42 protein-coding genes, 4 tRNA genes and 1 other RNA gene (1 of these 47 cut by a window edge) are annotated in these 43,536 nt (G+C 70.3%); 15 read left to right on the forward strand and 32 right to left on the reverse strand.

Annotated features, from left to right (window positions below; all coding sequences use genetic code 11):
* The 3 genes in view from purL to purS are tightly spaced (each overlapping or abutting the next) and all read right to left on the reverse strand, a layout consistent with a single transcriptional unit that may run on beyond the window.
* Window positions 1–1,991 carry the 5' portion of a phosphoribosylformylglycinamidine synthase subunit PurL gene (gene purL / locus AB0C73_RS29950; RefSeq protein WP_362536254.1) on the reverse strand. 259 nt of this gene lie to the left of the window's left edge, so only the first 1,991 of its 2,250 coding nucleotides appear in the window; its start codon is at window positions 1,989–1,991; the stop codon falls past the left edge of the window.
* Complete coding sequence (purQ, locus tag AB0C73_RS29955; RefSeq protein ID WP_362536256.1) at window positions 1,991–2,671, reverse strand: phosphoribosylformylglycinamidine synthase subunit PurQ; 681 nt, start codon at window positions 2,669–2,671, stop codon at window positions 1,991–1,993. Before purQ ends, purL begins: the two co-directional genes overlap by 1 nt.
* On the reverse strand, window positions 2,668–2,937 hold the full coding sequence (gene purS, locus AB0C73_RS29960) for a phosphoribosylformylglycinamidine synthase subunit PurS (RefSeq protein ID WP_362536257.1): 270 nt from the start codon (window positions 2,935–2,937) through the stop codon (window positions 2,668–2,670). Before purS ends, purQ begins: the two co-directional genes overlap by 4 nt.
* 329 nt (window positions 2,938–3,266) lie before the next feature.
* On the opposite strand from purS, the gene AB0C73_RS29965 reads away from it, so the two are divergent.
* The 5 genes from AB0C73_RS29965 to AB0C73_RS29985 all read left to right on the forward strand — a co-directional run bounded on the left by AB0C73_RS29965 (window position 3,267) and on the right by AB0C73_RS29985 (window position 5,061).
* On the forward strand, window positions 3,267–3,632 hold the full coding sequence (locus tag AB0C73_RS29965) for an Lsr2 family protein (protein ID WP_362536259.1): 366 nt from the start codon (window positions 3,267–3,269) through the stop codon (window positions 3,630–3,632).
* Between the two features lie 91 nt (window positions 3,633–3,723).
* Window positions 3,724–3,795: transfer RNA gene (locus AB0C73_RS29970), tRNA-Gly, on the forward strand.
* An 83-nt stretch (window positions 3,796–3,878) separates the two neighbouring features.
* Window positions 3,879–3,951 (forward strand) — tRNA-Gly (locus AB0C73_RS29975).
* A 202-nt stretch (window positions 3,952–4,153) separates the two neighbouring features.
* Window positions 4,154–4,963 (forward strand): response regulator, encoded by an 810-nt coding sequence (locus AB0C73_RS29980; RefSeq protein ID WP_362536261.1) that lies wholly within the window; start codon window positions 4,154–4,156, stop codon window positions 4,961–4,963.
* 22 nt (window positions 4,964–4,985) lie between these two features.
* Window positions 4,986–5,061, forward strand: a tRNA-Gly gene (locus tag AB0C73_RS29985).
* Between the two features lie 135 nt (window positions 5,062–5,196).
* Here AB0C73_RS29985 and AB0C73_RS29990 read toward each other — a convergent pair.
* From AB0C73_RS29990 to ffs, 6 genes are all read right to left on the reverse strand, one after another.
* Window positions 5,197–6,108, reverse strand: a complete 912-nt coding sequence (locus AB0C73_RS29990; protein ID WP_362536263.1) for a phosphoribosylaminoimidazolesuccinocarboxamide synthase — start codon at window positions 6,106–6,108, stop codon at window positions 5,197–5,199.
* A gap of 143 nt (window positions 6,109–6,251) precedes the next feature.
* Window positions 6,252–7,730, reverse strand: coding sequence for a N,N-dimethylformamidase beta subunit family domain-containing protein (locus AB0C73_RS29995; protein ID WP_362536265.1), 1,479 nt, complete (start codon window positions 7,728–7,730; stop codon window positions 6,252–6,254).
* Window positions 7,731–7,935: 205 nt separating this feature from the next.
* On the reverse strand, window positions 7,936–10,218 hold the full coding sequence (locus tag AB0C73_RS30000; protein WP_362536267.1) for a hypothetical protein: 2,283 nt from the start codon (window positions 10,216–10,218) through the stop codon (window positions 7,936–7,938).
* A 326-nt stretch (window positions 10,219–10,544) separates the two neighbouring features.
* A complete protein-coding gene (purD, locus tag AB0C73_RS30005) occupies window positions 10,545–11,795 on the reverse strand; it encodes a phosphoribosylamine--glycine ligase (protein ID WP_362536269.1) in 1,251 nt (416 codons plus the stop codon).
* A 61-nt stretch (window positions 11,796–11,856) separates the two neighbouring features.
* Window positions 11,857–13,986 (reverse strand): DNA polymerase III subunit gamma and tau, encoded by a 2,130-nt coding sequence (locus AB0C73_RS30010; protein WP_362536271.1) that lies wholly within the window; start codon window positions 13,984–13,986, stop codon window positions 11,857–11,859.
* Between the two features lie 67 nt (window positions 13,987–14,053).
* Window positions 14,054–14,152, reverse strand: an RNA gene (ffs, locus tag AB0C73_RS30015) — signal recognition particle sRNA small type.
* A gap of 130 nt (window positions 14,153–14,282) precedes the next feature.
* Between ffs and AB0C73_RS30020 the strand changes: the two genes are divergently transcribed.
* A tRNA-Ser gene (locus AB0C73_RS30020) sits at window positions 14,283–14,367 on the forward strand.
* A 65-nt stretch (window positions 14,368–14,432) separates the two neighbouring features.
* On the opposite strand, the gene AB0C73_RS30025 is transcribed toward AB0C73_RS30020, so the two are convergent.
* From AB0C73_RS30025 to AB0C73_RS30075, 11 genes are all read right to left on the reverse strand, one after another.
* Window positions 14,433–15,713 (reverse strand): tyrosine-type recombinase/integrase, encoded by a 1,281-nt coding sequence (locus tag AB0C73_RS30025; RefSeq protein WP_362536273.1) that lies wholly within the window; start codon window positions 15,711–15,713, stop codon window positions 14,433–14,435.
* 10 nt (window positions 15,714–15,723) lie between these two features.
* Complete coding sequence (locus AB0C73_RS30030; protein ID WP_362536275.1) at window positions 15,724–15,945, reverse strand: helix-turn-helix domain-containing protein; 222 nt, start codon at window positions 15,943–15,945, stop codon at window positions 15,724–15,726.
* A gap of 186 nt (window positions 15,946–16,131) precedes the next feature.
* Window positions 16,132–17,328 carry a DUF3631 domain-containing protein gene (locus AB0C73_RS30035; RefSeq protein WP_362536336.1) on the reverse strand — a complete coding sequence of 399 codons (1,197 nt, stop codon included), beginning with the start codon at window positions 17,326–17,328 and terminating at the stop codon, window positions 16,132–16,134.
* Window positions 17,329–17,516: 188 nt separating this feature from the next.
* On the reverse strand, window positions 17,517–18,443 hold the full coding sequence (locus AB0C73_RS30040; RefSeq protein ID WP_362536277.1) for a bifunctional DNA primase/polymerase: 927 nt from the start codon (window positions 18,441–18,443) through the stop codon (window positions 17,517–17,519).
* On the reverse strand, window positions 18,440–19,165 hold the full coding sequence (locus tag AB0C73_RS30045; RefSeq protein WP_362536279.1) for a DNA methylase: 726 nt from the start codon (window positions 19,163–19,165) through the stop codon (window positions 18,440–18,442). The genes AB0C73_RS30040 and AB0C73_RS30045 overlap by 4 nt, the downstream gene beginning before the upstream one ends.
* 80 nt (window positions 19,166–19,245) lie before the next feature.
* Window positions 19,246–19,527 carry a hypothetical protein gene (locus tag AB0C73_RS30050; protein ID WP_362536281.1) on the reverse strand — a complete coding sequence of 94 codons (282 nt, stop codon included), beginning with the start codon at window positions 19,525–19,527 and terminating at the stop codon, window positions 19,246–19,248.
* A gap of 20 nt (window positions 19,528–19,547) precedes the next feature.
* Window positions 19,548–19,823 (reverse strand): hypothetical protein, encoded by a 276-nt coding sequence (locus tag AB0C73_RS30055; protein WP_362536283.1) that lies wholly within the window; start codon window positions 19,821–19,823, stop codon window positions 19,548–19,550.
* A gap of 8 nt (window positions 19,824–19,831) precedes the next feature.
* Window positions 19,832–20,020 carry a hypothetical protein gene (locus AB0C73_RS30060; protein WP_362536285.1) on the reverse strand — a complete coding sequence of 63 codons (189 nt, stop codon included), beginning with the start codon at window positions 20,018–20,020 and terminating at the stop codon, window positions 19,832–19,834.
* A 227-nt stretch (window positions 20,021–20,247) separates the two neighbouring features.
* Window positions 20,248–22,419: a cell division protein FtsK gene (locus AB0C73_RS30065; RefSeq protein WP_362536287.1), complete on the reverse strand. Its 2,172-nt coding sequence runs from the start codon at window positions 22,417–22,419 to the stop codon at window positions 20,248–20,250.
* Window positions 22,420–22,509: 90 nt separating this feature from the next.
* Window positions 22,510–22,713, reverse strand: coding sequence for a DUF6257 family protein (locus AB0C73_RS30070; protein WP_362536289.1), 204 nt, complete (start codon window positions 22,711–22,713; stop codon window positions 22,510–22,512).
* A gap of 75 nt (window positions 22,714–22,788) precedes the next feature.
* Complete coding sequence (locus AB0C73_RS30075) at window positions 22,789–23,178, reverse strand: DUF6251 family protein (RefSeq protein WP_362536291.1); 390 nt, start codon at window positions 23,176–23,178, stop codon at window positions 22,789–22,791.
* A 35-nt stretch (window positions 23,179–23,213) separates the two neighbouring features.
* Between AB0C73_RS30075 and AB0C73_RS30080 the strand changes: the two genes are divergently transcribed.
* Complete coding sequence (locus AB0C73_RS30080) at window positions 23,214–23,369, forward strand: hypothetical protein (RefSeq protein WP_362536293.1); 156 nt, start codon at window positions 23,214–23,216, stop codon at window positions 23,367–23,369.
* A gap of 13 nt (window positions 23,370–23,382) precedes the next feature.
* On the opposite strand, the gene AB0C73_RS30085 is transcribed toward AB0C73_RS30080, so the two are convergent.
* From AB0C73_RS30085 to AB0C73_RS30100, 4 genes are read right to left on the reverse strand one after another with little or no spacing between them, the layout of a single operon-like run.
* Window positions 23,383–23,718: an RRQRL motif-containing zinc-binding protein gene (locus AB0C73_RS30085; protein ID WP_362536295.1), complete on the reverse strand. Its 336-nt coding sequence runs from the start codon at window positions 23,716–23,718 to the stop codon at window positions 23,383–23,385.
* Complete coding sequence (locus AB0C73_RS30090; protein WP_362536296.1) at window positions 23,715–24,587, reverse strand: DUF2637 domain-containing protein; 873 nt, start codon at window positions 24,585–24,587, stop codon at window positions 23,715–23,717. Before AB0C73_RS30090 ends, AB0C73_RS30085 begins: the two co-directional genes overlap by 4 nt.
* The gene (locus AB0C73_RS30095) at window positions 24,584–24,757 is read right to left on the reverse strand and encodes a hypothetical protein (RefSeq protein ID WP_362536298.1); all 174 of its coding nucleotides are present in this window, start codon (window positions 24,755–24,757) and stop codon (window positions 24,584–24,586) included. Before AB0C73_RS30095 ends, AB0C73_RS30090 begins: the two co-directional genes overlap by 4 nt.
* Complete coding sequence (locus tag AB0C73_RS30100; RefSeq protein ID WP_362536300.1) at window positions 24,754–25,020, reverse strand: DUF6284 family protein; 267 nt, start codon at window positions 25,018–25,020, stop codon at window positions 24,754–24,756. Before AB0C73_RS30100 ends, AB0C73_RS30095 begins: the two co-directional genes overlap by 4 nt.
* A 544-nt stretch (window positions 25,021–25,564) precedes the next feature.
* On the opposite strand from AB0C73_RS30100, the gene AB0C73_RS30105 reads away from it, so the two are divergent.
* From AB0C73_RS30105 to AB0C73_RS30115, 3 genes are all read left to right on the forward strand, one after another.
* Window positions 25,565–26,401 (forward strand): sigma-70 family RNA polymerase sigma factor, encoded by an 837-nt coding sequence (locus AB0C73_RS30105; protein ID WP_362536302.1) that lies wholly within the window; start codon window positions 25,565–25,567, stop codon window positions 26,399–26,401.
* 1 nt (window position 26,402) lies between these two features.
* Window positions 26,403–27,212, forward strand: a complete 810-nt coding sequence (locus AB0C73_RS30110; RefSeq protein ID WP_362536304.1) for a protein phosphatase 2C domain-containing protein — start codon at window positions 26,403–26,405, stop codon at window positions 27,210–27,212.
* Window positions 27,213–27,477: 265 nt separating this feature from the next.
* The gene (locus AB0C73_RS30115) at window positions 27,478–28,662 is read left to right on the forward strand and encodes a Fic family protein (protein ID WP_362536306.1); all 1,185 of its coding nucleotides are present in this window, start codon (window positions 27,478–27,480) and stop codon (window positions 28,660–28,662) included.
* A 302-nt stretch (window positions 28,663–28,964) separates the two neighbouring features.
* On the opposite strand, the gene AB0C73_RS30120 is transcribed toward AB0C73_RS30115, so the two are convergent.
* From AB0C73_RS30120 to AB0C73_RS30155, 8 genes are all read right to left on the reverse strand, one after another.
* The gene (locus AB0C73_RS30120; RefSeq protein ID WP_362536308.1) at window positions 28,965–29,738 is read right to left on the reverse strand and encodes a hypothetical protein; all 774 of its coding nucleotides are present in this window, start codon (window positions 29,736–29,738) and stop codon (window positions 28,965–28,967) included.
* Between the two features lie 219 nt (window positions 29,739–29,957).
* Window positions 29,958–31,139, reverse strand: coding sequence for a DNA (cytosine-5-)-methyltransferase (gene dcm / locus AB0C73_RS30125; protein ID WP_362536310.1), 1,182 nt, complete (start codon window positions 31,137–31,139; stop codon window positions 29,958–29,960).
* 467 nt (window positions 31,140–31,606) lie between these two features.
* Window positions 31,607–32,047 carry a PIN domain-containing protein gene (locus tag AB0C73_RS30130; protein ID WP_362536312.1) on the reverse strand — a complete coding sequence of 147 codons (441 nt, stop codon included), beginning with the start codon at window positions 32,045–32,047 and terminating at the stop codon, window positions 31,607–31,609.
* A complete protein-coding gene (locus AB0C73_RS30135; RefSeq protein WP_362536314.1) occupies window positions 31,978–32,481 on the reverse strand; it encodes a helix-turn-helix domain-containing protein in 504 nt (167 codons plus the stop codon). Before AB0C73_RS30135 ends, AB0C73_RS30130 begins: the two co-directional genes overlap by 70 nt.
* A 162-nt stretch (window positions 32,482–32,643) precedes the next feature.
* Complete coding sequence (locus AB0C73_RS30140; RefSeq protein ID WP_362536316.1) at window positions 32,644–32,787, reverse strand: hypothetical protein; 144 nt, start codon at window positions 32,785–32,787, stop codon at window positions 32,644–32,646.
* Between the two features lie 57 nt (window positions 32,788–32,844).
* Window positions 32,845–32,976 (reverse strand): hypothetical protein, encoded by a 132-nt coding sequence (locus tag AB0C73_RS30145; protein ID WP_362536318.1) that lies wholly within the window; start codon window positions 32,974–32,976, stop codon window positions 32,845–32,847.
* A gap of 77 nt (window positions 32,977–33,053) precedes the next feature.
* The gene (locus AB0C73_RS30150) at window positions 33,054–34,391 is read right to left on the reverse strand and encodes a DUF3800 domain-containing protein (RefSeq protein WP_362536320.1); all 1,338 of its coding nucleotides are present in this window, start codon (window positions 34,389–34,391) and stop codon (window positions 33,054–33,056) included.
* Window positions 34,392–34,865: 474 nt separating this feature from the next.
* Window positions 34,866–36,134, reverse strand: a complete 1,269-nt coding sequence (locus AB0C73_RS30155) for a helix-turn-helix domain-containing protein (RefSeq protein ID WP_362536321.1) — start codon at window positions 36,132–36,134, stop codon at window positions 34,866–34,868.
* Between the two features lie 205 nt (window positions 36,135–36,339).
* Between AB0C73_RS30155 and AB0C73_RS30160 the strand changes: the two genes are divergently transcribed.
* The 5 genes from AB0C73_RS30160 to AB0C73_RS30180 all read left to right on the forward strand — a co-directional run bounded on the left by AB0C73_RS30160 (window position 36,340) and on the right by AB0C73_RS30180 (window position 43,429).
* A complete protein-coding gene (locus AB0C73_RS30160) occupies window positions 36,340–37,830 on the forward strand; it encodes an AMP-binding protein (protein WP_362536323.1) in 1,491 nt (496 codons plus the stop codon).
* A 1-nt stretch (window position 37,831) separates the two neighbouring features.
* Window positions 37,832–39,676: a DUF3556 domain-containing protein gene (locus AB0C73_RS30165; RefSeq protein WP_362536325.1), complete on the forward strand. Its 1,845-nt coding sequence runs from the start codon at window positions 37,832–37,834 to the stop codon at window positions 39,674–39,676.
* Window positions 39,673–41,100: an NAD(P)/FAD-dependent oxidoreductase gene (locus AB0C73_RS30170; protein ID WP_362536327.1), complete on the forward strand. Its 1,428-nt coding sequence runs from the start codon at window positions 39,673–39,675 to the stop codon at window positions 41,098–41,100. Before AB0C73_RS30165 ends, AB0C73_RS30170 begins: the two co-directional genes overlap by 4 nt.
* 187 nt (window positions 41,101–41,287) lie before the next feature.
* Window positions 41,288–42,760, forward strand: coding sequence for an ATP-binding protein (locus AB0C73_RS30175; protein ID WP_362536329.1), 1,473 nt, complete (start codon window positions 41,288–41,290; stop codon window positions 42,758–42,760).
* Window positions 42,761–43,030: 270 nt separating this feature from the next.
* The gene (locus AB0C73_RS30180) at window positions 43,031–43,429 is read left to right on the forward strand and encodes a hypothetical protein (protein ID WP_362536338.1); all 399 of its coding nucleotides are present in this window, start codon (window positions 43,031–43,033) and stop codon (window positions 43,427–43,429) included.
* Window positions 43,430–43,536: the final 107 nt, after the last annotated feature.

The raw sequence follows: 43,536 nt of genomic DNA on the forward strand, positions 1-43,536 counted from the left end.
CCGCCGCGCAGGCAGGACTCGACGACCGCCTGGACCAGACCGCCGTCGGACAGGTCGTGGGCCGCGTCGATCATGCCGTCGCGGGAACCCGAGATCAGGATCTCGCCGAGCAGCTTCTCCCGGTCGAGGTCCACGGCCGGCGGCAGACCGCCGAGGTGCTGGTGGATCACCTCGGACCAGGCCGAGCCGCCGAACTCCTCCTTGGTGTCGCCGAGCAGGTAGAGGAGCTGGCCCTCGTCCGCGAAGGCGATCGGGGTACGGCGGTTGACGTCGTCGATCACACCGAGGACGGCCACGACGGGCGTCGGGTGGATGGCCACGTCACCGGTCTGGTTGTACAGCGACACGTTGCCGCCGGTGACCGGGGTGCCGAGCTGGAGGCAGCCGTCCGCGAGACCACGGGTGGCCTCGGCGAACTGCCACATGACGGCCGGGTCCTCGGGCGAGCCGAAGTTCAGGCAGTCGGAGATCGCCAGCGGCTTGGCGCCGGAGGCGGCGACATTGCGGTACGCCTCCGCCAGCGCGAGCTGCGCACCCGTGTACGGGTCGAGCTTGGCGTACCGGCCGTTGCCGTCGGTCGCCATGGCCACGCCGAGGTTGGTCTCCTCGTCGATGCGGACCATGCCGGCGTCCTCGGGCTGGGCGAGCACGGTGTTGCCCTGCACGAAGCGGTCGTACTGGTCCGTGATCCAGGACTTCGAGGCCTGGTTCGGGGAGGAGACGAGCCGGAGGACCTGGTCCTTGAGCTCGGCGCCGTCCTGCGGGCGGGCCAGCTTGCCGGCGTCGTCGGCCTGGAGAGCGTCCTGCCACTCCGGGCGCTCGGACGGGCGGTGGTAGACCGGGCCCTCGTGCGCGACGGTGCGCGGCGGGACGTCGACGATCTGCTCGCCGTGCCAGAAGATCTCCAGGCGCTCGCCGTCCGTCACCTCACCGATGACGACCGCGATGACGTCCCACTTCTCGCAGATCGCGAGGAAGCGCTCGACGTGCTGCGGCTCGACGATCGCGCACATGCGCTCCTGCGACTCGCTCATGAGGATCTCCTCGGGCGAGAGCGTCGCGTCGCGCAGGTGCACCTTCTCCAGGTCGACCCGCATGCCGCCGGTGCCGGCGGAGGCCAGCTCGGAGGTGGCGCAGGACAGCCCGGCGCCGCCGAGGTCCTGGATGCCCGCGACCAGCTTCTCCTGGAAGATCTCCAGGGTGCACTCGATGAGGAGCTTCTCCTGGAAGGGGTCGCCGACCTGGACCGCCGGGCGCTTGGCCGGCTTCGAGTCGTCGAAGGTCTCGGACGCGAGGACCGAGACGCCGCCGATGCCGTCGCCGCCGGTGCGGGCGCCGTAGAGGATGACCTGGTTGCCGGGGCCGGAGGCCTTGGCGAGGTGGATGTCCTCGTGCTTCATCACGCCGATGCAGCCGGCGTTGACCAGCGGGTTGCCCTGGTAGCAGGCGTCGAAGACGACCTCGCCGCCGATGTTGGGCAGGCCCAGGCAGTTGCCGTAGCCGCCGATGCCGGCGACGACACCGGGCAGCACGCGCTTGGTGTCGGGGTGGTCGGCGGCGCCGAAGCGCAGCGGGTCGACCACGGCGACCGGGCGGGCACCCATGGCGAGGATGTCGCGGACGATGCCGCCGACGCCGGTGGCCGCGCCCTGGTAGGGCTCGATGTACGACGGGTGGTTGTGCGACTCGACCTTGAAGGTGACCGCGTACCCCTGGCCGACGTCGACGACACCGGCGTTCTCGCCGATGCCGACGAGCATGGCGTCGTTCTCCGGGGCCTTCTCGCCGAACTGCTTCAGGTGGACCTTGCTGCTCTTGTAGGAGCAGTGCTCGGACCACATGACGGAGTACATGGCGAGCTCGGCGCCGGTGGGACGGCGGCCGAGGATCTCGCGGATGCGCGCGTACTCGTCCTCCTTGAGGCCGAGCTCCTTCCAGGGCTGCTCGCTGTCCGGCGTCTCGCTCGCGTGCTTGACGGTGTCGAGGCTCATCAGGCGTTGACCAGCTTCTTGAGGATCGAGGTGAAGAAACCGAGACCGTCGGTCTTGCCGGTGCCGATCAGCGGCTCGACGGCGTGCTCGGGGTGCGGCATGAGGCCGACGACGTTGCCCGCGGCGTTGGTGATGCCCGCGATGTCGCGGAGCGAGCCGTTGGGGTTCATGTCCAGGTAGCGGAACGCCACCCGTCCCTCGGCCTCCAGCTCGTCGAGCGTGTGCTCGTCGGCGACGTACCGGCCGTCCATGTTCTTGAGCGGGACCTCGATCTCCTGGCCCACGGTGTAGTCCGAGGTCCAGGCGGTCTCCGCGTTCTCCACCCGCAGCTTCTGGTCGCGGCAGATGAAGTGCAGGTGGTTGTTGCGCAGCATGGCGCCCGGCAGCAGGTGGGCCTCGGTGAGGATCTGGAAGCCGTTGCAGATGCCGAGGACGGGCATGCCCGCCTTCGCCTGCTCGATGATCGTCTCCATCACCGGCGAGAAGCGGGAGATGGCTCCGGCCCGCAGGTAGTCGCCGTAGGAGAAGCCGCCCGCGAGGACGACCGCGTCGACCTGCTTGAGGTCCTTGTCGCGGTGCCAGAGCGAGACGGGCTCGGCGCCCGCGAGGCGGGCGGCGCGCAGCGCGTCCTGGTCGTCGAGCGTTCCGGGGAACGTGACGACGCCGATGCGTGCGGTCACGACTGGGCCCCGGCGTTCTCCGTGGACTCCACCTTCACGGTGAAGTCCTCGATCACGGTGTTGGCAAGGAAGGTTTCGGCCATCTCATGGATGCGGGCGAGGGCGGCCTCGTCGACCGGTCCCTCCACCTCCAGCTCGAAGCGCTTCCCCTGGCGGACGTCGGCGATCCCGTCGAAACCGAGGCGGGGCAGTGCACGCTGCACCGCCTGTCCCTGCGGGTCGAGGATCTCCGGCTTGAGCATGACGTCGACTACGACGCGTGCCACTGGCACTCCCGGTGGTGTGTTGCGTGGGCGGTTCCCTCAGCGTACCTGCCTCCAAATTCTACGCGAGTAGAAGTCTGAAGGATCCTACAAAACACCCCCCGAACACCAGGCTGGTGAATTCATGTGGAATATCGCCCGCCGGTCGTGACACGCGGAAACAATTGCCTGGGCTTCCCCATACGCGTCCCACCGCTGTACAAAGGGAATACAGCGAAGCGCAGGGGAACAAAGCATTGCCCCCCGGGGAGCCTCCGTATCGGCATCACCGCACGTCAGGGCGGCGAGCCTGCCGACGGGACACGGCGATCCGCAGGAAAGGACCGATATCCGTGGCACAGCGTGTGGTGGTCACTCTCTCCGACGACATCGACGGCGGAGAGGCGGCGGAAACGATCGCGTTCGGCCTGGACGGGAAGATGTACGAGATCGACCTGAATCCCGCCAATGCAAAGAAACTGCGCAAGGTCCTCGCCCCCTACCTCGCCGCCGGTCGCAAGATCACCGCGAAGCAGGGCGGCAGGGGCGGCCGGGGCGCGAAGCCCGCCGGGGCCGCCGCCCGGGGTGACTACACGCACACGGCGCTGGCCCCCGACCCGGCCGCGGTCCGCGCGTGGGCGCAGTCGAACAAGCTGGAGGTGCCGGCCCGCGGCCGGATCCCGAAGCGCATCTACGAGGCGTTCCAGGCGGCGAGCTGACCCGGATTTGCGCTCACCCCCCCATGATCCGCTAGAGTCTGGATCACGCCGAGGGGCGAGGCCGAAAAGCCAAGTCCCACAAGCAGAGCGTGCGGGTGTAGTTCAGTAGTAGAACAGCCCTCTTCCAGAGGGAAGCCGCAGTGTGCGATCCCTGTCACCCGCTCTCTGCACCATGGTTACCAGGCACTCCGGTGCATCAGGTAGAGTGGTGCACGCGCCGCCCGGTGAAAGCCAGGCGGAGGCAATGCGGACGTGGCTCAGTTGGTAGAGCATCACCTTGCCAAGGTGAGGGTCGCGAGTTCGAATCTCGTCGTCCGCTCAGGGAGCGAAGGCCCCGGTTCTCAGGAACCGGGGCCTTCGTCGTATTCACAGCCCACCCTGCCCGTTCGCCCTGCTCGGCACCAACGGCGCGGGAAGTTCCTCCACCGTCTGCACGACGTCATGGGCCGCCATCTGTCGGGGCTCGCTCTCGAGAGCGAGCCGGCCGGCCGGGATCAGCCCGGCGCGAGCGGCCCGCCACCGTGGAGTCACCCCTCGGCTGGGTGGTCCGGGAGGCCGCCACCAACGTGCTGCGGCACGGCGACGCCCGGCGGTGCGCGATCACCCTGCGGGCGACGGGCGGCGCGGTGGCCCTGACCGTGGAGAACGACGGCGCGGACGCCGAACGGGCGGGTGCCGGGTCCGGTCTGGCCGGGCTGCGCGAACGCCCCGAGCGGCCCGTCCACGTCCTGCTCGCCGACGACGAGCATCTGATCCGGGGCGCGCTCGCCGCCCTGCTCGGTCTGGAGGACGACCTGGTCGTCGTCGCCGAGGCGGCCTCCGGGCCCGAGGCGCTCGCGATGGCACGCGCCCACCGGGCCGACGTCGCCGTGCTCGATCTGCAGATGCCGGACACCGACGGTGTGATGGTCGCCACATCCATCCGGGACGAACTCCCGGACTGCCGCACCATGATCATGACCGGTCACGGGCGCCCCGGGCACCTCAAGCGGGCCCTCGCCGCCTGCGTCCGCGGCTTCGCGCCGAAGACCGTCAGCGCCCAGCGGCCGGCCGAGCCGATCCGTACCGTGCACGCCGGAAACCGCTATGTGGACCCGGAGTTGGCGGCCGACGCGATCGCCGCGATCGCCGCCGGGGACTCCCCGCTCACCCCGCGGGAGGCCGAGGTCCTCGAACTCGCCGCCGACGGAGCGCCGGTGGCGGAGATCGCCGAGCGCGCCGCGCTGTCCCCCGGAACCGTCCGCAACGACCGCTCCTCGGCCGCCGCGAAACTCGGTGCGGAGAACCGCCACACGGCAGTGCGTCTCACCCGGGCGAAAGGTTGGGTATAGTTAGCAGCGCGCTACGGCGCATGCGGACGTGGCTCAGTTGGTAGAGCATCACCTTGCCAAGGTGAGGGTCGCGAGTTCGAATCTCGTCGTCCGCTCCATAGAGAAGCCCCCGGTCGATCCGACCGGGGGCTTTCTCGTTGCCAGGCTCTGTCCGGCGGATCATGACCGTGCCGGGTGGCGCGGGCCCGGCCATGATCCGCCGGTCAGCTCTAGCTCTAGCTCTAGCTCTAGCTCTAGCTCCAGCTGGTGCCGGTCAGGAGCTCGTACGCCTCGATGTACTTGGCGCGGGTCTTCTCCACGACCTCCGCGGGGAGGGCCGGCGGCGGCTGCTCGCTCTTGCGGTCCCAGCCAGAGGCCGGCGAGGTCAGCCAGTTGCGCACGATCTGCTTGTCGTACGAGGGCTGGGCGCGGCCCGGCTGCCACTCGTCGGCCGGCCAGAAGCGCGAGGAGTCCGGGGTGAGGACCTCGTCGGCGAGGACCAGGCGCTCGCCCTCCGGGGTGGACTCGAAGCCGAACTCGAACTTCGTGTCGGCCAGGATGATCCCGCGCTCACGGGCGATGTCCTGGGCCCGGGAGTAGACGGCGAGGGTCGTGCTGCGAAGGAGCTCGGCGGTCTCGGCGCCGACCTGGCGGGCGACCTCCTCGAACGAGACGTTCTCGTCGTGGTCGCCGACGGCGGCCTTGGTCGCCGGGGTGAAGATCGGCGCGGGCAGCTCGGAGCCGTCGACCAGGCCCTCGGGCAGCGCGAGGCCGCAGACCGTGCGGGACTCGTCGTACTCGACCAGGCCGGAACCGGTGAGGTAGCCGCGGGCCACGCACTCGACCGGGACCATGTTCAGCGACTTGCAGACCAGCGTGCGGCCGGCCCAGTCGGCGGGCGCGCCGGCCGGGAGCTCGGTCGACAGGACGTGGTTGGGGACCAGGTCGGCGAGCTTGTCGAACCACCAGAGCGAGAGCTTGGTGAGGACGCGGCCCTTGTCCGGGATCTCGGTGGGGAGCACCCAGTCGTAGGCGGACAGGCGGTCGCTCGCCACCATCACGAGGTCGCCCGCCTCGTCGCGGTACAGGTCGCGGACCTTGCCCGTGTGGAGATGGGTCAGGCCCGGGACCTGGACGGGCTCGGGCTTTTCTACGAATCCGGACACGGTTCCTCCGCGTAGGTTGATCCAGGAGCAGGTCCGATTCTCTCGCACGTCGGGGTGGGTAACGCCGCCGGACGGTGTGAGCCCGCGCTCAGTCCGCACTCCCCGCGCGCTCCCCGCGTACTCCTTGCGTGCTCCTTGCGTGCTCAGTCCCGCTTGCAGATGCGGTCGAGGAGGTTCGCGGTGGCGCGCTGGATCCGGGCGTCCACATGGCCGGGCCGGTCGAGCGCCGGCGACCACGCGAAGGTGCCCGAGGCGAAGACCCAGGCGCCGGACGGGGCCCGGTAGAGGCTGGTCTCCTGGTGCCGGAGGACACCCTCCCCGTCCTCGTACGGCGAGTGGGCGAGCAGGATGCGGCCCTGGTGCTCGGGGAGCGGGGTGCGCGGGAAGTAACGGTCGGCCTCGCCCGCGACCAGGCCCGGGATCTCGTCGTTGTCGCCCGCGCCGGTGGCCTCCCAGAGCCAGTGCTCCGCGTTCCGTACGACCATCGGGTGGGGTTCCGGCACCCGGCCCGCGTACTGGATGCCCAGCAGTTGCTGCTCCGGCCGGTCGATCTCCCGCCAGAGCGCCGGGCGGCCGGGGCCGCGGCGCTTGCGGCAGGTGAGCAGCCGGTCGGGCGCGCCGGACGGCGACGGGGCCAGCTCGACCTGCCAGTACATGGTGTTGGCGGACAGGAAGACGAGGGAGGTGCCCTGGTCGCGGGCGAGCTCCACCGTGCGCCGCATCGGCACCGACCAGTACTCGTCGTGGCCCGGGAAGACCAGGCCCCGGTAGCGGCTCGGGTCCACCCGGCCCGCGTGCAGGTCGCGGGTCTCCGCGTACGCCAGGTCGTAGCCGTAGCGCTCGGCCCAGCGGATGAAGTCGTACGCGTGGCCCACGTGCAGCGGCAGGCCCGCGCCCGCGTACGGGCGGTCGAAGGAGACGGTCACCGCCGCCTCCTCCTCGCCGAGCAGCCGGCCCTCCTCGTCCCACGCGTGGTAGAGGCTGGCGCCGGTCCGGCCGTCCTCGGGATAGAGGTTGTACGCCTGCCAGGTCACGTCCGGCAGCACGAGCAGCAGGTCCGCCGGGTGCCCGTCGCGGACGGTGAAGGGGATGTGGGAGCGGTAGCCGCCGACGGTGGTGAGCACGGCGACGTACGCGCCGATCGACCAGTACGAGGGGATCTGGAGCCGCCAGGACTGCCACCAGTGGTGGCAGGAGACGGTGCGGTCGGCGGTCAGCGGGGCGGGCTGGACGATGCCGGAGAGCCGGGGGCTGGTGGTGATCTTGGCGGCGCCGTCGCCGCCGTAGTGCCCGATCCGGTAGATGTCGACCGAGAACTGCTGCGGCGGATCCACGGTGATGTGGAAGTCGATCGACTCGCCGGGCGCCACGGCGCCGTTGGACACGAAGCCCTTGATCTGGCCGTGCACGTCGTCGGCGGTGCGCGGGCCGCCGCCACCGCCGCCACCGCCGCCGCCACTCCCGGTCAGGGTCTCGTCCGCGTACCACGGCACCAGCTGGCCGGTGTCGTCGAAGTAGTTCTCGGAACCGCGCAGCCAGGGCAGCGGGCCCTGGCCGAAGGGGTCCGACACGGCGTGCGCGAGCGCGCCCGACTCCCACCGCCTGATCTGCTCCGCCCCCATGACGCGCCCCTCCCTCGACTCCCCGGTCGGTCCGGTGGTCCGGTCAGTGCCTCTGGTGTCTGCCTGCTGTTGGTGCCCGCTGATGGTGCCTCTGTCAGTGCCGGTCTCCAGCACATCACATAACGCACGCAGTCCGTCACCGTTCGTCGCGAATTGACGAGAGTGGAAGACAGCCCTCCGGGTCGTACCGCCCGGGCCTTACGGCTCAGAGCAGGCGTACGGGCTTCTCCGGGCGCACCCCGGTGCGGTGCAGCCAGGCCCGCAACGGCTCCGGGTCGCCGTCCTCGACCAGGCACAGCACCGCCGGCACCAGGTCCGTGCTCCGCTCGCCGCGCACGAGCAGCGCCGGACCGTCCAGCCAGTCCAGACCGGGCGCGGCGTCCGCCGTGTCGACGGCGGCGCAGCAGACCATCGCGGCGACATGATCGGCCAGCAGGTCCCGGCCGGTACGGGGCGGCTGGAGCGGAAACAACGGCAGCGGCCCGTCCGGCCCCTCCGCGGCCGGCACGACCGGCCGCATCCCCTCCTCACGCGCGGCCTGCGCGGTGAGCGCGGCGGCGAGCACGTCGGCGACCTCGGTCCCGGACGCGGTCTCGGAGTCCGGGCCGAGGTGGAGGTGGAGGTCGGAGGCGTCGGCCGCCTCGGCCGGGGACGCGGGCGCGGGGGTCCCGGAGCCCGGGCCCGGCTCAGCCGGAACTGCGTCCGGGCCCGGGACCGGGCCCGCGGTGCCGGACGCGGCGGGCGGGGTCTCGGGGCCGGCCTCGGCCAGAGCCGCCGGGATTGTTGGCCCCGCCGGGGACGCCGGTGCGGCAGGCGCGGGCGCCAGGGCCTCGGAGTCCACCTCAGCAGAGGCAGCCGCCTCGGGCGCGGGAGCAGCAGTTCCCGGGTCTGTACCGGCCGGACCGGCGCCCGGGCCCGCGGTGCCGGCCGCGCCGGGCACGGGCGCCGGGGCCTCGGGGCCGGCCTCGGCCAGGGCCGCCGGATCTGTTGGCCCCGCCGGGGAGGCTGGCGCGTCGGGCACGGGAGCAGCAGTTTCCGGGTCCGTACCGGCTGAAGCGACGTCCAGGCCCGGGACCGGGCCCGCGGTGCCGGGCGCGCCGGGCACGGGCGCCGGGGTCCCGGGGCGCGCCTCCGCCGAGGCCGCCGGGTCGACCGCCCCGGCCGGAGGCGTCGCGGCAGCCGGGGCCGCCGAGGTGTCCGTCCCCGCTCTGGGGGTCGTCAGGTGGTCCATCACCCACGCCAGGGTCGGCGCGTCCTGGGTCGACTGGGCCCCGGCGGGCCCGGGCGGGGTGGTGCTCGCTCCGAGGCGGTCCAGGACCTGGTGGAGGCGGGCCGCGTCGGCGCGCCACTTGCGGTCGACGACCTCCTCCGCGTAGGCGCTCCACTCCACCGGCGCCCAGTCAGGCCCCGGCTCGGCCGGGACGCCGTGGAAGAGGCGGGCGGCGAGCAGCGAGGTCGCCTCGTCGACCGCGCCCGGCTCCTCCAGGAGGTCACAGGCGGGCCGCTCGCCGAGCCGGGAGGCGAAGCCGTCGGCGAGGCGGTCGCGGCGGGACAGCTCGGTGAGCGCCGACACCACGCCCGCGTCCAGACGCGCGGGCCAGCGGCCCATCCGCCAGGCGGGCAGCGCGACCCGGGTGAGCAGCCGGTCCCAGCCCGCGTAGGCGAGGCCGACCTGCTCCTGGGCGACGATCCGCACCCCGTAGTCCACGGCCTGGGCCCGCTCGGAGCCGGCCGCGGCGACACCCCGCTCCATCTCGGCGGCGTGCCCGCGGCAGCCCGCCAGCATGATCCGGGCCAGTCGGCCCACGCCCTGCGCGCCGAGCCTGCGCACCGGGTCGAGGCGGGGGCTCCGGGGCACGGCGACGGCAGCGTCGAGCCCGCGCACGAAGCGGCGGGCGGCGGCTATGTCGGGGTGCGCCGCCGGACCCGTACCGGCGACGACCGGGGCGAGCACCGCGCGCAGCTCGGCGACCCGCATCCACCACAGGAACGGCGAGCCTATGACCAGGACGGGCGCCTCGCCGGTGCGCTGGGCGCCGTGCGCCCGGTGCGAGCGGTCCTCCAGCCAGCTGTCGCAGTCCGGCGTGAGGGCTATCGCGGAGGGCGCGGGCACGCCGAGCCGGTCGGCCAGGTCGCGCACCATCCGGTAGAGGTCGGGGGCCGCCTTCTCGGCGAGCTCCACCGTCGGTGTCACGGCGGGCCTGGAGCGGGCGACGACCAGGGCGACGGCCGCGGCGACGAGCAGCACGACGACGGCGAGCGCGGTCACCAGCCAGCGGGCGGTGTCCCAGCCGGGGCCGGTGAGATGGCCGGTGGCCCCGCCCGCGTACAGCACGACGGCGACGGCGGCGGGAAGCACCGCGAGGCCGAGCGCCCTGCCGCGCACGCGCAGCACCGCGAGGGCGCGGGCGCGGGCGGCGCGCGCGCCGAGCTCCTCGCCGGCCGCGCCGCCGGTCGTCGCGGAACCGGTACCGGTCACGCCGTACATCACCCCCTCCTGCCCTGATCGGGACTGCCCGTGGCGGTGTTGCTCACTCCCCCACTGTGGCACCCGCCACTGACATCGCAATGTCGGAGGGCCAAGTGCCGGAATGCCTTCGCCGCACCCTAGTTGGGGCTTCGGCGGGCGTCATCCGGATGGGCGAGCCGTCACTCGATGGAATGGCTTTGGGCAAAGGTGATGACGAGGGCGCGGCGGTGCGGTTGACTGCGCCGCCGCGCCCCGGGGCACTGCGAGAAGGCGGGACGGAGGCCCGATCAAGGCCGGATCAAGGCCGGATCAAGGCCGGATCAAGGCCGGATCAGGCCCCGGGATCAGCCCCGGGCGGCCTTCTCGGCGATGTCCGTACGGTGCTGGGACCCGTCAAGGCGGATACGGCCGACCGCCGCGTAGGCACGCTCGCGTGCCTCGGTCAGGTCCGAACCGGTGGCGGTGACCGAAAGCACCCGGCCGCCCGCGCTGACGACCGCGTCGCCGTCCTTCTTCGTACCGGCGTGCAGCACGTACGCGTGCGGCGCGTCCTGCTCCGCGACCTCGGCCAGACCCTCGATCGGGTCGCCGGTGCGCGGGGTGCCCGGGTAGTTGTGGGAGGCCACGACCACGGTCACGGCGGCCTCGTCGCGCCAGGCGAGCGGGGCCTGGTCGGCGAGGGTGCCGTTGGCGGAGTGCAGCAGTACGCCGGCCAGCGGGGTCCTGAGGCGGGCGAGCACGACCTGGGTCTCCGGGTCGCCGAAGCGCGCGTTGAACTCGATGACCCGTACCCCGCGGCTCGTGATCGCCAGACCCGCGTACAGCAGGCCGGAGAACGGGGTGCCGCGGCGGCGCAGCTCGTCGACGGTGGGCTGCAGAACGGTCTGCAGGACCTCGTCGACCAGCTTCGGGTCGGCCCACGGCAGCGGCGAGTAGGCGCCCATGCCGCCGGTGTTCGGGCCCTCGTCGCCGTCGAGCGCGCGCTTGAAGTCCTGCGCGGGCTGGAGCGGGAGGACGGTGGTGCCGTCGGTGATCGCGAAGAGGGAGACCTCGGGGCCGTCCAGGTACTCCTCGATGACCACGCGGTCGCAGGCGAGCGCGTGCGCCCGGGCCTGCTCGATGTCCTCGGTCACCACGACGCCCTTGCCGGCCGCGAGACCGTCGTCCTTGACGACGTACGGGGCGCCGAAGGCGTCGAGGGCCTCGTCGATCTCGGCGGGGGTGGTGCAGACGTAGCTGCGGGCGGTGGGGACGCCGGCGCCGGCCATGACGTCCTTGGCGAAGGCCTTGGAGCCTTCGAGCTGGGCCGCCTCCTGGGACGGGCCGAAGACGGGGATGCCGACGGCGCGCACGGCGTCGGCGACGCCCGCGACGAGCGGGGCCTCCGGGCCGACGACGACGAGCTCGGCACCGAGCTCGGTGGCGAGTGCGGCGACGGCGGCGCCGTCGAGCTGGTCGACGGCGTGCAGCTCGGCGACCTCGGCGATTCCGGCGTTGCCGGGCGCGCAGTGCAGAGCGGTGACGTCGGGATCGAGGGAGAGGGAGCGGCACAGGGCGTGTTCGCGGGCGCCGCCGCCGATGACGAGGACCTTCACGCCAGCCAGGGTAGCCCGCGGACGCCCGTGATCCTTGTGCGGGCCGCTGAGCGAGACGGCCCTACTCGTTCGTGTATTCCTCCAGGACGGTGGCCCCGAGCTCGCGCACGATCAGCTCGTGCCCGGACAGCGCCGAGTCCACGAGGTCCGGATCGTCCTCCTCCGGCACGTCGTCCTCGGGCGCGACGGGCACCGGAGCCGCATGGGCCGGTGCCGGCGCTTGTACGGGTGGTGCCGGGGCGGGGGCCGCGGCCCGCGGGGCGGCGGGGGCCTGCTGGGGCGCCGGGGCCTGCTGCATCGGCGGCGCCTGTACGGGAGCGGGGGCGGGCGCGGGGGCCTGCGGGCGCATCGGCGCGGACGGGCGGCCGCCGCCGAAGCCGCCGGCGGCGGGGGGCGGGTTGGCGCCGCCCGAGGGGTCGATGATCGCCTCGACCCGCCAGTGCACGTTGAACTGCTCGGCCAGGGCCGCCTTCAGGACGTCCTCGCTGCCGCTGCTCGCGAAGTTGTCCCGGGCGCCCGCGTTGAGAAAGCCGAGCTGGAGGGTGGTGCCGTCGAAGCCCGCGACCTGCGCGTTCTGCGAGAGCAGGATCCAGGTGAAGCGGCGGCGGTTCTTGACCGCCTCCAGGATCTGCGGCCACATGTTCCGCACCTGGGCGGCGCCGCCCGCCATGTCGCCGGACGGGGCGGACGGGGCGGACGGGGGAGCCTGCTGCGGGGCGGGGGCCTGGGCCTGCGGGACGGGCGCGGGGGCCGCCGGAGCGGCTCCCGGCCAGGCGCCGGGCGCCGAGCCGCCCCCGGGCCGGGCCGCGCCGGGCCAGGCCCCGGGCTGGGGCTGCTGCTGGGGCTGCTGCTGTACGGGGGCGGGGGCCGGGGGAGCCGGGGGAGCCGGCGGGGCCTGCGGGGCTTGCGGCATGGGCGTGGGGGCCTGCGGCACGGGCGCGGGCGGCGGGACATGCGCTTCCGCCGTCGGCACGTACCCCATCTGCGGCGCGGGCGAGGTGGTGGTGAAGACGGCGGCGGGCGGCGCCGCGGCGGCCCCGCGCTCCAGGCGGTCGAGGCGGGCCTGCATCGACCGCTCGTCGTCGAAGGCGGCGGGCAGCAGCACGCGCGCGCAGATCAGCTCCAGCTGGAGGCGCGGCGAGGTCGCGCCGCGCATCTCGGTGAGACCCGTGTTCACGAGATCGGCCGCTCTGCTGAGCTCGGCGGCGCCGAACACGGAGGCCTGCGCCTGCATCCGCTCGATGACATCGACGGGCGCGTCGACCAGGCCCTTCTCGGCGGCGTCCGGCACGGCGGCCAGGATCACCAGGTCGCGCAGCCGCTCCAGGAGGTCGGCCACGAACCGGCGCGGGTCGTTGCCGCCCTCGATCACCCGGTCCACGACCTCGAAGGCCGCGGCCCCGTCCCCGGCGGCGAACGCGTCCACCACCGAGTCGAGCAGCGAGCCGTCCGTATAACCGAGGAGCGAGGTCGCCATGGCATACGTCACACCGTCGTCGGCGGCGCCGGCGAGCAGCTGGTCCATCACCGACATCGAGTCACGCACCGACCCGGCACCGGCCCGGACCACCAGCGGAAGCACCCCGTCCTCGACGGGGATGCCCTCGTGGCCGCAGACCTCGCCCAGGTAGTCCCGCAGCGTGCCCGGGGGCACGAGCCGGAACGGGTAGTGGTGGGTGCGCGAGCGGATGGTCCCGATGACCTTCTCGGGCTCCGTCGTCGCGAAGATGAACTTGAGGTGCTCCGGCGGCTCCTCGACCACCTTCAGGAGGGCGTTGAAGCCCGCCGAGGTGACCATGTGGGCCTCGTCGATGATGTAGATCTTGTAGCGGCTGGACGCCGGCCCGAAGAACGCCTTCTCGCGCAGGTCACGGGCGTCGTCCACACCACCGTGCGAGGCCGCGTCGATCTCGATGACGTCGATCGACCCCGGCCCGTTGCGCGCGAGGTCCCGGCACGACTGGCACTCCCCGCACGGCGTGGGGGTGGGACCCTTCTCACAGTTCAGACAGCGCGCCAGGATGCGCGCGCTGGTCGTCTTGCCGCAGCCGCGCGGCCCGCTGAACAGGTACGCGTGATTGACCCGGTTGTTCCGCAGCGCCTGCTGCAGCGGGTCGGTGACATGCTCCTGCCCGATGACCTCGGCGAAGGACTCGGGACGGTAGCGGCGGTACAGCGCGAGAGACGACACGTATACGAGGTTATAGGCGCCCACCGACAACCCGGGAAAACCGAGCGTGGAACCGCACCGCCCCGGGAACGCAAGCGCCCCCCACGCACCCGCCAGAGCCGACCTACCCTTGCTGCCTTCCGGCCCTGGGGGAGTTCAGTCAGATAGCGCCACGTGAGGGGCTCCGCCCAGAGTACCCGATCCGAACCCCCACCCGTCCCCCCTCCCCTCCCCCTCCTCGACCTGCACCCTTCGGCCGCCCCCCCGCTCCGGATCACGTGCGCGAGCACCCCTTCCGGTCATGTAATGTTCTCCACGGAGGATTCGCCTAGAGGCCTAGGGCGCACGCTTGGAAAGCGTGTTGGGGGCAACCCCTCACGAGTTCGAATCTCGTATCCTCCGCAGCCGCCTGAACAGGCGAAACGAAGGGCCCCGCTGATCTTCAGCGGGGCCCTTCGTCGTTGTCCTCAGCCCTCGTTGTCCTGGTCTTTGTCCACAGAGGGCTTCGCCGAGGGTCCCCAGATGGCTTCGGCGATCTTCCGAGCGACGTCCTTCAGCATGGCGTCCGGCACGTGGAGGTACCGCGCCCGCATCCGCGAGGACGTGCCCGGCTCCCACCCCATGATCTGGTCGATGACGCGGTCCGGGACACCAAGCAGCATGAGCACGGTGGCGGCCGTGTGCCGGGCATCGTGCAGCCGCGCGTCACGCACGCCCGCGTCGCCCAACAGCTTCTTCCAGTCGTGGTAGTCCGTGTTCGGGCTCAGCGGACCACCCAGCGGCTTGGTGAACACGTAGTCCGAGGCGGTCCACAGATTCCCCGCTGTCTCCCGCTCAAGGGCCTGCGCCTCTCTGTGGGCTCGGAGCATCACGACCAACGGACCGGGCAGCGGGACCGCCCGGCGGCCGGCCCGCGACTTGGTGTTCTTGGTCTCCCGCCGCACCTGCTCCCGCTTCGGGCAGTAGCCGGCCTTCCGGCCGCACGGCGACGCGTCGGCACATCCGTGCGCGTACTTCGGCCGTAGGCGGTTCCGGCGCAGCTTCAGATACTCGTTGTCCAGGTCCACGTCGGACCATCGCAGACCGAGGGTCTCGCCCTGCCGCAGTCCGAGAGCAAGCGCGAGCATCCAGCGAGCGCTGTTGCGGCGATTGTTCACCGCGATCAGCAGGCTCTGCACCTCTTCGACGGAGTAGGGCTCGATCTCGTCTTCGTCGCCCTCCATCCGGGGAGGCTTGGCCAGGGCGGCGGCATTCTTGGCCGCGTAGCCGCGTCGGACAGCTTCCCCGATCGCGGTACGAGCGGTGCGGTGGGCCTGGTGAGCCGTGGCGGGCTTGCTGCCGTTCTTCTGCATCCGGCGGTAGAGGCTTTCCAAGTGCTCGGGCTCCAAGCGGTCCATGCGGTGCTTCCCGATGCCGGGAACGAGATGAACCCGCACTGCCACTTCGTAGCCGTCGTACGTGTTCTCGCTGACGACGTCCTTGGCGATGTTCTCGACCCAGTGGCACAGCCACTTCTCGACGGTCCACAGCTTTCCGGGCTGCTGCGCGGTTCCCTGGTCGCGCTGCTTCTCCAGCCGCTTGACCTCATCCTTCAGGGCGTCTTCCGTGGGCCGCGTGATGTGCCTGCGGTAGGGCTCTCCGTTGTCCTTGTAGCCCATGGGCACTCGGGCGTGCCAACGGCCGTCCTTGCCGAGGTAGATGGCCGTTTCGCCGTTCGCCCGGCGGGTGCGCTTCTTCTGTTCTGCCACGTTGATCCTCTTAGGCGGCCGGCCGATGGGCGCGGCGGAGCTGGGCGGCGAATTCGATGACGGCGTCGGCGGGGACGCGGCGGAGTCGGCCAAGCGGTACGGATTCCAGCTGACCGGTGCCGATGTACCGGTAGCAGAGGGTCCGGCCGATCTGGAGGCGGCGAGCGGCCTCTTCGACGGTGAGCAGGACGAGCGTGGGGTCAGCGGTCACTTCGGAAAGGGCCGCGTCCATGCGGTGCTCCTTCGACGTAGTGGGCGGGGCCTCTTCGGCCCCTTCCTGCCAGGTCCGCTACTTCCGCTACCTCCGCTACCGCCCTGGTCAGGAGCATGATCGAGGTAGCGGATAGGGGTAGCGGTAGCGGGTGGGTGCGCTACCGGCCCCGGCTTTCGGGGCGCGGGGCCGGTAGCGGGGTAGCGCTCAGGTAGCGGACGGGAAGAGCTCTTCCGCTACCGATTTCGGGCCGCTGACCTGCGCGGTAGCGGAGGTAGCGGAAGTAGCGGCCCTGGGAGAGGGGGGAGGGCAGTAGCGCTGCCACGCGTCGTGCAGATCGATCGCGTAGTAGCCCTTCAGGACGGTCCCGGCGGTCTTGATGTTCCGGGCCTTGATGGGGGTGTTGTCGCTGGTCATGTACTCGCCGAGCATCTTGGACAGGCGCCGCGAGTCCAGCGGCTTGCCGTCGAGGTCGGCCCACGGGGCCTCATCGAGCGAGCACAGCCGGTCCAGAACGGCGACGGTCGGAAGCCGGTCGATGCCGCCGAGGACGTGGTCGCGCAGGTCGGTCAGCAGCCGGATGCCGAGAGAGCCCTTGTCGTCAGCCCGGGAGGCGTTGACCAGCTCCACGCACGCCACGCGGGCGCGCTCGGGCCAGTCCCCGCCGGCCGCGTCGGCGACGGCGAGCAGGGGCTCCCACACGTCCGCCGGCCGGTCGGTGACGCCCTCGGGCATCTCGGGCCACCGTCCCGCGATGTCCTTGCGGACCTGGTCGGCCCACTGGGCGAGCCGGTCGCGCAGCTTGTTGCCCTCGGCCTCATGGAGCCGCTGCCGGAAGGGCTCGACCTGCTCGTTCCGGGCGCGGCGGCGCATGCGGATGATGACGGAGCGGGTGGTGATGGTGTCGGGCAGGTAGCCCAGACCGCCGACGGCCACGGCACTGTAGGAGGGGAACTCCACCACGGTCTGGTTCCCGCCGTCCCCGACGCACCGGTAGGTGACCCCGGAGCGGCGGTGACCGGCATTGAGGAAGCCGCGCAGTTCCTCGTTGTCCCCGGCCTTGGGACCGAAGACGGTGTCGATCTCGTCGAAGAGGATCGTGGGCCGTCCGGCGGGGTCGGAGACGGACCGGAACAGGGCAGCGGCCCGCGCGTTCACCGCGAGCATCGGGCGCGGGACCAGCGTCTCCACCACCTCCAGGGCACGGGACTTGCCGGATCCGGGCTCCGGCGAGAGGAACGCCAGCCGCGGGGTGGAGTCGAAGGCGTCGAGCAGGTGCGCGTGGGCGTCCCACAGCGCGACGGCGACGTAAGCGGCCTCGCGGGGGAAGACGTTGAACCGGCGGTGGAACTTCTCGACTTCGGCGAGCAGGGCGGCACCGTCGATGGGCTGCTGCGCGGTCACGCGGCACCCCTCCTTCCAGGGCAGTACGGGCGTGGTCTGGTCGGTCTTCTGCGGGTCAGGGCTAGAAGGGACGCCTTCGGCGACGACCTTCGAGGCGCCCACCCCCGGCGGGGCCGGGGTCTGTTCGGCGTCCTCGGCCCGCTGGGTGGTGTCGGTGGGGCTTTTCAGGGCGGGGGATTCGGGGTGGCTCACGCGGCGGCCTGCTTCGGACGGGCGGTGCGGATCGACCAGTCGAGCGCGCTGCGGATCGTGGCGCGGCACTCGGCCGGCGGCAGTCCCGCCGACTCCCCCGCCGCCTGAAAAGCCTCCTCGGCCATCTGCCGGGGAAGGTCGCCCCACGCGACGAACCGCCCCACGGCCCGTACGGAGGCGAGCAACTGGGCGTTGCGGCCGCCCTCGTGGGCGGACTGGACGGCGGCGGTCTCGCGCTCCAGTGCCACCGTGGCGACACGCGGCCCGCCCGCGAACGCGGGCACCAGAACCCCCGTGGCCCGGGCGGGCTTGGGGCGGTCGGTGAGCGCGTCGGCGAGCCATCCGGGCAGCGGGATGGGGGCGATGCTGTCCAGGACGGTGTAGGCGCCGTCCGGGGTGTGGCTGCCGGGGGCGACGACGTACCCGCCCCACCCCCGGGTGTCGACGTGGATCCCGAGCCGTCCGGCGGTCGAGCCGAGCCGGGCCCCAGCGGGCTGGGTGAAGTACAGGTGCTGCCCGCCACGCGCGGTCCGCACCCGGTAGGTAGTGGGCACGGCCTGCCCGGCGCGCTCGCAGAGCGCCTCGAAGGTAGTCACGCCCTCAGGCGTTCCTTCCTGCTCTCCCTCCTTGACCGTGTCCAGGTCGACCACGAGCAGCCCGGACGGACCGGTCGCAATCCCGATGTTGTACGGGGCGTGGGTCCACGCGGCGGCGAGCAGGTCCGGGTCGGTGGTGGCGCGCTGCTCCGGGGTGCGGTGCCCGTTCGCGCACCGGCCGGTGCCGGGGCAGCGGGCCGTCGAATGGCCGGCGGGCCGCTTGTCGCGGGGGCGGAGCGGGAAGACGTGCCAGCCGCGTTCGGCGGCCGCGAGGGCGTGGGCGAGCAGGTCGAGACCGGCCAGGTCGATGCTCGGCAGGGCGTTCACGCGGCCACCCCCAACCGGGCGCGGTCGAGGAACCGGGTGCCGAGCCACTCGCTGTAGGCGGGCGGGATGGCCTCGGTCAGTTCCTCGCGGACGTCCGTCCATGTGATGCCCATCGCGGCCTGAAGCTCCGGCACGGAGGGCTTCCCGCCGCCGTTGCCGTACGCGGCGACGTAGGGACCGTCGAAGAACTCGCCGTGCCGCCACCCGCGCACCCGGCCCCGGTGCTTGGGGTGGGTGGGCTTGGCGACCGTCCAGCGGCCGAGTTCGAAGTTGCGGTGCCGCAGGACACCGAGACCGAACATCTCCCCGCACAGGGAGACGTCCTTACGGATCTCCGCACGGCCGTTGGGCTGCTCAATCACGTACGGCAGACCGGACGCCTCCAACAGGACCCGCGTCGGCGGGACAAGGTCGACGTGCGCGCGGCCCCATCCACGGGACCGGTTCGTGCCGACCGTGAGCGTGCACTCGGCCTGGCACGGCGGCGAGGAGTGGACGAGCGCGAACCGCTCGATCTCCCCCGTGGCGATCAGGTCCGACAGGTACTCCAACGCGTCGGCCTGGACGAAGGTGAAGGGGTAGTTGGGGCGCGGGGCGATGTCGACGCCGACGACGTCGAACCCCGCAAAGCGGTATCCCGCACCGGCGCCGCCGGCGCAGGAGTACAGGTCGAGCAGTAACGGCCGGCAGGCGTCTCGCCGGACGGGGACAAGATGGGTCATGCTGGATGCCTCCAGGTCAGCTAGATCAGGAGCAAGGGCGGCCCGGGACTTTGGCGAGACGCGGGCCGCCCTACGTGTTGCTAGAACGGCGGCTCGTCGCTGTAGCCGTTGCCCCACGGGTCGACGTGCGGCCGGCGGCGGCGCGGGAGCTTGGGGAGCGGGAGCAGGACCCAGGAGCGGTCCTCGTTCCAGCAGGGGCACGGGTCCCACTCGGTGCCGGCGTACTCGCCGGTCTCGTGGTCGCCGTAGTCGTAGGCGTGTCCGCCTTCGCCCTGGCAGTCGGGGCAGTTCGGGCGGGGCGTGTCGGTCAGGACCAGGGCCGGGCGGGGCCACGTGGTCCAGCGGATGCGGAGTCGGGGCACTGGGTCTCGCCTTCTGGTTGCTAGTCGCGGGGGAAGGTGACGGACATGGCGCAGCCGCTCATGCGCTTACCGGCGGCGGCGTGGGCGTCCTCGTGGGCGGTGTCCTTGACCTGGTCGCACACCAGGACGCCGGTGGGGGTGAGGGTCCAGCCGCTGCGCTCGTTGAAGCCGCTGTCGACGGCGTACTCGATCGCCTCATCCGGGCTGTCGTAGTGCGGGGTGAACCCCTCGTCGTGGGTGGTGTTGCCGCACAGGTCGCACACGGCGACGTAGCAGGTGACGAGTCGGGTGGCCATGGCTGCTCCTACAGGTTGCTGATCGCGGTGATGAGGTCGGTGGTGAGCTGGTTGATGGGTCCGGCGGCGCCGGTCGCGGCGAGGAAGAAGCCGAAGCCGGCGGCGATGAACGCGGAGCCGTAGCCGAGTTCCTTGGAGCGCAGGAGGAAGAACAGGACGAGTCCGAAGACGGCGACGAGCGAGACCGTGATGGCCATGGCGGGGTTGTCTCCCTGAAGGGTGGGCAGGCCCCGGATCCGGGGCTCTGTGGGGTCCCGGCAGGGGGCGTCGGGGCCCCCTCTACCGGCCTTACCTTGCAGGTCAGAGGCCCTTACCTCCCCCTTGACCGGGGTAAAGGGCCCCCTCTACTTCGCGGCCCTCCGCAAGTTCGGGAAGTGGCCGCGTCGGGGGTGTGGATCTTGGGGTGGGGTAGAGGGGGACCCCTCTACCTGCCGGTCGACAGGAGGATCTCGGCGGGCACGGCGGCCTCGATGTCGCGGCGCTGATACCCGGCGCCGTTGCTGCCGCTGATCTTGACCTGCTTGCTGGTGCGCTTCACCCCGGCGGCCTCCAGGGCGGAGGCTAGGGCTTCGGCGTTGTAGTCGCCGTAGGTGTCTTCGTCGATGTTGACGAGTCCGGCGAGCAGGTCGGTGGTGAACATGCGGGGCGAGTGGCGCATGACTTCCAGGACGTCGGAGACGATCGCGGGCACGGTGACGCCGGCCGCGTCGGCGGCGGCGGTGACGTCTCCGGCCGCGTCGCCGGTGAGCTGCCCGGCCTGCTCGCGCAGGACACGCCCCTTGCGGCACAGCGTCGCGAACGTGGGGCCGTCGAGGTAATCGGCCCGCACGGTCACATACGACGCGGGACCGGTGACCAGCACACCGACACCCTTGTGCTCCTCGGAGAGCACGGACGCGTCGGCGCCCTGGGCGGCCTTGCCCTTGCCCAAGACCATGTCGCTGGACGCGCGGTCGACGACCTGCGTCGAGTAGCGGATGGTGATGATCTCCCGGAGCTTGGTCGGCACCGAGTCGGCGTCGGGGCGCTGGGAGGCGTAGTTGGAGATGAACCCGGCCGCCGGACCGCGACGGGCGACCCGGCACAGGTCGTTGATGACCTGCTCGCGGTCCTCCCGCTCCATGGCGGTGAAGTACTCCTGCAGCTCGTCGATCGTCAGGAAAATGACCGGCAGGTTGTACTTGACCATGATGTCCGGCGTCAGCTTGCCCTCCGGGCACACCGACGTCGGCAGGTCCCGCAGCAGGGCGAAGCGTCGTTCCATCTCCGCCAGCAGTTCGGCGAGCATGGCCTTCAGCGCCTCGATGGCGTCGTCCTCGGCGCCCATCACGAGCCGGTGGGCGACGGCCTTCATGGGCATCCAGTCGGCGCCGCCCTTGCCGTCGGCGACGTAGTGCCGCACGTACGGGTCGAGCAGGCCGGCCGCCGTGAGCAGGCGCTGGGTGAAGGTCTTGCCCCGGCGGGGCAGTCCGCCGAAGAACATCGACTGCCACATGACCGGCACGTCGATCCGGGTCCCACGGGCGTCCTGCCCGAAAGGGACCGGCTCCCAGATCGAGAACCGCTCGGCCTTCTCCAGCGGCGACGGGTTCGGCGTGCCCAGGTAGGGGTCATCGTCCGCGACCCACATCGAGACGCGGCCGGCGTTGCCGCCCTTCGCGGCGCGGACGCGGGACATGATGACCTGGATCTCGTCCACGCCGAGTTCCTGCGCGATGACCTCCCGCTTCGCGAGCACGTCGGACGCGGTCTTGCCGCCACCCCGGGGCAGGTCGAAGATCACCGACCAGCCACGGCCGTCACGGACGGGGCCCATCGTGCACGACACGCGCGGAAGGTCCTTCTCGTCCTTGCCGCTGCCGCTTTTCAGGAGGCCGGCGGCCCGCAGTGCGTCGTTGAGCTGCTGCGCGGACATGTCCACCCGGATCGGCGGCGCGGCCTGGTCCAGCAGCTTGGTCTCCTCCCCGCGCCCCAGGTGCGCGAGCGGGATGGTCACGGCGGCGCCCAGGCCCGCCTGAAGCAGCGGGTCGGCGAGCATGATCCCGGTCGCAGCGGCCGCGACACCGGCGGCGGCGATGCCGAAGCGCCACTTGCGCGAGTGGGTCCGCTCGGCGTACGCGGCCTGGTGACGGGCCGCCAGGTCGATGTCCTCCGGGCGGAGCTTCGACTGCGCGCGCAGGGCCTTCACGGTCGCGGACTGCTCCTGCGCGGACATCCACGGCCACACCCCCGCCAGCGCACGGAAGAAGCCGCGGGCGGCGAGCAGCACGGTCTTGAACAGGTACTTCGGGGTGCGCACCGAGTGGTAGCGGGTGTACCACCACGTCAGGCGCCCCAGTGCGGTGGCGTTCTCGCGGATGGAGGTCCACGAGCGGGCCCACACCGGCAGGACCGGGGTGTCGGGCACGGTCAGCCAGTCCGCCAGCGGGTTGCCGGGAAGGTCGACGACGTCCACGCCGGCGCTCTCGTCGGTCCGCGCGTCGCCGGGCTCGGCCGGCATGGTGGCCTTGGGCAGGTCTATCAGCGCCGGTTCGGTACGGGTGGCGCGGTGCTCGTCGAGGCTGACCACGGTCGCCTCGGACGCGGGCTCGGTCATGATGGATGTCTCCTGCTGCTCGAAAGAGTGGAGGGCAGGGCCCGGGGCGGCCGGTGATGCTTGGCGGCTGTCGGCCGCCCCGGGACACAGCTACTTGCGGCCCTTCTTGGCGTTCTTCTCGGCGCGCTCGCGGGCGCCGTCGACGATCCGCTCGAACTTCCGCTCCAGGTCGCCCTGGTAGACCGTCTCGCTCGCGATCGACCGCTTACACATGCGGACCACGGTCACCGCGAGCCGGGCACGCTCACCGGCGGTGAGCTTGGGGAAGTCCTCGGAGTTCTTCTTGCTGGCCACGACATGTCCCTTCCGGGGCCGGGGCTGTCCCGGCTCCCCTCACCGCCCGCACGTGTCGGGCGGATCGGGCAGCCGTCAGCCGCGGCGGCGCAGGGACTTGCGGGACTTGGCCAGCGTCTTGGCGGCGGCCTTGCCGTCCGGTCCGCCGATCGACTTCACGACCGTGTGGACACCCCAGGTCAGGGTGACGGCGAGGAACGCGAGTAGGGCCAGGTTCGCGGCGATCGCGGTCAGCGCGCCGACGAGCAGGGGGCCGAAGTACACGCCCGCGGCGACCGTGCCAGCGCCGATGCCGGAGCCGAGCGCGATCCGCTGGACCGTGCGGTCCGGCGGGGCCTGGTGGATGTGCTGGTGGACCACCTGCGGGCCGGGGCTCGGCTGGAACGTCGCGGGAAGCTGGTCGGCGTAGGTGAAGGTGCCGTCCGGGAGCTGCACCACCCGGACCGGCTCAGGCAAGTTCGTCATGGGGTTCTCCCTGGTGGGGCCGCTAGAGTCGCGGCATGGGGGTCATAGAGATCGAGGTCGATCCGCTGCCGTGCAAGTGGTGCCGACGACCGCTCGAACAGCGCCGGTGGTGGACGCCGAAGCGCTTCTGCGGCAACTGGCACCGGCTGAAGTACCGGGTGGTCAAGGTCGTGGCGTTCGTGCTCGATTAGCCCCGGCCGGAACTCACGCGGCTTCCTGCTCCGGGTAGGCGCAGGGGGTGCACATGCCGAGCGACGGCGGGATGCGATATCCCGCGTCCCGGCCGCACTGCGGGCACACCCGCCGCGCAGCGTTCGCCTTGTCGAGAGCGGCCCGCTTCGCGGGGGTCATCGGGCGGACCGGCAGGGCCAGGTCGACGCGGTACAGGTAGGCGACGAGCGGCCCGCGCCGGCGGCGGGGCCGCTCCAACTGGGCCACGACCGGCGACCCGCCCGGCCGGAGCCCCTGCGCGCGAAGCTGCCGGAACGTCGCCAACCCCTCCGGGGCGAGCCGCCACCGGTAGACCGGGATACCGCTCACGCTCCGGCTCCGACCGGCTCAGGCTCCGGGACGGTGGCGCGTTCGGCCCGCAGCGTGTCGCGGAGCGTGCGGGCCTTGTCGGGGGACGTGCGCAGGGCCTTGCGGATGCCCTCGGCGGTCAACTGGTCGACCGTCCAGGCTTCCGTCTCCTTCCGTGCCTCGATCAGAAGTTCCTCGGCCGTGCGCCGGGGGCGGGTCGACCGGGCGATGTCGGGGACCCGACCGGTCGCCCGGCGCGGGGTCGACTGCTCGGCCGCGACCGCCCGCACCGTGACCCGCTCGATCGGCTCCGTCCCGTCCGATGAATCGACCTCCTCGGCCGACTCGTCGGCCACGTGCCCGGCCAGGACCGGAAGCGGCTCCGGGGCGGGTTCCCCAAGGTCAGGGGTAGACCGTTCCATGTCGATCTGTGTCGATTCCTCCGCATTCACGGGGTCGATCGATCGGTGATGCAGAACCTTGGCGACCAGATCGGAACCGAAGTAGATCGACCCGACCGGCAGCGACGTGGCGAGCAGGACAAGCAGCCAGTTAACCGCGTCCCACTCCGCCAGCCGCGTCCAGTCGACCGATCGACCGTGCAACTCCGGCACCAGACCGTGCACGAAGTTCAGCACCAGCGATGCGGCGGTGTAGGCGGCGAGCACCCGCAGCGCGAACCGCTTGTCCGCCCGATCCGTCAGCACCAGGGTCGCGACCAACGCCAGGGCCATCAGACCGTCGACCACGAACGGGTAGAGCGTCGCCCCCGTCTTGTCCGCCCCCACGGCGGTCGCCACATCCCGCAACGCGTTCCACGACACCCGAAACGCCATACCGACCACCGCGACCAGCGCGAGGACGAGCAGGGCCTTACCGAAGCGGTTCACCCCTCGCCCTCCCCGTCCTTGCGGGCCAGGTAGAGCAGCCGGGCGACGGCGATCACCCCGAGGGCGGCGATCACGCCGGCGTAGTGGACATCCCGGCGGTCGATGACCAGCCCGAGGACCTCCACGCCGACGAACAGGGCGAGCAGGGCCCAGAAGGTGAGGCGGTTCACGCGGCACCGCCCGACAGCGCCACACCGGCGCGGTTGATCAGGTCCCGGCGGGCCGCCAGCACCCGGTTCCGGGCCCGGCGCAGCCGCCGGTCGTCCAGCTCGGTGACCGGACGGTCCAGCAGGGCGATCTCCACGTCGAGCAGGTCGACCTCCGCCAGGATCAGCGGCTGCTCCTGCTCGATCGCGTCCAGCTCCGCGTCCGACGGCTCCCCGTCGAACATCACGGCCGTAACGGCCGTCTGAAGTGCAGCGATGGACTTCATTGGGTGTGTTCCTCTCAGACAGGAACGGCCCGAACGAGGTCCCGGAGTTGCACCTCCGGGACCTCTTGCCGTTGGAACCATCCGGCTCCCCTCGGCCCCGCCCGTACGAGACGGGCGGAGGAGGCAACCGGCCGCAGCCGAGGGCTGCGGAGGATGGGGAAGTGCAAGGCGGCCCCAGCGGGGCCCGCGATCTTCGCCCTTGTCTCACCGCACGCGTGAATCACTTGTCCGCCCTGTAGGGGGGCATGGGAGAAGGTGCTTACTGCTCGTGCGGCAGGGCCTGCGGCTTGTCGCAGATGCCTGTCGTTCTGATCTCACTGTTCAGTTCTCAAGCCAGCAGTCGCTTCCATCGAGCCGACCCGCCTAATGCGGAGCCCTCCGGGCGTTGTCAGGTGGCAAGGGAGGGTTACCACCCAAGCTGTCTGGGGTCCCTCCTGTTAAGGGGGGGTTGCCACATAGCTTGGCCGCGCCTAGCGGTTGATGTCAACCCCCCCTTAACATGAGTCGTAGAAGTACTTCCCTGAGCCGATACGCGAGGCGGGACATGATCGAGGAAGTCCGACGGGTCGCAGCGATGCAGGATCACGCCCTGCGCGTCAAGGCCGCTGTTGACCTCATGACGGAGCTGCAATCCGCCGTCATCGAGACCTCACGCATGCGCAAGGAGAGCATCGCGTGGCTGCGGAAAAACGGTCATTCCATGGCCGACGTAGCCAAGCTGATGGGCGTGAGCCGTGCTCGTGTTGCTCAGCTCAAGGACGCCGGCCCGCCCCCGGAGCGGGCGTTCCTGGGGACTCAACTCGTTCAGGTCTACGTGCCCCTGCGGCCCGGTGAGCGCGAGTACGTCGCCGTCGAGGACAGCTCCACAGGACAGAGGATGCTGGCCCTTGCCCAGAGTCTCCAGCTCGAGGGGGAGCTCCACTACATCCCCGTCTCGGGTGAGCTCGACCTCAACCGCGACGACCTTGTCATTGTCTGTGGACCGAAGACATCCCCTGAGGCCGCAGCGGCGCTGAGCAGGGACCCGCGACTTTCGTTCGAGACTCTGCCTGATGGGCGCTGGGCACTCATCGAGCGCGAGACCGGCAAGGTCTACACGTCGCCGAGCGATGACCCGCAAGAGGCATCGCCGGCGGATGTGGCCTACCTGGGGAGGCTGCCCCGGCCGGATGGGCAGGGGACGTTCCTCATGATCGCTGGCGTTCATGCTGTCGGTTCGCTGGGCGTAGCCCACTACCTGACCAAGAACCTTGCCTCCCTCTACGAGGAAGCGGGCACCTCGCCCTTCTCCATGGTCGTGGGGTGTGACTATGCCCCAGGAGACAAGTCGGTGACGGCCAGCCGCTCGGAGAGCGGCGTGCTCCCCCATGAGGCTGCCTGACGTGCACGTATCGGCCTTCAGCAGCGCCTGTCCAGGGCGGGCCAACGAGGATTTCGCCACCTGGAACGATCGTGTGGTCGTGCTCCTGGACGGCGCCGGCATGCCCTCGGAGTTGCAGGCGCCGTGCGTCCATGGCGTCGCATGGTTCGCCAGGACCCTTGGGACGGCGATGTGCTCGTTGGCGAGGGGCAAGGTGTGTCTTCCTGATGCCTTCGCTGCGGCGATAGCCCAGACGGCCGACTTGCACCGCGACACGTGCTCAGTCGACGACCCGCTCTCCCCGTCCGCGACACTGGCGGCGCTCCGCGTGCGCGAGAACTCCGTGGACTGGCTGGTATTGGGGGACTGCACACTCGTCCTGGACCGCGAGGGAACGCTGGAAGTGATCTCGGACGACCGTCTCGCATCGGTGGCCCGGGATGAGCGCGCGGCCATGAAGGCGGCGCCCCCAGACTCCGAGGAGCGCCGTGACCTTCATAGCCGTCTCGTACTGGCAGAACGGGCGCTCCGGAATCGTCCGGGAGGCTACTGGGTGGCTGCGGCAGATCCTCGGGCCGCCCGCGCGGCGCTCCGTGGCACGTGCCCGCGAAAAGACCTCAGGCGGGCCGCCCTGCTGACCGACGGGGCGGCGCGACTGGTGGCCCTTTTTGGTCTGACCGACTGGTCAGATTGCCTAGCCACACTCGCAGCTGAAGGGCCGGAGACGCTGGTCGGGCGAGTGCGTGGTGCGGAGCTAAGCGATCCGGCATCGACTCGATGGCCGCGTAGCAAGGTGCACGACGACGCCACAGCCGTCTACGCCCGTCTCTGATCGAAAGTTCTAGCGCACTGTCTGCGATCAGCGACGATGCGTGATCGAACGGGGTGGGCCGACGCGGCTCTCGAATCTCGTGCACCGGGTGAGTGGAAGGCTCTCCTACCGCCGAGTACCGTCAACCAAGGGGACACTCTGTAGCCCAAGGGATGGGTCGCTGCCCAGGACACTGGCCGGGACATAGGTAAGGCCCAAAGATTCTGGGAGACTACATAGAACACCCCCTTGACCTGGGTTTTTGTGAATGGAGAGACGGGGACAGATGCGACACTACGAGGGGACACATCCGTGGCTTGAGTTCAAGCCAGATCTCGACCTAGGGCCCGCAACTTGGATGCAGCTCGGCGAGATCCATTCCAAGTGTGAGCACGTAGCGGGCGTGCCGCTCCATCCTGCTGTCCAGGAGCACTTCCACCAGGTCTTCCTAAGCAAGGGTGCCCACGCGACCACCCGCATCGAGGGCAACACGCTGTCCGAAGAGGCTGTCCGGAAGCGCATCCAGAACGAGCTGAAGCTGCCCCCTTCCCAGGAGTACCTCGGGCAAGAGGTGGACAACGTCCTCGAGGCCTATCGAATGATCCGGTCGGATGTGGCTGAGGGGAGGTCGCTGGAGCTCACGCCTGAACGCATTCGCGAGCTCAACCGCATCGTCTGCAAGGATCTGGACAACCTGGCGGAGGATGCCGTGCCGGGCGAGTTCCGTGAGCACGGGGTTTCGGTAGGCAACTACGTAGGCGCACCCGCTGAGGATTGTGTCTACCTCGTAGAGGAGCTCTGCCGATGGATCAAGGCGCTGGAGGCTGACGCCCCCCCGGGGTTCGAGTTTGCGGTGGGAGTGGCATCGGCCATCCTCGCTCATCTCTACCTTGCCTGGATCCACCCGTTCGGAGATGGCAACGGCCGCACGGCCCGGATGGTGGAGTTTCAGCTGCTGGCCAAGGCCCGTATGCCCGATGTGTCGGCCCACTTGCTCAGCGATCACTACAACCGGACGAGGACGCGGTACCTGAGCGTCCTCGACAAGGCAAGCAAGGCGAAGCCATACGACACGAAGCCGTTCATCAGATACGCCCTTCAAGGACTGCTAGACGGGCTTCGCGAGCAAGTCGAAATGATCAAAGCTCAGCAGATGATCGTGACGTGGCAGAACTTTGTGCACGACAGGTTCCGCCATGAGAGCAGTGCTGCGGCGCGACGACGGCGACACCTGGTTCTAACTCTGCCGGTGGGTGAGATCACGCCGACAGCGGAGGTTCGGCGCTTGAACCCGGAACTCGCAGAGCAGTACGCCGGCCATACGCAAAAGATGATTAACCGGGACTTGAACGCGCTTCAGGATATGAGGCTGGTGTACCGGACAAGGTCAGGTGTCCAACCGGCCATTGACCAAATGCAGGCCTTCATGCCCCTGCGTGCTCCAGAGAGCAGGAGACTGTCAGAGAAGTAGCGAGACGCCTCATCCCGCGATCGGGAACGATGCTGGAATGTCCGGCGCTGTCCCCATGTCAGCCTACGGCGACGGAAAGCCGTGGACTGGGCCCCCGCGTCGGGCAGGAACTGCCCTGGCGTTTCGCGCCCCGTTCGCCCGGTCCCACTGCGTTGCACGCACCCATGGATCAGAAGGTTCGACATTTCTCGAGGCCAGGGACGCACAGGGTCGACCGGCCTGTACCGCGATCTACGTGGAGCGGATCGCCCTCAACAGAGCCGTGTCGTCAGCCTGCCGACGACACGGCTCTGCTTGATCTGTCAGATCATGGAGAAGCGTGTGTCGTACTCGTGAGCCATGCGCTGCACCATCGAGTCGTAGTGCAGGACATCGTCCTCCGCCGGAGCCGGGGGAGCTGTGACCAGCTGGCACGGGCTGACTCCGTCGTTGACCATGTCGACCACCACGATCCCCAGCCCGTCAAAGCCTTGGGAGCTGTGATGACTACGACGTGGGAGATCAGCGACCTGCGCAACGGCTCGCCTCAGCGCGTGCGGCTGCCTGTGCTTGTTGGGGCCGGGGTTCGCCAGGTTCGTCGGGCTGTAGAACTCTTCCGCCGCATTGACCATGAAGAAGCCGATCGAGAGAGCTTGGCTCGAGTGGCCGTGCACGATCTGATGGCTTGAGTTCAGCTCGTCATAGAGACGCGGGAGCGCCTTGATGTGCTCGGTCATGCAGGCCTTGGCCTCCAGCGCCACGAGGACGCTGCCGACCGGCCCCTCGGTGATTTCAGGCAGGCTATCCAGCAGCCTTTGCTGCCTGAACGTGAGCTCAATGCCGTGCTTGTCGACAAGCGTGCTCAGTGTTTGGGGTCTCCTAGGGGCAGGGGCGCCAGCCTTGGGACGGCAAAGCACCAGGTCAAGGCGCTTCTTCTTCTCCGGTGAGAAGCTCCTCAGCGTGTGATTGATACCGAAGACCACCTTGCCTGACTCCACGTGGTGGCGCAGCAAGTCGCTCGTCAGCATCAGGTCGAAGAGAATCCCCCAGCAGATGAGCTGGCCATGCCGGTCGCTGCGACCGTGGTACTGGAGCATCTGGCCATTTATGGGAACGGCCCTACTGAGGCTCCTTGTGAGGATGTCAACGGCTTCCAAGACCCACCCCTTTCGGGGGCACCCTATCGCTCCCATCAAGTTGCTGCTGATGCCCCATCAGTGGATCTGGCGATCTCCCCGTCTCAACCTCCAGGCGGCCGCCCCACCGTCCATACGAAGAACGGCGGGGCGGACACGAGCTCTCGTTCGAGCGGCCTCCTAGGCAGGTACAGGGCTGGACATCTGCTCCGCATGCAGCTTGAGCGCGTCCGAGAAGGCCTGCGGGTAGCGGAGCCGGCTCCTGAGCAGTCGGCCGTGAAAGCCCGCCGTCGCACGAAGGCTCAGCGGGGCAGCCTTGTCCACATCGATCACGTCCAAGAGGTGCTGGTACGTGTGCATCTCGGGCCACAAGCTCAGCGGGACTGACCAACGCTCGCTCGCGCTGCCCCAAGCAGCCGTGGGCCAGCGCGTCCCCCTCACGAGCGGTTTCTGGCTCGAGTCGTCGTACGCTCCGGGTTCGACTAGCCGGCGTCCCAGCCACTCAGAGACACCGACGGTGACGGCGTTACCCACCAGCTTCCACCTGACGCCGCGCTTTGCCCTCTCAAGTGCCGGCTCAGTCCAACCACGAGGGAAGCCTTGCAACGCTTCGGCGTCCTCAATTCTAGGCGTGAGAATGGCACGTCCCGGCTCGGCTCCGCGTACCCACATGGCCGGCGACGATGGGATACCGAGGCCCGAGCCGCCCTTGAGGGTCGGTAGAGCATCCTGCGCCCAGCCCAGGCCGGTATTGCCTTCAGTCCAGTAGAAGCCGAAGGCGCCGTCTCGGTAGTCACTCTCGGCGCGTTCGCCAGCGTCATCCGCGAACAGTACTGAGCAAGGGTTCTCTGTACGCGAAGCAACGAAGATCACTCGCTGGCGACGCTGCGGTACGCCCGTGAAGCGAGAGTCAACGAGTCGGTAGGCCCACGTGTAGCCGAGCCGCTCGAACTCACCGACCAGGTACTCCATGGCTGTGCCGCGGTCGAGCGCGAGCATGTTCCGCACGTTCTCGATGACCACCCACTGCGGGGAGGCATCGCCCAGGAGCTTGATGAGGTGCTTGACCATCCCGGACGCTTCCCCATGGATGCCAGCTGTCCGTCCTGCTTGGGACAGGTCCGTGCAAGGGAAACCGGCCGTCACGACATCTACGTCAGGAAGCGCCGGCAGGGTCTGAATGTCGTCGTGCAGCGGGATACCCGGGAATCGCTGCTGAAGCACCGCCTGAGCGGGCTCCCACCACTCGCAGAGCAGCTTGGTCTGCAGGCCTGCCGCCTCGAGCCCGAGCTCGACTCCGCCAATGCCGGCGAAGAGCCCAGCAACAGTCAGTGTTCGATCGGCGGCATCCGGGTTTGGCATGGTGACGATGATCCCACGTCCCTTCTTGTGCGAGCACAGTGTCTCCCGTGCACCAGGTGACGAGCCACGGAGGAGGTGGACGGCACCTGTCGTTGTCCTCTTCTTTGTCCAGTGCGCTGGTGATCGCCGGGGTTCACCACCGTTCGCGCATCCCCGCTGACCTGCCGCGCGAACCCCTGCGGACACCGGAGTACGGCCAGGCGGACAGTTGGAAAGCGTGTTGGGGGCAACCCCTCACGAGTTCGAATCTCGTATCCTCCGCCTCTGCCCGCCAGGGCAAACGAAGGCCCGGACCGCTCAGCGGTCCGGGCCTTCGTCGCGTCCACGGGCCTGCACCTGTCAGACGCCACGAGGCGGACGAGGCCACCACAGAGCTTGTCCACGCCGCCGATGTCTGCTTTCAGCGGGGCGAGATGCGGCGGGCCGCGACCAGCACCTGATCCCGGCCGGCCCTGAGACGTGGCGAGTCAGATGCTCTCGACAGGTCCACCTCGGAGCATGCTCACTGATCCGATCAGCTGAGATCTCTCCAGTTGGCCCAGCACGTCGTCAAACGTGACCGGCTCCCGTCGACTACCGACAATCTCCATGACGCAGCCGTAGACAACACGGTCGTCCAGGTCGATCAGATCCATGACGAAGTCGTCAGCGGTCTTCTGCTCGGTGTCCCACTCCGCTATGTACTCGGACGGGAAGTCCTTGCCGTTGTCGGTGACGATCACCTGCGCGCCGGCCCTGATCGCCGCCGCGAGGACGTGGCGGTCGTTCGGATCGGGGAGCTTGAGCCCCTCGATCAGAGGCTCGTGGCCGGTAACGATGCAGTCCCGTACAGCTGCGTTCATGCGGCGCCGCAGCTCCGCACGCTTCTCGTCGTCGCCGACGTCGTTGCGGCGGAGTGCAGCCTCCACCTCGTCGAGGATCTGCTCGGTCCATTCGGCCGCTCGCGGTCGTCCCTCCGCTTGTACTCCATGACGTCGTTGAACTTGATGCGGCGATGGCGCCCAACCCGCTCGAAGGGGATGTCTCCCTTCTCCAGGAGGCCGACCAGGTGGGGCCTGGAGACGTTGAGCATGTCGGCGGCGACCTGGGTGGACACGATGGCATTGACGGGCATGACCTGCACGCCTTGCCCGTTTGCGAGGGCGGCGAGCATCGCGGCGAACATCTCGACGGTGGGGCGCGGCAGGACGAGGGGGTCATCGGAACCGACTTCACCGAGGATGGTGATGTCCGCGGTGGTGTCCTTGTTGTGCGCGAGGTAGTCACGGATCCCGCGCAGCGCACGTTCGGCGCTTTGAGCGTCGACGGTGCCTGGCGCGATCTTCGTATTCCCCGCCTTCACGAAGGCCCGGACCGCATCGCGCGGCCCGGGCCTTCGTCGTCTCGTGGTTGCAGTTTTGGTTGCAGTTCCGTCAGAAGCTCCACAGTGGCGACCATGAGAGTCGACTCCCACCTGGCCGGGGAGAAGATCAGGGGCGACGATGGAGAACCGCTACGGGAGACCTCAGGATGCGGGGCACAGGTCGTCCTGATCCCTGACGACAGTCACCTGTTCGCCGTCGGCGACGTACGAGACCACTCCGCTCCACCGTCCGTCGGCACCCCGGCGCCACTCGGTGAGCAGGCCGCGCAGCCACTGCGCGTCCACCCGGACCAGGCAGGGCTTGGTGGTGCTGGTCGGGCGGTAGGCGGGGAAGCAGGGGATTCAGGCGCCGCGCCCCTGCGCCATGGCGTCAGCCAGCGCGACGCGGGTCGGCTGGTGTACGTCCCTGCCGGTGCGGGCGGCACGGGCCTGCCCGTCGGCGAGCGCGTCGCACGCCACCGAGCGGTGGAACACCGAGCCGCCCCTGGTGGTCCAGACAGATGCGGTCAGGCCCGGGGGGACCGGCTTGCAGTGACCGCATTGCCCGACTATCAGCCCGTGATCGCAACGCTCGTCAGCCATGACTGCATGGTGCCTCCGATGCGACTGAAGATCAATGACGATCCGTCAGACCGTCGTCCTTGGTGAACGGCCGGAGGTCCCCCCACTGTGCGCTGGTGATAGCCGGCGAGCGACCTCAGCAGTTCGTCCAGGTCGTGGTCCTTCGGCTCGGCGGGCCGACCATGCTGGATCCAGGAGTACAAGTTCTCCAGCGAGCTGGGCCACAGCTTCAGTCCGGCGCCGGACAGGTCCCCGTCCTCGCGGCGGTGGATCAGCTCCAGCAGAGGTTCCCGCAGGGCCAGTCCGCCCTTCTGACCGGCGACCAGGGCAGTGGTGGCACCGACGACCAGGTCGGCGAGCTGGAGGCCGGGCAGGTGGTCGGACGGGCCCATGACGAAGCGGTTCACTATCCGGGAGGCAGCGGTGTACTCGGTTCCGTAGTCGGTCAGCTTCCGGGTGGCGGCGAGCCAGTCCGCGTCGTGCCCGCGCAGGGAGTGCTTCTGGTCGAAGACCACCGTGCCGAGCCCGTCCCGGTCGGACAGGCCCATGCTGATCCGCTCGTAGAGCAGCTTCAGCATCCACTTCTCTCGGTGGGCGTCCTCACTGGGATCGCGTTCCTGGTCCCACACCACGGTCACCGTCCAGGCCCCGCACTCGGCGGCCGCGGCCAGCAGAGCCCGCTGCACCGGCTCACGGCCGCGGGCACCGAGTGCGAACTGGGCCGGCTGCCGCTTCCGGTCCGGCGACCACTTCAACTCCTCGGTGCCCAGCCCGAACTCGACCCGGATCCCAGCCACGCGGGCAGCGAAGACCGGCAGCAGCTCACCCGGCACCGCCACCGCACCATACGCCTGCAACGTCCCCAGCCCAGCGCGCTGCACATGCTGCGCGCGCACCGTGGTCTCGTCCACGAAGACGGACACCGGCTCCGCCGGACGGTCGGCGGCGTCCAGTAGCCGGCCGGCATTCCACCCGCCGATCAGCTCGCCCAACTCCCGCTGTGCGGCCAGCTGCTGGACGAGAGACTCCTGCGCGGTCGGCAGGTCTCCGGACCGACGGGCGGCGGCCAGCCGTTGCCCGCCCGCACGGTAGGCATCGAGCAGCTTCCCGGCCGCTTGTACCTGGTTCGGGGCGACCCACCCCGCAAACAGCATCTGCCGCCGGGTCGCCGCCGCTCGCTGCTGATCCTCACGCATCCGTCCCCCGTTTCCGCCCGGCCGTGCAGAGCGACACGCGCCCGCCGCTGTGATCAGCTCACGGTCCAGCAGCTTAGTGGTCGGCTCTCGAAGCCCTTCAGGGATGAGGGATTGATGCAGGTCCCGATCCATGTTGGCGAGGATCCTCAGCGATCTGGCGTCGTGCAGTCGCCGACCTCCTGGCCGACGCAGGGATCACCCCGCACGGTGGAAACGAGCCTTGCCTGGACGTTTCGCGACGTCCGCCGATTGCTCTCGACGAAGCACTGCATGGCGATCACGAACGGCGTGTTCAGCATGAGCTTCAGGGGCTGGTCTCAGTTCTGGTCTCATTCATCCCTGTCCGCCGGGGTTCAGGCCCCATCTGCGGCCTGGTGCAGTCGCAGGTCAGGACCGGGGCGAACTCACCCGGACGGCACCGAGGAGAATGGGAAAGCGTGTTGGGGGCAACCCCTCACGAGTTCGAATCTCGTATCCTCCGCCACGGCTGACCAGCCAAAACGAAGGTCCCGGCCGCACTGCGGCCGGGACCTTCGTCGTTGTCGCGGGGGCGTGCGGCAGGTCGGGCCGCTGCGTCCTGCGCCGCCGCCGCCGTCACCGCCGCCGTCAGCGGGTGGCCGGCTGGAGGACCGCGGTCCTCAGCCAGCGGCAGGCGATGAGCGCGAGTTCGAGGTCGAGGCGGTCCTCGTCGATCGGTCGGCCGCGTTCCTCGACCGCCTTCTCGATCCGGTACTTCACCGTGTTCTTGTGCAGGTGCAGACGCTGGGAGGTCGCCAGGTAGCTGCCCCTCTCGGTGACGAAGGCCAGCATCGTCTCGCGCAGCCGCTCGGCGTTCTCGGTGTCCACGGCCAGCCCGCCGAGCGCGCCGGCGACGAGGCGGCGGGCTTCGTCGAGGTCCCCGACCAGCAGGGACGCGGCCCGCACCTGGGCGTCGCCGTACGACGTCACGCGCGGTGAGCGCTCCTGCGCCACCAGGGCGACCTGCTGGGCCCGCAGGGCCTCGAGATGGGTGACCCGGAACCCGTCGGGTCCGGACGCCGGCGTCCCGAGGGCCACGCGTACCTGGGGGTCGAGGTCGGCGAGAGCGGCCTCCAGCTCGGCCGGGTCGGGCACGGGGGCGTCGGGACCGGGGGTGAACCAGACCCAGCCGGTGGTCCGGTCCCTGGGCCAGAACAGCGGGCTGCCCGGCCCGCCGATCGCCTTGCCGAGCCGGAAGGCGGCGTTCTCCAGGGCGCCGAGGTCGGCGTCCCACGACGACGGGCCGGAGGTCCACAGCAGGGCTCCGAGATGGCGCTGCCGGAGCCGGTGCCCGAGGCCGGACTCGGCCGTGGCGACATTGACCGGTTCCCCCGCGATGAGGCGTCCGAGGATCTCGGCGCGGACCGTGCTGCGGCGGGCCAGCCAGCGCTCACGCTCCTGCTGGTACTCGGCGATCATCTGCTCGGAGACCGAGTCGATGTAGCGGTGGGTGATCCGGGACAGCTCGTGGTACGCCTCCAACGCGAGACGTGCGTCGGGCTCGCCCTCCACGATCAGCGCGTACGCCCAGTCCAGCACCATCCGCTGTCCGAGCCGGTAGGCGCGCACCAGCGCGTTGGGGGACACGCCGTGCTGGGCGAGCCTGCGCGCGTACTCCCGGGCGCCGGCCGGCGTGGTCACGTCGTCCACGTCCACGCCGTGGCGGAGCACCTGGACCACGGTCTCGAGGTTGCTCCTGATGCTGGCCGCCAGCAGCTCGACGAGGACCCTGTCGCCGCGCAGGTCGAGGATCCGTCCCGTCATCTCGTTCTGCAACGCCTGGGTGAGCTCGGGCAGTTCGCGGGTGAGCCGCTCGCCGAGTGCGGTGATCCGGGCGGTGACGCGCGGGTCGGCCATCGGCGCCTCCTGCGGCCGGTCCTGGACCCGGCGACCACCGGGATCCGTTCCTGTCGCGCCGACAGGGCCGTTCCCGTCTCACCGGCAGTCCCCCGCGGCACGAAAGCGCGCGGCTTCTTTGGTCTCCCGGGACAGTGATCGCCCTGAAACGCGTCCTTAACGTACCAGCCACATCAGTCCGGAAGACCGGAAGAGGAGTCCCACCATGTCCGATCTCGGCTACCTCCCGTGGCACCGACCCGTGGCGTACGACGACCGGCCGTGCGTCCGCGACGACCGGCACGACCTCAGTTATGCCGAGTTCACCGCGTGGGTCGACGCGGTGGCCGAGCAGTTCGCCGAGCACGGCGTCGGCCCCGGTTCCGTGGTGGCGGTCATGCTGCCGAACCGCGTCGAGCTGCTCGTCTCGCTGGTCGCGGCCTGGCGCCTCGGCGCGGCCGTGACCCCGGTCAATCCGGTCTTCACGGCCCACGAGGCCGACCACCAGATCACCGACGCCGACGCGGCACTCGTGGTGAACCTCGGCCCCGAGGCGCCGAGCGCGGGCCGGACCAGCCTGGCCGTCGACGACCTCCGCCGGACGGCGGCCGGCACCGTCGCGCTCCCGGAACCCGCCACGAAGCCCGGCCACCTGGCCCTGCTCATCTACACCAGCGGCTCCACCGGCCGGCCGAAGGGCGTGATGCTCGACCACGCCCAACTCGACGCGATGGCGTCCATGATGGGCGGGGGTCTGGGCGTCACCGGCCAGGACCACTGCCTGCTGGTGCTTCCGCTGTTCCACGTCAACGCGATCTGCGTCAGCTTCCTCACGCCGATGACCGCGGGCGGGCGGCTGAGCCTGCTGGAGCGCTTCCACCCCGAGCGCTTCCTCGACGCGGTGCGGACGCTGCGGCCGACGTACTTCTCGGCCGTGCCGACCATCTACGCCCACCTGGTGTCCCTGCCCGAGGACGTCACCGTGGACACCTCCTCCGTCCGCGTCGCCATCTGCGGTGCGGCTCCGGCGTCGAAGGAACTCCTCGAGGCGGCCGAGAGCCGGTTCGGGTTCCCCGTCGTCGAGGGTTACGGCCTGACGGAGGGCACCTGCGCCAGCACCGTCAACCCGCTCCAGGGCGTGCGCAAGCCGGGCACCGTCGGCCTGCCGCTCCCCGGTCAGACGGTCCGGATCATGGCGCCGGACGGCTCCTTCGTCCCGGCCGGTCAGCGCGGCGAGGTCGTCATCCAGGGGCCCAACGTCATGCGGGGCTACCTCAACCGGCCCGAGGCCACCGAGGAGACCCTGCGCGACGGCTGGCTGCACACCGGCGATGTCGGCGTCCTCGACGAGGACGGCTATCTGCGCATCGTCGACCGGATCAAGGACATGATCATCCGCGGCGGCGAGAACATCTACCCCAAGGAGATCGAGGCCGTCCTGCACGCCTACCCCGGCGTCCTCGAAGCGGCCGTCGTGGGCGCCCCTCACCCGGTGTACGGCGAGGTCCCGGCCGCCTACGTCACGGTCTACCCCGGCACCGTGCTCGACCTCGACGCGCTGACCGAGCACTGCCGCACCCACCTGACCAAGGTCAAGGTGCCGACGGCGATCCACCGCGTCGACGCGCTGCCGAAGAACCCCGTCGGCAAGATCGACAAGCCCGCGCTGCGCGCGCGTGGCAACCACCTCCCCGCCCCCTCCACGACGGGAGCCTGACATGCCCTTCCTCACGCCCACCGTCCCGCCGTACGAGTCCCGGGAGTTCATGGCCCGCCCGCGCACGGAGCGGATCCGGCTGCTGACCGCCTTCTGGGCCGAGAACGGCTTCGGCAGCCCGCGGATGGTGCACACGATCTACATCGTGAAGCTCGTCCTCTTCTACGCGCTGGGCGGCGTCCTCGCCGCCACGCTGACCTCTCACGTCGGCTCGCCGCTCGACGTCGCCGGCTGGTGGGACGAGCCGATCGTCTACCAGAAGCTCGTGCTGTGGACGGTGCTGCTCGAGCTGTTCGGCGTCGCCGGCACCTGGGGCCCGCTCGCCGGCCACTTCAAGCCGATGACCGGCGGCGCCGCGTACTGGCTGAGGCCCGGCACCATCCGGCTGCCCCCCTGGCCCGGCAAGGTCCCGTTCACCCGGGGCGACCGCCGTACCGCCTTCGACGTCCTGCTGTACGCCGCCGCGCTCGGCTCACTCGCGCTCGCGCTCGTCCTGCCCGGCGTGCACAGCGCCTCACTGGCCGCGGCGCGGCCGGAGGCCGCCGGCGGCCTGGTCCGCCCCGCGCTGATGGCGCTCCCGCTGGTCCTGCTCGTGCTCTGCGGCCTGCGCGACAAGGTGCTCTTCCTGGCCGCCCGCGGCGAACAGTACCTGCCGATCATGCTGTTCTCGGCGACGCTGCCGTTCACCGACCTGATCATCGCCGCCAAGCTGCTCATCGTCGTGGTCATGGTGGGCGCGGCGGTCTCGAAGTTCGGCAAGCACTTCATCAACGTCATCCCGCCGATGGTCTCCAACGCCCCGTGGCGGCCGAAGTCCGTCAAACGGGCCCACTACCGCGGCGTCGGCGGCGGGGACCTGAAGCCCTCCCGGCTCTCGTGGTTCATGGCCCACATCCTCGGCACCACCGCCGAACTCGTCGTGCCACCGGTGCTGCTGTTCAGCACCGACCGGGAGCTGACCCTGGTGGCCGTGGCCTGCATGGTGGCCCTCCACCTGTTCATCGTGTCCACCTTCCCGCTCGCGGTGCCGCTGGAGTGGAACGTCCTGTTCTCCTACATCTACCTGTTCCTCTTCGTCGGGCACCCGGTCGGCGAGGGCTACGGCGTGCTCGACTTCTCGCAGCCGTGGATGCTGCCGGCCGTCACCGCGGGCCTGCTGTTCTTCCCGGTGCTCGGCAACCTGCGCCCCGACCTGGTCTCCTTCCTGCCCTCGATGCGTCAGTACGCCGGCAACTGGGCATCGGCGACCTGGGCCTTCGCACCGGGCGCCGAGGCGAAGCTCAACCAGCTGAAGAAGCCGGCGAAGAACCAGATCGACCAGCTCGTGGCGTTCGGCTACGAGCCGGACGTGGCCACCATGACGATGGAGCTGGCGATCGTCTGGCGCTCGATGCACAGCCAGGGCCGTGGCCTGATCTCGACCCTGCAGCGCTATCTCGGTGACACCTACGAGTCGTACACGCTCCGCGACGGCGAGTTCGGCTGCAACAGCGTCATAGGCTGGAACTTCGGCGACGGACACCTCCACGACGACCAGCTGATCGAGGCCATCCAGAAGCGGGTGGGATTCGCACCGGGGGAGTTCGTGATCGTCTGGGTGGAGTCCCAGCCGATCCACAAGAAGACCCAGGAGTACTTCGTGATGGACGCGGCGCTGGGCATCGTCGAGCGCGGTACCTGGCTGGTGAGCGACTGCGTCGAGCAGCAGCCCTGGCTTCCGAACGGCCCGATCCCGTCGAACGTCACCTGGAGACACCCCGAGTACCACCCCTCCGCGCGCCGGCCGGAACAGCAGGCAGCGCCTGGGCCGGCGGGGGCCGCGCCGGGGATGGGACTGACGTCGTGACAACGGCCGTCGTGGTCGGCAGCGGGCCCAACGGGCTCGCCGCCGCCCTCACCCTCGCGGCCGAAGGCGTGCGGGTGAGGGTGATCGAGGCCGCCGACACACTCGGCGGCGGCATCCGCTCCAGCGAGCTGACCCTCCCCGGGCTCGTGCACGACGAGTGCTCCGGTTTCCACCCGCTGGCGCTGGGTTCGGCGTTCGCCGAGCGGTTCGATCTCGCCGGCGCCGGGCTGACCTGGCGCTGGGCCCCGGCGGAGATGGCGCACCCGCTCCAGGACGGCCGGGGAGCGGTGCTCCACCGCTCGGTGACGCGGACCGCGGAGGGCCTCGGGTCCGCCGGAAAGTCCTGGTCCCGGGTGTTCGGGCCGCTCACCGACCGGTTCGACACGATCAGCCAGGAGTTCCTGCGGCCCGTGCTGCACCTGCCGAGGCACCCGGTCCACCTCGCCCGGTTCGGGCTGTTCTCCGGGCTGCCCGCCACGGTGCTGGCCCGCCGGTTCGGTACGCCGGAGGGCCAGGCCCTGTTCGCCGGCGTCGCGGCCCACGCGTTCCGGCCGCTGAACACCGTGGCCTCCTCGGCGATCGGCGTCGCCCTCACCACCGCAGCCCACGCCTACGGCTGGCCGGTCGCCGAGGGCGGATCGGTCGCGATCCGCGACGCGATTCTGGCCAGGGCGGCGGAGTACGGCGTGGAGTTCGAGACCGGCCGCCGCGTCACCTCGCTCGGGGAGCTCGGGAAACTCGGGGAGCGCGGGCAGGTGGACGTGGTCATGCTCGACACCTCACCGTCCGCCGCCGCCCGTATCGTCGGCGACCAGATGCCCGGGCGGGTACGGCGCGCCTACACGGCCTACCGGCACGGGCCGGGCGCGTTCAAGGTCGACTTCGCGGTCGAGGGCGGCGTGCCATGGACCCACGAGGGCTCGCGAACCGCGGGCACCGTCCACCTCGGCGGCACACTCGGCGAGATCGAGGCGGCCGAGAAGCTGGTCTGCTCCGGCCGGATGCCCGCGCAGCCGTTCGTCCTCGTCGGCCAGCAGTACGTCGCGGACAGGACCCGCTCGGCCGGCGACGTACACCCGCTGTACGCCTACGCCCACGTGCCGGCCGGCTACACCGGCGACGCCACAGAGGCGATCATCCGCCGCATCGAGCAGTTCGCGCCCGGATTCCGCGACCGCATCCGGGCGACCTACGTCCGCTCGACGACGGAGATGAGCACCCACAACGAGAACTACGTCGGCGGCGACATCGTCACCGGCGCGAACGACCCGCTGCAGCTGGTGTTCCGGCCGAGGGCCGCGATCAACCCGTACTCGACCGGCGTACCCGGGGTGTACCTCTGCTCGGCGGCCACGCCCCCCGGTGCGGGGGCGCACGGGATGTGCGGCTACAACGCCGCGCTCGGGGCACTGGCCCGCCTGTGACGACGGGCCGGGCCCGAGGGAGCGGGCCCGGCCCGGGCCCGTCCGGACGGCCTCCGCCAGCTCAGAGGCCCGGTTCGCATCAGGCGGATCGGGCCTCTTGGGTTTTCCCGTATCGATTTCCCTCCCAGCTCTCGACAAGAACTAGAGGTATGTTTTATGTAGGTGTACTTCTCTATCTGGAGCACTCGTGGACAAGCCTGCCGAGATGTTCGACCGGGATTACGAGTGGTCGGCGCTGAGCCGGTTCATCACCGATCCGCAGCCCGGCGCGACCCTGGGTGTGGTCTCCGGGCGCCGCCGCCAGGGCAAGACGTTCCTGCTGGATGCCGCGTGCCGAGCCGCCGGAGGGTTCTATTTCGGTGCGACCGAGGCCGCCGATGCCGAGTCGCTACGGCGGATCAGCGCGGCGCTGACCGCCCACGTCCGTCCTGCCAGCCCGTTCCACTTCGCCGACTGGGCAGAGGCCGTCGACGCACTGCTCGCACTCGGCGCCGAGCGGCCCGTCCCCGTGGTGATCGACGAGTTTCCGTACCTCGCCAAGGCCAACCCCGAGCTGCCCTCGATCATCCAGGAGGCGTTGCGGCCCCTGCGTGACCAGCGCGCCAACTCCCGTACCCGGCTGCTGCTGTGCGGCTCGGCCCTGTCCTTCATGGGCAGGCTGCTCTCAGGTAGCGCCCCCCTGCGCGGACGGGCGGGGCTGGAGCTGGTCGTCCGCCCCCTGGACCACCGCCTCGCCGCCGAGTTCTGGGACATCACCGACCCCCACCTGGCCATGAAGGTGAACGCGATCGTGGGCGGCACCCCGGCCTATCGGCGCGAATTCGCACGCGGCGACACGCCAAAGGGCCCGGACGACTTCGACGACTGGGTCGTCCGCACCGTCCTCAACCCCGAAACCCCCCTCTTCCGCGAGGCCCGCTATCTGCTGGCCGAAGAACCCGACCTTCGCGACACCGCCCTGTATCTGTCCGTCCTGGCCGCCGTCGCCGACGGCAACGCCACGCGCGGGGGCATGGCCGGCTACCTGGAACGCAAGGCCACCGACATCGCCCATCCCATCAACGTCCTCGAAGATGCGGGTCTGCTGCACCGGGACGCGGACGCCTTCCGCGACAACCGTCCCACCTACCGCATCGCCGAACCGCTGATCGGCTTCTACCACGCGATCATGCGACCGGTCTGGGACCAGCTCGAACGCCCCGGCAGCGCGGCACGGGTCTGGCAAGCCAGCCGTCGCCGCTACGTCAGCAACGTCCTCGGGCCCCACTTCGAACAGGTCTGCCGCGACTGGGCCCTGCATCACGCCGACCCCGAACTGCTCGGCGGTCTGCCGGCCCGTGTCGGACACGGTGTCGTTCACGACCCCAAGGCCCGTACCGGCCACGAGGTCGATGTGGCGGTCATCGGAATCGCAGACGGCGCCAAGCCGCCGCTGCTGGCCATCGGAGAGGCCAAGTGGAACGACACCATGGGCGCTGCCCACATCGAACGCCTCCGACACATCCGCGACCTCATCACCCAAGCCGGGCGCTACGACACGACCGACACGCGGCTGATCTGTTTCAGTGGAGCCGGATTCAACGACAAGGCGCACGCCGCTGCTACGTCAGACGCAGCCGTCCGGCTGATCGACCTGACGGCCCTCTACGGCCAAGCCTGACCGCTGCCCATGCTGCCGCAACACCATCGTGAGCGTGCCCGGTGAGGCGCATACGCAGCCGGCAGCAGACAGTCGACTGGCTCCTCCAGCAGGAGGCGGTCCCATGCGGATCACGGCTGAGGGGCGCAACCTGATGGCATGAGCGGAAACAGACCCACAGGTCCGCCGCCAGGACCGCAGCGAGGGCAGCCGCTGCCTTCGCCTGCGGCCGCCCCTTCGCCGCACAGGAAGATCCTCAGCCATGCGGCAGCAGCGCTCGGTGGGCTGCTGGTGGGCGTGCTCATCGGCGTGGTCGGGTCGCGGGGTGATGTCGCAGAGACTCCTTCCACCTCCCGGACGGTGACGGCCCCTCCGCAGACGGGCGGACCGTCCGAGACCCACACAGCTTCACAGCCTGCCACCACCGCGCCGAAGAAGGACGCCGCAGCCGCTGCGGAGATCCCCGGTGACGGCGTCTTCCTCGTGGGCAAGGACATCCAGCCGGGCACATATCGCAGCGACGGCAAGGACAACGTCCTCTGCTACTGGGCACGGCTGAGCGACACCACCGGCGAGCTGGGGGACATCGTCGCCAATGGAAACGCTGAAGGGCAGGTCATCGTCAAGATCAACCCGAACGACAAGGCGTTCCAAACCTCCGACTGCAAACCGTGGCAGAAGATCGACTAGTCGGCCCAGAACGCTCCCAGCAGGGCGCATCCTGCCCGGCACCTCGCGCAAGATGGACGACGGCTGGGAGAACCGCCGCCGCCGGGTCCGCGGCACCAACGACTGGG

It is taken from the genome of Streptomyces sp. NPDC048623 (assembly GCF_040650755.1).
In the GTDB taxonomy this organism is placed as follows: Bacteria; Actinomycetota; Actinomycetes; order Streptomycetales; family Streptomycetaceae; genus Streptomyces.

Bases quoted from the DNA above. Each gene is read 5' to 3' on its own strand.
- dcm (WP_362536310.1), bottom strand. From the start codon at position 31,139: ATGCCAAACCCGGATGCCGCCGATCGAACACTGACTGTTGCTGGGCTC.
- AB0C73_RS30100 (WP_362536300.1), bottom strand. From the start codon at position 25,020: ATGAAGTCCATCGCTGCACTTCAGACGGCCGTTACGGCCGTGATGTTC.
- AB0C73_RS30150 (WP_362536320.1), bottom strand. From the start codon at position 34,391: ATGGATCGGGACCTGCATCAATCCCTCATCCCTGAAGGGCTTCGAGAG.
- AB0C73_RS30060 (WP_362536285.1), bottom strand. From the start codon at position 20,020: ATGGCCATCACGGTCTCGCTCGTCGCCGTCTTCGGACTCGTCCTGTTC.
- AB0C73_RS30055 (WP_362536283.1), bottom strand. From the start codon at position 19,823: ATGGCCACCCGACTCGTCACCTGCTACGTCGCCGTGTGCGACCTGTGC.
- AB0C73_RS30105 (WP_362536302.1), top strand. From the start codon at position 25,565: ATGATCGAGGAAGTCCGACGGGTCGCAGCGATGCAGGATCACGCCCTG.
- AB0C73_RS30155 (WP_362536321.1), bottom strand. From the start codon at position 36,134: ATGGCCGACCCGCGCGTCACCGCCCGGATCACCGCACTCGGCGAGCGG.
- AB0C73_RS30160 (WP_362536323.1), top strand. From the start codon at position 36,340: ATGTCCGATCTCGGCTACCTCCCGTGGCACCGACCCGTGGCGTACGAC.
- AB0C73_RS30030 (WP_362536275.1), bottom strand. From the start codon at position 15,945: ATGGACGCGGCCCTTTCCGAAGTGACCGCTGACCCCACGCTCGTCCTG.
- AB0C73_RS30165 (WP_362536325.1), top strand. From the start codon at position 37,832: ATGCCCTTCCTCACGCCCACCGTCCCGCCGTACGAGTCCCGGGAGTTC.
- AB0C73_RS30120 (WP_362536308.1), bottom strand. From the start codon at position 29,738: ATGCTCCAGTACCACGGTCGCAGCGACCGGCATGGCCAGCTCATCTGC.
- AB0C73_RS29995 (WP_362536265.1), bottom strand. From the start codon at position 7,730: ATGGGGGCGGAGCAGATCAGGCGGTGGGAGTCGGGCGCGCTCGCGCAC.
- AB0C73_RS30115 (WP_362536306.1), top strand. From the start codon at position 27,478: ATGCGACACTACGAGGGGACACATCCGTGGCTTGAGTTCAAGCCAGAT.
- AB0C73_RS30075 (WP_362536291.1), bottom strand. From the start codon at position 23,178: ATGACGAACTTGCCTGAGCCGGTCCGGGTGGTGCAGCTCCCGGACGGC.
- AB0C73_RS30080 (WP_362536293.1), top strand. From the start codon at position 23,214: ATGGGGGTCATAGAGATCGAGGTCGATCCGCTGCCGTGCAAGTGGTGC.
- AB0C73_RS30045 (WP_362536279.1), bottom strand. From the start codon at position 19,165: ATGACCCATCTTGTCCCCGTCCGGCGAGACGCCTGCCGGCCGTTACTG.
- AB0C73_RS30065 (WP_362536287.1), bottom strand. From the start codon at position 22,419: ATGACCGAGCCCGCGTCCGAGGCGACCGTGGTCAGCCTCGACGAGCAC.
- AB0C73_RS30000 (WP_362536267.1), bottom strand. From the start codon at position 10,218: ATGTACGGCGTGACCGGTACCGGTTCCGCGACGACCGGCGGCGCGGCC.